This is a genomic window from Bacteroidales bacterium (assembly GCA_035647615.1).
Classification (GTDB): Bacteria; Bacteroidota; Bacteroidia; order Bacteroidales; family 4484-276; genus SABY01.
The window spans coordinates 57672-106010 of the sequence record DASRND010000034.1 but is presented as its reverse complement, the minus strand read 5'-3'; the positions used below and the strand labels follow the sequence as shown (position 1 = coordinate 106010).

The 48339-nt window shown below is 45.2% G+C and carries 43 protein-coding genes and 1 tRNA gene (1 of these 44 cut by a window edge); 30 read left to right on the top strand and 14 right to left on the bottom strand.

Annotation, left to right across the window (positions count from 1 at the left end; translation table 11 throughout):
• The 11 genes from VFC92_11600 to VFC92_11550 form a co-directional block, all read left to right on the top strand.
• The coding region (locus tag VFC92_11600) for an SUMF1/EgtB/PvdO family nonheme iron enzyme (GenBank protein ID HZK08832.1) at positions 1 to 1114 on the top strand (1114 nt) is incomplete at its 5' end.
• 127 nt (positions 1115 to 1241) lie between these two features.
• Positions 1242 to 2690 (top strand): serine/threonine-protein kinase, encoded by a 1449-nt coding sequence (locus VFC92_11595; GenBank protein HZK08831.1) that lies wholly within the window; start codon positions 1242 to 1244, stop codon positions 2688 to 2690.
• Between the two features lie 11 nt (positions 2691 to 2701).
• Complete coding sequence (locus VFC92_11590; GenBank protein ID HZK08830.1) at positions 2702 to 3841, top strand: protein phosphatase 2C domain-containing protein; 1140 nt, start codon at positions 2702 to 2704, stop codon at positions 3839 to 3841.
• A complete protein-coding gene (locus VFC92_11585; protein ID HZK08829.1) occupies positions 3819 to 4532 on the top strand; it encodes a hypothetical protein in 714 nt (237 codons plus the stop codon). The genes VFC92_11590 and VFC92_11585 overlap by 23 nt, the downstream gene beginning before the upstream one ends.
• Positions 4533 to 4536: 4 nt before the next feature.
• Entirely contained in the window at positions 4537 to 6177 is a 1641-nt protein-coding gene (locus VFC92_11580; GenBank protein ID HZK08828.1) for a tetratricopeptide repeat protein, read from the top strand.
• Between the two features lie 485 nt (positions 6178 to 6662).
• The gene (locus tag VFC92_11575; protein HZK08827.1) at positions 6663 to 6917 is read left to right on the top strand and encodes a hypothetical protein; all 255 of its coding nucleotides are present in this window, start codon (positions 6663 to 6665) and stop codon (positions 6915 to 6917) included.
• 488 nt (positions 6918 to 7405) lie between these two features.
• Positions 7406 to 9601, top strand: a complete 2196-nt coding sequence (locus tag VFC92_11570) for a KamA family protein (GenBank protein ID HZK08826.1) — start codon at positions 7406 to 7408, stop codon at positions 9599 to 9601.
• 44 nt (positions 9602 to 9645) lie between these two features.
• Positions 9646 to 10491 (top strand): deoxyribose-phosphate aldolase, encoded by an 846-nt coding sequence (gene deoC / locus VFC92_11565; protein HZK08825.1) that lies wholly within the window; start codon positions 9646 to 9648, stop codon positions 10489 to 10491.
• Between the two features lie 150 nt (positions 10492 to 10641).
• Positions 10642 to 12276: a molybdopterin-dependent oxidoreductase gene (locus VFC92_11560; protein ID HZK08824.1), complete on the top strand. Its 1635-nt coding sequence runs from the start codon at positions 10642 to 10644 to the stop codon at positions 12274 to 12276.
• A gap of 119 nt (positions 12277 to 12395) precedes the next feature.
• A complete protein-coding gene (locus VFC92_11555; protein HZK08823.1) occupies positions 12396 to 13532 on the top strand; it encodes an acyloxyacyl hydrolase in 1137 nt (378 codons plus the stop codon).
• Positions 13533 to 13557: 25 nt separating this feature from the next.
• Positions 13558 to 14313 carry a DUF2807 domain-containing protein gene (locus tag VFC92_11550; GenBank protein ID HZK08822.1) on the top strand — a complete coding sequence of 252 codons (756 nt, stop codon included), beginning with the start codon at positions 13558 to 13560 and terminating at the stop codon, positions 14311 to 14313.
• Positions 14314 to 14318: 5 nt separating this feature from the next.
• Here VFC92_11550 and proS read toward each other — a convergent pair whose 3' ends face one another.
• The gene (gene proS, locus VFC92_11545) at positions 14319 to 15791 is read right to left on the bottom strand and encodes a proline--tRNA ligase (GenBank protein ID HZK08821.1); all 1473 of its coding nucleotides are present in this window, start codon (positions 15789 to 15791) and stop codon (positions 14319 to 14321) included.
• 134 nt (positions 15792 to 15925) lie between these two features.
• Between proS and VFC92_11540 the strand changes: the two genes are divergently transcribed.
• Together VFC92_11540 and VFC92_11535 are read left to right on the top strand one after the other, a co-directional pair.
• Complete coding sequence (locus VFC92_11540; protein HZK08820.1) at positions 15926 to 17482, top strand: hypothetical protein; 1557 nt, start codon at positions 15926 to 15928, stop codon at positions 17480 to 17482.
• Positions 17483 to 17519: 37 nt separating this feature from the next.
• Positions 17520 to 18986, top strand: coding sequence for a hypothetical protein (locus VFC92_11535; GenBank protein HZK08819.1), 1467 nt, complete (start codon positions 17520 to 17522; stop codon positions 18984 to 18986).
• Between the two features lie 110 nt (positions 18987 to 19096).
• On the opposite strand, the gene VFC92_11530 is transcribed toward VFC92_11535, so the two are convergent.
• Genes VFC92_11530 through VFC92_11520 form a run of 3 tightly spaced genes read right to left on the bottom strand, consistent with a single transcriptional unit; the run spans position 19097 to position 21764 of the window.
• Positions 19097 to 19882, bottom strand: coding sequence for a C4-type zinc ribbon domain-containing protein (locus tag VFC92_11530; protein HZK08818.1), 786 nt, complete (start codon positions 19880 to 19882; stop codon positions 19097 to 19099).
• Positions 19883 to 19911: 29 nt separating this feature from the next.
• Positions 19912 to 21006 (bottom strand): Nif3-like dinuclear metal center hexameric protein, encoded by a 1095-nt coding sequence (locus tag VFC92_11525; GenBank protein HZK08817.1) that lies wholly within the window; start codon positions 21004 to 21006, stop codon positions 19912 to 19914.
• A 5-nt stretch (positions 21007 to 21011) separates the two neighbouring features.
• Positions 21012 to 21764, bottom strand: coding sequence for a biotin--[acetyl-CoA-carboxylase] ligase (locus VFC92_11520; protein HZK08816.1), 753 nt, complete (start codon positions 21762 to 21764; stop codon positions 21012 to 21014).
• Between the two features lie 177 nt (positions 21765 to 21941).
• Between VFC92_11520 and rsfS the strand changes: the two genes are divergently transcribed.
• The 6 genes from rsfS to VFC92_11490 all read left to right on the top strand — a co-directional run bounded on the left by rsfS (position 21942) and on the right by VFC92_11490 (position 27005).
• On the top strand, positions 21942 to 22313 hold the full coding sequence (rsfS, locus tag VFC92_11515) for a ribosome silencing factor (protein ID HZK08815.1): 372 nt from the start codon (positions 21942 to 21944) through the stop codon (positions 22311 to 22313).
• A 21-nt stretch (positions 22314 to 22334) separates the two neighbouring features.
• Positions 22335 to 24500, top strand: a complete 2166-nt coding sequence (ftsH, locus tag VFC92_11510; GenBank protein ID HZK08814.1) for an ATP-dependent zinc metalloprotease FtsH — start codon at positions 22335 to 22337, stop codon at positions 24498 to 24500.
• Between the two features lie 23 nt (positions 24501 to 24523).
• A complete protein-coding gene (locus VFC92_11505; GenBank protein ID HZK08813.1) occupies positions 24524 to 25174 on the top strand; it encodes an LUD domain-containing protein in 651 nt (216 codons plus the stop codon).
• Positions 25175 to 25310: 136 nt separating this feature from the next.
• Positions 25311 to 25526, top strand: coding sequence for a DUF2007 domain-containing protein (locus VFC92_11500; protein HZK08812.1), 216 nt, complete (start codon positions 25311 to 25313; stop codon positions 25524 to 25526).
• Complete coding sequence (locus tag VFC92_11495) at positions 25519 to 26343, top strand: phosphatidate cytidylyltransferase (GenBank protein HZK08811.1); 825 nt, start codon at positions 25519 to 25521, stop codon at positions 26341 to 26343. The genes VFC92_11500 and VFC92_11495 overlap by 8 nt, the downstream gene beginning before the upstream one ends.
• A gap of 2 nt (positions 26344 to 26345) precedes the next feature.
• Positions 26346 to 27005 carry a phosphatidylserine decarboxylase family protein gene (locus VFC92_11490; GenBank protein ID HZK08810.1) on the top strand — a complete coding sequence of 220 codons (660 nt, stop codon included), beginning with the start codon at positions 26346 to 26348 and terminating at the stop codon, positions 27003 to 27005.
• A 57-nt stretch (positions 27006 to 27062) separates the two neighbouring features.
• On the opposite strand, the gene VFC92_11485 is transcribed toward VFC92_11490, so the two are convergent.
• Together VFC92_11485 and VFC92_11480 are read right to left on the bottom strand one after the other, a co-directional pair.
• On the bottom strand, positions 27063 to 27803 hold the full coding sequence (locus VFC92_11485; GenBank protein ID HZK08809.1) for a DUF4163 domain-containing protein: 741 nt from the start codon (positions 27801 to 27803) through the stop codon (positions 27063 to 27065).
• A complete protein-coding gene (locus VFC92_11480; protein HZK08808.1) occupies positions 27800 to 28507 on the bottom strand; it encodes a YjjG family noncanonical pyrimidine nucleotidase in 708 nt (235 codons plus the stop codon). The genes VFC92_11485 and VFC92_11480 overlap by 4 nt, the downstream gene beginning before the upstream one ends.
• A gap of 183 nt (positions 28508 to 28690) precedes the next feature.
• Here VFC92_11480 and VFC92_11475 point away from each other — a divergent pair, with 183 nt between their 5' ends.
• Positions 28691 to 29314 carry a superoxide dismutase gene (locus VFC92_11475; GenBank protein ID HZK08807.1) on the top strand — a complete coding sequence of 208 codons (624 nt, stop codon included), beginning with the start codon at positions 28691 to 28693 and terminating at the stop codon, positions 29312 to 29314.
• Positions 29315 to 29485: 171 nt separating this feature from the next.
• On the opposite strand, the gene dnaE is transcribed toward VFC92_11475, so the two are convergent.
• The 3 genes from dnaE to VFC92_11460 form a co-directional block, all read right to left on the bottom strand.
• Entirely contained in the window at positions 29486 to 33868 is a 4383-nt protein-coding gene (gene dnaE, locus VFC92_11470; protein ID HZK08806.1) for a DNA polymerase III subunit alpha, read from the bottom strand.
• A 285-nt stretch (positions 33869 to 34153) separates the two neighbouring features.
• The gene (locus VFC92_11465) at positions 34154 to 34900 is read right to left on the bottom strand and encodes a YebC/PmpR family DNA-binding transcriptional regulator (protein ID HZK08805.1); all 747 of its coding nucleotides are present in this window, start codon (positions 34898 to 34900) and stop codon (positions 34154 to 34156) included.
• Between the two features lie 146 nt (positions 34901 to 35046).
• Positions 35047 to 36537 (bottom strand): DUF2807 domain-containing protein, encoded by a 1491-nt coding sequence (locus tag VFC92_11460; protein HZK08804.1) that lies wholly within the window; start codon positions 36535 to 36537, stop codon positions 35047 to 35049.
• A 290-nt stretch (positions 36538 to 36827) separates the two neighbouring features.
• Between VFC92_11460 and VFC92_11455 the strand changes: the two genes are divergently transcribed.
• The 6 genes from VFC92_11455 to VFC92_11430 all read left to right on the top strand — a co-directional run bounded on the left by VFC92_11455 (position 36828) and on the right by VFC92_11430 (position 41472).
• Positions 36828 to 37685: an SPFH domain-containing protein gene (locus VFC92_11455; protein HZK08803.1), complete on the top strand. Its 858-nt coding sequence runs from the start codon at positions 36828 to 36830 to the stop codon at positions 37683 to 37685.
• 68 nt (positions 37686 to 37753) lie between these two features.
• The gene (locus tag VFC92_11450) at positions 37754 to 37939 is read left to right on the top strand and encodes an Arc family DNA-binding protein (GenBank protein ID HZK08802.1); all 186 of its coding nucleotides are present in this window, start codon (positions 37754 to 37756) and stop codon (positions 37937 to 37939) included.
• Positions 37940 to 38180: 241 nt separating this feature from the next.
• On the top strand, positions 38181 to 38456 hold the full coding sequence (locus VFC92_11445; protein HZK08801.1) for a GxxExxY protein: 276 nt from the start codon (positions 38181 to 38183) through the stop codon (positions 38454 to 38456).
• Entirely contained in the window at positions 38456 to 39028 is a 573-nt protein-coding gene (locus tag VFC92_11440; protein ID HZK08800.1) for an HNH endonuclease signature motif containing protein, read from the top strand. The genes VFC92_11445 and VFC92_11440 overlap by 1 nt, the downstream gene beginning before the upstream one ends.
• 240 nt (positions 39029 to 39268) lie before the next feature.
• Positions 39269 to 39342, top strand: a tRNA-Met gene (locus VFC92_11435).
• 15 nt (positions 39343 to 39357) lie between these two features.
• On the top strand, positions 39358 to 41472 hold the full coding sequence (locus VFC92_11430; protein HZK08799.1) for a translation factor GTPase family protein: 2115 nt from the start codon (positions 39358 to 39360) through the stop codon (positions 41470 to 41472).
• Positions 41473 to 41637: 165 nt separating this feature from the next.
• Here the strand turns inward: VFC92_11430 and VFC92_11425 are convergent, their stop codons facing one another.
• Positions 41638 to 42129, bottom strand: coding sequence for a DUF302 domain-containing protein (locus VFC92_11425; GenBank protein ID HZK08798.1), 492 nt, complete (start codon positions 42127 to 42129; stop codon positions 41638 to 41640).
• 226 nt (positions 42130 to 42355) lie between these two features.
• Positions 42356 to 43651, bottom strand: coding sequence for an MFS transporter (locus tag VFC92_11420; GenBank protein ID HZK08797.1), 1296 nt, complete (start codon positions 43649 to 43651; stop codon positions 42356 to 42358).
• A 112-nt stretch (positions 43652 to 43763) separates the two neighbouring features.
• Between VFC92_11420 and VFC92_11415 the strand changes: the two genes are divergently transcribed.
• Positions 43764 to 44492: a lysophospholipid acyltransferase family protein gene (locus VFC92_11415; protein HZK08796.1), complete on the top strand. Its 729-nt coding sequence runs from the start codon at positions 43764 to 43766 to the stop codon at positions 44490 to 44492.
• A gap of 109 nt (positions 44493 to 44601) precedes the next feature.
• On the opposite strand, the gene VFC92_11410 is transcribed toward VFC92_11415, so the two are convergent.
• From VFC92_11410 to VFC92_11400, 3 genes are all read right to left on the bottom strand, one after another.
• On the bottom strand, positions 44602 to 45069 hold the full coding sequence (locus tag VFC92_11410; protein HZK08795.1) for a DUF2147 domain-containing protein: 468 nt from the start codon (positions 45067 to 45069) through the stop codon (positions 44602 to 44604).
• A 44-nt stretch (positions 45070 to 45113) separates the two neighbouring features.
• On the bottom strand, positions 45114 to 45791 hold the full coding sequence (gene ung, locus VFC92_11405) for a uracil-DNA glycosylase (GenBank protein HZK08794.1): 678 nt from the start codon (positions 45789 to 45791) through the stop codon (positions 45114 to 45116).
• Positions 45792 to 46007: 216 nt separating this feature from the next.
• Positions 46008 to 46136 (bottom strand): hypothetical protein, encoded by a 129-nt coding sequence (locus tag VFC92_11400; protein HZK08793.1) that lies wholly within the window; start codon positions 46134 to 46136, stop codon positions 46008 to 46010.
• Between the two features lies 1 nt (position 46137).
• On the opposite strand from VFC92_11400, the gene VFC92_11395 reads away from it, so the two are divergent.
• The 3 genes from VFC92_11395 to pyrI all read left to right on the top strand — a co-directional run.
• Complete coding sequence (locus VFC92_11395; protein ID HZK08792.1) at positions 46138 to 46896, top strand: hypothetical protein; 759 nt, start codon at positions 46138 to 46140, stop codon at positions 46894 to 46896.
• A 320-nt stretch (positions 46897 to 47216) separates the two neighbouring features.
• Positions 47217 to 48125, top strand: a complete 909-nt coding sequence (pyrB, locus tag VFC92_11390) for an aspartate carbamoyltransferase (GenBank protein ID HZK08791.1) — start codon at positions 47217 to 47219, stop codon at positions 48123 to 48125.
• A gap of 39 nt (positions 48126 to 48164) precedes the next feature.
• Positions 48165 to 48339 carry the 5' end (the start) of an aspartate carbamoyltransferase regulatory subunit gene (pyrI, locus tag VFC92_11385; GenBank protein ID HZK08790.1) on the top strand. It continues 296 nt past the right edge of the window, so 175 of the gene's 471 nt are visible here — the first part of the coding sequence; its start codon is at positions 48165 to 48167; the stop codon falls past the right edge of the window.

Genomic DNA, 48339 nt, shown 5'->3' with positions numbered 1-48339 from the left:
CAACAAAATCAATGAGACTACCGACATTTATGCCGTGGGAATTACCTTTTACGAATTGCTAACCGGCAACCCTCCCTTTGATGCCACCAACGAGTTTGATATCCTTAAAAAACAGGTGGATGAACCTTTGCCGGAAAACCCTTCCATACCTCTAAATATTTTTGAGTTGATAAAAAGAGCTACTAACAAAAAACAGGAGAATCGCTATGCATCCGTTGGTGAATTGAAAAAAGCACTGGCTACTGTTTTAATTAAATCGGCTATTCCTGATAAGCAAGTAAACAAAAAATTTAATGATAACATAATTAAAGTATTCTTGATAGTTTTATTTATGATCATTGGAATTTATGGTGTTAAAACGCTGATTTTAGAAACCAATGAAAAACCAAACCAAAGCATTACCCTTGAAAAAGAGAGTTATGTGGATTACGTCATCGAAATGATTTTTGTAAAAGGCGGCACCTTTACCATGGGCTGCACCAGCGAACAAAGCGATTGCGGTTATGACGAAAAGCCAACCCATAAGGTTACCGTGAGCGACTTTCAGATCGGGAAATATCAGGTTACCCAAAAGCAGTGGCGGGAGGTAATGGGCAGTGATCCTGCCGACTTACGTTTTAAAGGCTGCGATAATTGCCCGGTTGAAAATGTAAGCTGGAACGATGTGCAGGAATTCATTAAGCAACTAAATCAAAAAACAGGCAAGAAGTACCGCCTGCCTACTGAAGCCGAATGGGAATATGCCGCCCGAGGTGGGGCTTCGACAAGCTCAGCCACCGGTGCAACCAAATATGCCGGCAGCAACAACATTGATGAGGTGGCATGGTACACTGATAATAGTAACAGCAAAACTCACCCTGTAGGTATGAAGAAGCCTAACGAACTGGGCATATACGATATGAGTGGCAACGTGAATGAGTGGTGTAGCGACTGGTATGGTAGTTACAATAGCGGTAGCCAGATCAATCCTCAGGGGCCTATTACAGGAGATTGCCGAGTTGTCATTGGTGGTTCGTGGGGCAGCAATTATCGGTACTGCCGCGTTGCTTTTCGCAACTGGGACTTTCCTGTCAAGAAAAGTAGCTACGATGGTTTTCGCCTTGCCCGGAACTAACTATAAACCTTTTTGCTATGAAAAATGCTAATTACACTTTTATGATTTCCATCGACGATTATCATGAGGCTAAACAAATAATTCGTCCTAATTTTTTTAATCATTAATATCAACAAAAACTGAACAAATGAAAAACATTCTTCTCACTGGTAAAAATGGCTCCTACTCATTCGATCCCCGCGATCCGCAATCGAGGATAGCAGATGGCGGGATGGGTGTGGTGTACTCCGGCCAAAATGCCGAAACCGGACAAAAGGTAGCCATTAAAGTGGTTTATCGTGAACTGGCACGCGATGAGGCAAATGTGGAAAGAGCGCGTCGCGAAGCAGCCATCAACATTGAATATCCTAACCTGATAAGGATGCACGATTTTATCGAGAAAGATGGCATCTACCATATCGTGAGCGAATTTCTTGAAGGGCAAAATCTGGACGAATTCATCAAACAAAATCCTAAAGTGGAAACTGAATACGCCGTAAGAATCATCAGCGATGTTCTCAATGGGTTGGAGGTTTTACATTCAAATAAGCCTACGATTATTCACCGCGACATCAAGCCCTCCAATATCTTTCTTTGTTCCGATGGTACAGTGAAACTCATGGACTTTGGCATTGCACGGATTACAGGCGGTGCACGCAAATCGTTGACGGGCTTGGGCACCGTGGTGGGTTCGCCCCACTACTCCCCGCCGGAGCAAGTGCGTGGCGAAATTGACAAAATCGACCAAACCACCGACATTTATGCTCTGGGGATCACCTTCTACGAATTGCTTACCGGCAATCCTCCCTTTGATGCCACCAACGAGTTTGATATCCTTAAAAAACAGGTGGACGAACCTTTGCCGGAAAATGAAAATATCGATGCCCCCTTATTTGGAATAATCAAAAAAGCAACCGAGAAGAAACAAATTGACAGATATCAAAATGTTTTGGAGATCAAAAAAGAAATCTCAAAATACATTCGGAAAATTGATGAGGAGAAAAAAAGGCCAATCGTAAAAAATCAGCATTGGAAATCGGTGGCAATAATCTTCATTATTCTTAATTCCTTACTATTTTTTCTATACATATTTTTTCAGGAAAACCCTGAAAAGATACATGATTTTGCCTATGGTGCATTTAGATGGTATTGGGAAATAGAAGATTCGAGAGATTGGGCTAATGAAAAGTTTATCGAGAAAAACCTTCAATATGAAAAACTACAGGCTGATTTTGAAAATTTAAAGAATAATGATGTATACAAAGCATCATTTAACTCTATTTCTAATTTTCCATCATCACTACTTGGTAGTTGGTATACCAATGCTACTGAGATATGGAATGTTTATATTACGTGGGATAAGTCTTACGTAACAGTTATGAACGGAAATAAAAACTACCAAGTTGAATTAGCTTTCCAAAATATAGAATTTCAATCGCTTTACAAGTTTATTACCAGAAAAGATAATCATTATTATTCGATTGACATAAAAATTGAATCTCCTACTTTTATGCTCTTCTCAAAATCCAAAGCATTTGACACATCCAAAGAAGCAAGTGAATACATTCCAATTAACTTTACAGGGCACCATAAATAATAGAACCGGTTATGAAATATAAAACACACCTACAAACGCACATCGGAGGACGAAAAGAAAATCAGGATTACCACACCAGTCAAACCACAAAATTTGGGGATCTTGTTATTGTTTGCGATGGCATGGGCGGGCACAAGGGAGGTGCTGTTGCCTCAAAACTTGCCGCTACCATCATTGCCGAGGAGATGAATCCGTCCAAATCAGAAGATCCGGTAAACGCACTTTTTAATTCTATTTACAAGGCAAACTTTGAAATATTCAGGCGAGGCGTTCAAAACCCCGAGCTGAAAGGAATGGGCACAACACTTACCTGCCTGCTGGTAACGACAGAAAAAGCATATTCATGCCATATCGGCGACAGCAGGATTTACCAGCTTAGGAATGGTAAAATTATTTTCAAAACAAATGATCATTCAAAGGTTTTTGAACTCGTAAAGCGGGGTATTATCAACGAAGAACAAGCAAGAACACATCCTGACAGCAACATTATCGAAAGAGCAATGGGTATTTCGCCTGTTGTAGATGTAGAATTACACGAGCTGAGTTATCTCCAGGGTGATCGCTTTTTACTCTGCACCGACGGAATTCATGGTTTACTATCTGATGATGAAATTGTAAATATAATAAGCCCGAACAACGTTGAGGATGCAACTGAAAAATTAATTGATGTAGCCAATCAAAAAGGAATCGACTCAGGTGGAGGCCATGATAACATGACCGCAGCAATAATTGAGATGGATGAAAATTCCGGCAGTCCTGTTGCAGTTTTAAATAAAAAGAAGAGCCTAATGAAGACCATGTTGTTTCCGGGAGCTTTGCTGATTATTGTAATAATGTTGTTTTTCCTGAACGAAACCTTTAGAATTGAACCTGTAAGAGTTCAGAATAATAGTTTACGAGATTCGATTCATCATTTAAAAGATGGAATAAGAAATTTAGAGACCACAATGGATTCAGCAACAAAGCAAAAAGATGAACCTAATGTGGATACAACAAGGAAAAAACCTGCCCCTGTAACCGAAAGTCAAAAAGAGCCAGCAGATGGAAAATTAAAAGAAGTGCCATCAAAGAATGACAGCTTAAGCCCGAAAAAGTCTTTCAATAATATTAAACCCAAAAATAAAAACAATGGAACAGGTGGGAAAAAATAGAAAGCCTTTAAGAATTCTCATAGCATTAATTTTATTGGCCTGCATGGCTGACTTTACATTTGCTATCGAACGTCCGGATTTTTTAAAAGCAGTTGCCGAAAACAAAATTACGCCAATAATAGAAGGGAATAGTTTGTTGGGCAGCGCATACGGAGAGATTGTTGAAATAAGTATTCAAAATGAAACCGCAGAAACTATTGAAACAGTTTTGGAGAAAGGGACTATTTTGGAATCAAAAAATCCAGCTACGCAGGACTTGGTTGTTTCAAAAGATCTCCCGCTTCGCGTTGGTCCACATGAGTTTTTAGACCCTCCGGTAAGTGTCTTTTGTATTGAAATCAACAAAAATGCCCCTTCAATACTCGACTTTTATAAAAAGCCCACTCGCAAAGCAACCGGAGATTTATTAAAATTGGTAAATTACATAGACAACAAGCAACTTCATGATAACCGGGCTGCTCAAATAGCTGTTTGGTCAATTTCAGATAAACTTACAAAAAATAAAGCTATAAGTCTTGAGTATGGATCGGAAGCAGATGCGGGTTTGGCTCAAAGAATTTTAAATGACTGCAACATCCAAAATTCGTTTACAAGCAATGGTGATGATAACATACCTCTGTATTTTATTGGTGTAATTCTGTATCTCATTCTCGTCATTTTCATATTAAGGTATTTAAACAAAATAATTTGAAACAATGAAGTATCTCTTTTTGCTTGTCTTTTTGTCGTTTGTAATATCATTTGATGGTTTGTGTCAAAGCAGTTTGATAAAAGCAGCTCAGCAATATGAGAAAGAGGGTAATTATAAAGAAGCGATAAGGTATTACGGGGAAGTTTACAAACGGAAGCAAAATGGCACTGAGGAATCACTTTACAAGTTGGGAGAAATTTACTCATTATTAAACGACCCGAATGCTGATTTCTACCTTGAGGAGTATTTAAAATCTTATGGTAATGGAGAATTTGTGGATTATGCATATTACTGGTTGGGTAATAATTTGCTGTGGTGTGATAATCCTGATTACAACAATGCTATTCGAAATTTTAAAAGTGTTATTTCAATTTCAAAAAAAACCGATTTAAAACTAAAATCACTTTTTTGTTTAGGCGAGTGTTATTTAAATTCGCGGCAATGGGATAAAGCAAAATCATCCTTTCAAGGAATAATTGATTCCCCGGCAATAGAAGCTAATTGGTACTACCTAATTAAAAACAATGCCGTTAATAAAATTTCTACAATTGATGAACAAGCAGCAGATAATTACTATTCTGAAGGGTTGATCGCAATGGAATCGGGTGACTACCAAAAGGCGTATGATCTTTTTTATAAAGTTATTGGTGATAAAACAAACAAACAATACAAGAGCTCGATCCTGAAAGCTGCTTCCTGTAAATTCCAAATAAAAGAATACAACGAGGTGATAAGGCTACTCAAAAACAGTAACTATAATGATCTTACCGATCGGTTGACATACAATCACCTGTATGCATTTTCATTACTCAGGAAAGCCAACCCGGACTACAAGAATGCCATTAATCCATTACATCAGATAGAAGTAAATAAGAAACAAGGTATCGATTATCTTAATTTAGTGTACTATAATCTTGGATTATGCTATGAAAAGACCGGCGATACAAGGGAGGCTATTTACTGGTACAATCGTTTTACTATTAATTTTCCAGATGATTCAAATATCAATAAAGCTAAAAAGGCCATTGAAAGATTACAGAATAAAATCGAAAGCGATAAAATTTTTAGCTTTGGGAATTTCTACACTTATTCTAAGAGGGTGACAGATGATACATTAACATTGGTAATCAATGAATTATTAGCCGATTGCTATCTACAACAAAATGGCAATCCGGGAGTGATTTTTGTTCCAGTGAATATTGATAACGTTAAAGTTGGCCAAGCTGTAGTAGTTATCCTTAAACAGACACCTTTCATGGATAGTAGAATTGCATACTTACAGGTAGATACGGAAATACCCAGAAGTAGCCTGAATGTTTTTAAACCTGTTATTCAGATTTGTGTATCCCAGGACTACCATTGTTGCATCCGAGGTGAAAACCAGGTTTTAAAAAAAGAAATAACAGGGATTTGGGGGGAGGGTTTTACAGGATTTATAAAATATGATAAATCCATGCACTTTGAGTTTCTCATTGAATCTTTAGGCCGCTCCTTTAAAAGTAACTTTGGTGAGTACAAAAAAGAAAGCGCACTTCAAATAGGAATTATTTTGGGAAACAGTCAGAACCTTGCAACAGATTTGATAAACAATGCCAAAGCGAAAAGCTCAAACATTCTTTATATTTCAGGTTTAGGGGTCGAATAGTAATTGTGGTTTTTTTTGAAGTGCAAATCGTCATAGTTTTCCTTAAAACAGAAAGTGTTTCTCATTACCGCATCCTTGCTTATAGCTCATCACCAGCCTAAAAAGTATGGTTGTGTGAGATGTCAGGGATTCAAAATGGATACCACCAAAAATCACTAAACCAAATTTTGCCTTAAAAAAAGTACTACCGACGATCTGTACGAAGTTTCCGCACAGACCACCGTTAGCTCCGCAGAAACCCTTTATGAAAACAGAATACAGGCATACCCTGAATTCATTACTGAAGCATCGAAAGAAAATCTGGATGAGGCTGTAAAACCGGATGGGCTTAACTGGTAATTTACGAGCTGGTATTCTTTAAGCAAACATCTCCTGGTTTATAAAATTTTCGAAGAGCTAAAGATTGTGGGAGTGCTATGATAGTGGACACATTATGAATTAGCTCTGTATGAAAAAATCATCTAACTTTGCACAAAACATACATCATGGAAACAACATTCAGATTTAAAGCATCCGATTTAAATGAGCAATTCATCATTGCCTTGAAAACGCTTTTTAAAGATCAAGAGATAGAAATATCTGTCAGGGAATTTACGGACGTAACGGAACAATTGTTAAATCAACCTGAGAATGAAGCCTTCCTTACAACAGCAATTGAAGAACTAAATAGCAAAAAGAACCTGGTGAAAGTCAATGGCGATGATTATGATTCGTTAATTGGTGAACTTACAAAAAAATGAAAAGGTCTCATTTATATCCAATCCTCTGCTGGTTTTATTAATTGAACTTAAATGGATAAATATCCGTAGAGCCAATCTTAGCCAGCCGCCGCTCCACTCATAAAAATTTGTAGCTCATTCCTTTTATCGATACAGCCTAAAAAGGTGGATTGTATGGCTGCATTTTTAAAAATAAAGATTTGTATTTGAAATTTTCTCTTCTAAAAGACAGAAATTAAAAGGTTCTCCAAAATCCCAAAAATCAGGTATTTAAACGCTCGTAAAGCACGCAGTGCCATATCCTGTGTGGGTTGTCGTTTGGATGTTTTTCGTGGAAAGCGTATCTTTGCAGCGACATTTTTGCCGGGGGTAGAGCAGAATGAAGTGTGAGGCCGCCAGACGCGCGCATAGAAATCGTTACTACCCATGGCTCATTTCTTTTCGGGCGCTCCGGGCGCCTGCCAGGTCAGATGCCTCCGCATGTATTATTTCAAAAAAAACAGATTTCGATGATCAATACCAATAATCCACGCGAAACGATAGGGATGAAGGCCCAGCGAGTGCTGCAGCGCCTGCTGAGTGAGCATCCTGCTATTGGCGCCATCTTTAGCCAGGCACCATCGCCCGATGGGGCTGCACAGGCGCTGCGCCGACACGCTTACGAGTTTCTCAGCAACCGCAAGATAGCACTTGCTTTTTTTAATCGGGAGGAAACTTCCCGGCAGGCCTACCGAAAGCTAACCTGGCGCGACTTTGGCGCCATACGGATCCTCGATTATATCGACAATACCGGACGCCGGTTCGACGACCTGAACCTCCACGGCGACGTTATTATCAACCGTCCTTTCGACGCACTGTGGCAGGCTATAAAAAATGGCCGTGGCGGCGGCAGCGAAGATTATTTCAGAGATATGCTGCACCTGTTTCGTCAGTTTAGCGGAACCACCCAACGGCAGCTTCCCGAAAAAGACCAACTCGACATCTGGATGGAAAGGCATCCGTCGGGGCTGGACAAAGAGATGATGGAGATACGGCGCCAAAACCGCGAACGTATTCTCCGTGTCATCATCAGCAGGATAGCGCAGGGAATTGTAAAAAGTGAGCGCTACAAATTCGACGAAGGCATGAGCGCCGAACAAAAGATGGAACGCGCGCTGCAATGGTGGGATACCAGCCATTTCCATCTCAAATTTGCTGTCAGAACGCCCGAGTTGCTCAACGAGATGCTCGACGACTCGCTCGATGCTGCTACCATGAAGAAATTGCGACAAGCACAGCAAAACGGGATTCCCATTTTTGTAAACCCTTATTATCTATCACTGCTTAATGTGGATACCTCCGATTTTGCCGCTGGTACCGACCAGGTGCTCCGCGATTATGTGTTTGTGAGCCAGGATTTGATAGATGAATTCGGACAGATTGTGGCTTGGGAAAAAGAAGATATTGTGCAGCCTGGCGAACCCAACGCCGCCGGCTGGCTGCTTCCTTCGCGTCATAATATCCACCGCCGTTATCCCGAAGTGGCCATCCTCATCCCCGACACTGTGGGCCGCGCCTGTGGCGGATTGTGTGTTTCGTGTCAGCGCATGTACGATTTTCAGAGTGGCCGTCTCAACTTCGACCTCGACAAGCTCAAACCCAAAGAAAAATGGCCGGAGAAGTTGCGCGGCCTGCTCGACTATTTCGAAAACGACGCACAACTGCGCGACATCCTCATCACCGGTGGCGATGCGCTGATGAGCGCCGACAAAAGCATCAGGCTGCTGCTCGACAGCGTTTACGATATGGCTTGTCGCAAAATAGAGGCAAACAAAAAGCGTCCGCAGGGCGAAAAATACGCCGAGATGATACGCATCCGGCTGGGCACGCGCCTGCCGATTTACATACCGCAGCGTGTTACGCCCGAACTCACCGCCATCCTCGCCGAATTTAAAGCCAAAGCCTCGCGCATTGGCTTTACGCAATTTGTGATACAAACGCATTTTGTCAGCGCCATGGAGATCACCCCCGAGGTGAAACAAGCCATCGCCCGGCTGCTCTCGGCAGGTTGGATCGTTACCAACCAGCAGGTTTTTACCACAGCGGCGTCCGTTCGCGGACACACCTCCAAGTTGCGCAAGACGCTCAATGACATTGGTGTGCTTACCTATTACACCTTTACGGTAAAAGGATACCAGGAGAATAAATCCAACTTTGCCACCAATGCCCGCGCTGTGCAGGAACAGATAGAAGAGAAGAGTTTTGGTGAAATACCTTTTGAATATTATGATGTAATCGCCGACTTTCCATTGCAGGCCGAGCAGATGGTAAGCAAGATTGATGAGCTGCGGCGTCAGGAGAATCTTCCATTTTTGGGCACCGACCGCAACGTGCTCAACATGCCAGGCGTAGGCAAAAGCCTGCGGTTTCGTACCATCGGCATCACCGCCAACGGACGCCGCATCTTGGAGTTCGACCACGACAAAAACCGTCGCCACAGTCCCATCATCCATCAGATGGGGCGCGTGGTAATCATCGAGAGTAAGTCGATGTGGCAATATTTGCAGCAGCTCGAAACGCTTGGCGAAGACCTAGCCGAATACGAAAATCTCTGGGGCTACAGCCTCGGCATTACCGAGCCGCGCATCCCTGTGTACGAATATCCAAAATATGACTTTGGAACTACAGAGGAGTTTACCAATTTCGACATCAGCAAGAATCAGTAAAAAATACGATCTTCGTAGGACATTAAAAAGAAAATTTAAAAAATATGATAGCTTTTAATAATTACGAACATCCCTACGAAGCCATTACCGAAAGGGCTTTGGCAATTACCAGCAAAACAGTTTCTGGCGCCGGACGTGCTGCAGCACTCAAAACTATCCTGAGCTGCATCGATCTTACCTCGCTGGAAGGCACCGACACTAGTGTTAAGATTTTTTCGATGTGCGAACATGCGCACAGCTTTTCCAAGCAGAATTCCGGACTTCCTGATGTTGCCGCAGTGTGTTTTTACATGCCCTTTGTGGCGCAGGCACGCAAGCAACTCGAAGGTACCGGCGTAAAAGTGGCAACCGTGGCGGGAGGCTTTCCGCACGGGCAGGCGCCTACAGAAATAAAACGTGCCGAGGTGGAGTATGCCGTGAAGGCCGGTGCCCACGAAGTGGACGTGGTGATAGACCGAGGATACATGCTGGCCAACAAATGCAATGAGATGCAGACACAGCTCGAAGCCATGCGCAAGGCAGCCGGCAAGGCTACCCTCAAAGTAATTCTGGAAACAGGTGAACTGGAGACCGTTTATAAAATCCGACGCGCTAGCGAGATAGCCCTCAATGCCGGTGCCGACTTCTTGAAAACTTCCACTGGGAAAACCAAGCCGACAGCTACACTGCAAGCCGTGCTCATTATGCTCGACACCATCAAAGAGTTTTATGAAAAAACCGGTAGAATGGTCGGCATAAAACCATCGGGTGGCATTGCCGATCCTGATGATGCCATCAAATATTACCTTTTGGTAAAAGAAATCCTGGGCGATGCCTGGCTCGATAAAAAATATTTCCGCATTGGCGCCAGCCGCCTGGCCGACAAAGTAGCAGCAGAGATAAAAGGGTAGAGAAAATTATTGTTTTCCTGTCTGACCCCAAACGGTTAATCACTATTAATAAAGTGCAAAGCGCTTTGTTACCAATCGGCGCCATGAATCAAAGCTCCAATTGGGCACCATCGTTTTATCATAGAATTAAGATTTATAAAAATAAAAACAATGCTCACCAACGAAGATAAAAAGACCAATCCGGAAGTTTCGGTACAACCAGAAGAAATCATCCAAAGCATCGACAATTATGGCTCGGAAGGTTTTGAGATAAACCTTCATCACCAGTCCGGAAATTTTACCGGAGCCAGCGCACGGAAGGGCACGCTCAATACACATGGCTTGATCTCCCCGAAAGCAGCTCAGGGTTTTGATTATCTCAACGACCGTTCGCGCATTGTTCGTCCATTGCTGCGACGCAGCGGGCAGTTAGAGGAGGTGTCGTGGGAAGAGGCTTTTCGCATTATCACCGAACGTATCCGCGCTGTCGATCCCGACGAAAATGCTTTTTATTCCGGTGCCCGGCTTACCTGCGAAGAAATTTACATGGTGCAGAAACTGACCCGGGCTGGCGCCGGCACCAACAACGTCAACTGTTTCCATTACATGGGACGCGGCATTGGTTATGGCCACAACGCCAGCCACTGCGCACCGTTGTGCGCTATCGATACCGCCGGGGATATTTTTATTATCGGCAGCAAACTGCAGGAGGATCATCCAATTCTTGGTCAGCTTATCGCTAAAAGGCGAAGCGAGGGCAATGCGTCCGTTCAGTTTGTCACCACTGCGCCTGATTTGTTAAACGACAAAATAGCCGATCAGGTTTTTACCATCACAAGCTACTACTGGTTTTTGCGTGCAGCAAATTATTTTCTCCTTTCGGGAAATTTGCTCAATGAGAAGAGGCTGCGGCAGAAAATTGAAAACTATGACGAATACAAAGCTGCTGTGATGCAGGAGGATTTCGATGAGCTTTTCGCAAAGTCAGGCATTTGCTGCATTGATCAGTTGGCCGCTTTCGCTAAATCTTTTTGCAGTCAGCCGGAGGTTTTGTTGATTTGTTCCGAAAAAGAACTTTCGTCGAACAGTTGCCTGGAAATTGCAAATATGACCTTGCTGGCTAACGCCGGAGCTGCTGCTGATTCGTTGCAACCCCGTCGTTACCTAGCGCTCAAAGAAAAAAATAATGCGCAGGGTGTTATCGAAATGGGAGGCTGCCATAAAGTGGCGCCCGGTTTCCTGCCTTACGATGCTCCCGGCGTGGTGGAACATCTGGAGGAATTGTGGAATGTAAAAAATCTGCCACGCGAAATCCTGAGCCCATACAAGTTACTGGATCAGGGGTTGCTGAAAAATATCTTTGTTTTTGGAGAAGACACGGTGGGGTGTGCCGTCGATAAACCAAGAGTTGATCATTGGTTGAATCAGGTTGAGTTTTTGATGGTGCAGGATTATTTTATTACCGATACCGCCGCCCGCGCCGATCTGGTGTTGCCGGCCTCATTGCCTTTCGAAACTGGCGGAACCTACATCAATACGCATAAGGTACGGCAAACCATCGAAGTGCAGAGAAAGTCGGTGCCGATTAAAAATTCATTGCAACAACTTGCCACGCTGCTGCGTAATTTGGGTGTGAATACCACCGACAGCCATCACCAAATTATGCAAGAAGCCAATCAGCTTATGCCTGACCCGCAACAGCAGACGTCACCAAATTTGCAATTTACCCGGCGCGACAACATGAACCGGATGTTTGATTTTGGCTGCGACATTTTGCACAAAAGAATTGAGGAAATAACTCATTAAATCCAGACGCGAACGCCTAGGCTGCGAATAATCCCGAAGTTGAAGTAAAAAATACCACTGCGGAAGATAGCTGCATGGTTCCGGCAAACAAACTACTTTTGTCCGCTTAACAATCGGAAATGCGCATCATTAAAGCCCATATTTCAATAATTTATTTGCAGACATTTTTCGGGCTGATGCTGATGCTTGCGCTGCCGACAATTTTACATGCTCAGGAAAAACAGTCGCGCTTTATCGACCGGCTTAGTATCGAAAGTAAAATTAATTACGGTTTTATCATACTGCATCATCCGGAGATGTGGGCGCTTACCGATGGTTACTTCCCGATTGTTGAAGCCAGCCTGCTGCTGCAAACCGATGGACGCCGCAATAGTCAATATCAGCGTCATTATCCGCAAATTGGTCTCACCTATTTTTATTCTGATTTTGGTGGCTCCGAACCCTTGGGAGTGATGCATGCATTGGTTCCAAACATGCGGCTGCCGCTGCTGCGCCGCGATAAAATCCAGATAACTTTCGGCGTAGGGCTGGGTGTTGCTTATCTTACCAAAAAATTCGACCGGATAGAAAATTATCAAAACCTTACCATTGGATCGCATTACAATGCAGCCGTAAATTTCCAGCTTAAAACCACCCTTCGACTTAATTCACAGCTTCGCGTCAGCGCAGGTATTTCGATGACACATGTTTCCAACGGCACCATCAAAACGCCCAATTATGGCCTGAACATGCCCGCACTTTTTGCAGGGCTGGAATATAAAATCACTCGTCGCCCTATTATCTTTGTGAAGCCTGAACAAATTAAAAAAATGAGAGGAAAAGTGAATGTGCGTATTGGTGCCGCCATGGCGCTGAAAGAAAACAATGATGTGTGGGACAAAGAGTTTCGGGTGTATATTGGGCAGGTGAGTGTGGGTGGCTATTACAACAACACCAACCGGCTGCTGCTCGACGTGGATGCTGTTTACGACGAATCGACGAAATACGCCATGGAAGCCGATGGTGTGCCGGTGGATAAATATGAAGATGTGGTTAAAGGAGGCATTAGCCTGGGACATGAGTGGACGTTCGACAGACTTTCGTTGTTGATGAATCTGGGCGTGTATCTTTACAATGCCGAATACACCGACGAACAGTTTTACAACAAGCTGGGCGTTGGTTATCGCTTTACCCGATACACTTATGCTTCGGTAACATTGCAGGCCCATTGGGCCAAAGCGGAGTTTCTGAGTTTTGGCCTGGGCATTATTATTTAAAACAATGAATTTTTTAAGCTCTAAAATGAAAAGAGTAATTCACATAGGTATTTTCACTTGCGTAATGTTGGTGTTGCTGCTATTGGTGGGATGTCAGGATACTTTCAATGAATGTCTTAAAGGAAAAGGAGCTACGGTAACCGAACGCATCGGCTTGTATCCTTTTGGTAATGTGGTGGTGTACGACAATCTGGAGCTTACCCTTGCGCAAGGCAACGAGTACATGGTGCAGATCACCGCAGGCGAAAACATTATTCCGATGCTGGGTATTAATATTGAAAATAATACGCTTTTACTGAGCAACGAGAGTTCGTGTCTCCTGCTCACAGATCCCTGGAAGCCCATTAAAGTGGTTGTTACGGCGCCGCAGTTTGATACGCTCACTATACGATCGCATGCCGGCGTTTACACCCAGTTACCGATTAAGCAGGACAAGTTTTCGATTCGTTTGAACAAGAGCGTTGCTAAGGTAGAAGTGGAGGTGGATTGCGAAAAGTTAGCCATCGAATACTTCGACGGTACTGCCGACGTAACCATCCGTGGACGAGCTTACCGAGCGAACTGCTACCACGCCGGTGTTGGCCGACTTGACCTCACGCAGCTTCATTCTGTTTACATGAATATGGGCGCAGAAAGTCGCAACGACTGCCGTGTGCGGGGCGGCGACGAGTATTTTTTTGTCTCCCTTCGCGACATTGGCAATGTATATTATACCAACGACCCGCAGCACATCGAGCTTTTCCTCGAGAGCAGCGGGCAGTTGATAAAATCTAATGAATAAAAGTTTTAATACGCTTTCGCGAAAATAACGCGTTGCTCGCTGGGCTGTCCGCTAAAGATGCACGTGCCCGCCTCTTTTTTGTTGTCGAGCGGGATGGTGCGGATGGTCGCCTTGGTTTCTTCTTTTATTTTTAATTCCGTTTCGGTGGTGCCATCCCAGTGTGCCAGCACAAAGCCGCCTTTTTCTACCTGTTCTTTAAAATCATCCCAGGTATCTACTTTAAAAGTATTCTCTTCGCGGAAAACAAGCGCCTTGCGATAGAGGTTGTCCTGGATATTGTCGAGCAGATGCAGGATTTTATTTTCAATATCGGTGATCTGGTACGTCTCTTTTTCGAGTGTATCGCGGCGGGCTACCTCTACGGTTCCGTTCTCCAGGTCGCGCGGGCCAATGGCCAGACGCACCGGTACACCTTTAAATTCGTACTCCGAAAATTTCCACCCTGGCTTATAGATGGTGCGGTCGTCGTACTTTACAGAAATGCCTTTGTCTTGGAGTGCTTTTTTTATCGCATTGGCCTTTTCGGAAATTGCCGCCAGTTGGTCGCTATTTTTATAAATAGGAACAATGGCCACCTGGATGGGCGCCAGTTTTGGTGGCAGCACCAGGCCATGATCGTCGGAATGGGCCATAATTAAAGCGCCCATCAGCCGCGTGGAAACACCCCATGAGGTGGCCCACACATATTCCAATTTATTTTCTTTATTGAGAAACTTGACATCAAAAGCGCGGGCAAAATTTTGTCCTAGGAAATGGGATGTGCCTGCCTGCAAGGCTTTTCCATCCTGCATCAACGCTTCGATACAGTAGGTGTCCACAGCTCCGGCAAATTTTTCGTTGGCCGACTTCAATCCTTTGTGCACCGGCAGCGCCATCCATTTTTCGGCAAATTCGGTATACACATTCATCATCTTTAAAGTTTCTTCGACAGCTTCTTCCTCGGTCTCGTGCGCGGTGTGCCCTTCCTGCCAAAGAAATTCGGTGGTACGTAAAAACAGACGGGTGCGCATTTCCCACCGAACCACGTTGGCCCATTGGTTGATGAGCAACGGCAGGTCGCGGTACGACTGTATCCAGTTGCGGTAAGTGTCCCAGATGATGGTTTCGCTGGTTGGACGGATGATGAGTTCCTCATCAAGGCGTGCATCTTCATCAACAACTACGCTTTTTCCGTCTTCTGAATTTTTGAGGCGGTAATGCGTTACTACTGCACACTCTTTTGCAAAGCCTTCGACGTGAGCGGCTTCTTTGCTAAAAAATGATTTTGGAATAAATAGTGGGAAATAGGCGTTTTGATGGCCGGTAGCTTTAAACATCTTGTCGAGCTGAGCCTGTATTTTCTCCCAGATAGCGTAGCCATGGGGCTTGATGACCATGCAGCCGCGAACGGCTGAGTTTTCGGCCAGATCTGCTTTAATCACAAGATCGTTGTACCATTGTGCGTAGTTTTCTTCCCGCGTCGGAAAATCTTTTGCCATAGTGTTTTTTGGTATAGTTTTTGGAATTTTTAGTTCAAATTTAAGCGATGCAAAAGTATAAAAATATAATTTCAAAACATACATCACAACTAACCAGCCATAAGGAGGGACTTAGAATGAAAAATTTAATTTATTTGGCAATCGTACTGTTTGCAGTTACTTCGTGTACTGCCACCTACGAAACAGCCGCAGTTTACGACGACGTTTACTACACCCCCGCCAGGGATAAAAAAGTGGTAAGTCAGTCCACTACAAAAACCACACGCACCATTCATAATGGCACTGCTGCCAGCGATTCCTATTCCTATTCGTCGCAGCCGGAGTCAGCAGTGGTGGACAACAGCGAGCAAAAATCGTATCAATACGACGATGATGCCGCTCCCGCTGCTTCCAACAATGAATACTATTATGTGGAGGAAACAGAAGAATATTATGATTACGATTATGCCACCCGCATCAATCGTTTCCAAAACAACTACGGTAATTTTGGCTACTATGCTCCGGTTTACGGTGGCTATCCTTACTATGGTTCCGGGCTTTCGTTTAGTTACGGCATGGGGTTTCCTTCGTCGTACTTTTCGATGGGCTTCGGCTGGGGATGGGGCGGCGGATATTATGATCCATGGTATTCTCCCTGGTATTCGCCGTGGTACGGTGGTGGCTCTTACTGGATGGGCTACAACCAGGGATATTGGAATGGATACTACGCTGGTGGCGGATATTACCCCGGTGGTGGTGGATATTACCCTGGCGGCGGCGGAGAGGGTGTCTACCCCGAACGTTATTATGGTCCGCGCGACTCGCGTGGTAGCTCTCTAATCGGAAGCAGTGAAGCTCGTGGCTCGCGTATCAGCAACACTGGTGATGGTGAGAATAAAAGCAGTGTTTCGCCTAGTCGCGAAAGCAGAATTAATGGTGCCGCTGGAACTAAAGCAGCCGGCACCACAACCCCCGCTGTCAGTGAACGCGGTTCGCGGATTATAACTCCCGCAGGCACCTCAGCCGAAACTACTGAAAGGGTTACCCGTACTGAAAAGATGACAAAACCCGAAAGTGGAACTCCGGGCACAGCACGTTCGAGCCGCCAGCCGGTGATGGACAATGAGGTGCAGCAAAAATATGTTAAGCCGCAAACTCAGCCGGTAGTTACCCAACAACGTGACGTTCGTCAGCAGCAAAACGTGCAGCCTGCTACCCGCGAAAATGCTCAGCCACAGCGTACCACCGAGCGTAACGATACTTACACGCGTACAAAACGCTATGCCAAGCCGGCCACAGAGTCACTCTCCAACAGTCGTGCTGCCGAACCGAAGCGTTACACTTCGCCAAGTACTACACGCCCACGCTCGAGCAACGAATACACTGTGCCGAATTCGCGACAGGTAAGGCAATACACTACGCCTACACGTACGACTAACAGTTTTGAGAATCAGGGGCGGAGTTCGCGCAGCGTTGCTCCGACACCCTCGCGCTCTAATACCCAGCAGTCGCCGTCGAACACACGCAGCTACACCAGCCCGTCGCGTTCGTCGGGAAGCTACAGCCAGCCCAGCAGAAGCTATTCGCCACCGGCGCGATCGTCGGGTAGCAGTGTTTCGTCGCCATCACGCTCGTCGGGCAGCAGCTCTGGCAGCAGTAGTGGTAGCAGTAGTGGTAGCTCCTCATCAGGATCAGGACGCAGGGGCAGATAACGACCTTTTTTAATCAATTAATAAGTAAGATTTCATTATGAAAAATTCACCGTTTATCATACTGTTGGTATGTTTGCTGATGGCCACCGGCGCCATGGCACAAAACGAAGAAGATGTGTTGCGCTATTCCACACCACAAATTACCGGTACTGCCCGATACGTGGGAATGGCCGGAGCCTACGGAGCCATCGGAGCCGACTTTTCGTCGATAAGTACCAACCCTGCCGGATTGGGATTGTACAAAAAGTCGGAGTTTACCATAACGCCTTCTATTGTTTTTAATAATGCTGAAAGTGCTTATGGGGGTTCCAAAATGGATGATGGTCGCAATCGGTTTGCTTTGGGAAATGTTGGCATTGTGCTCACAGGGACTCCCGCCAACCGTCTCGACCGTAGTCCGGTAGTGAATTATCAGGCTGCCTTTGGGCTCAACAGGGTCAAAGACTTCAACCAACGTGTTATCATAAAGGGAGTAAATAACCAAAACTCGTTGCTCGATACTTACGTGGAATATGCCGGCAACCAAAATCCGGAATCGCTCAACAGATTTGATACTCGACCGGCATTCGATACCTATCTCATCGATACACTTATTGGCGTAAGCCCGCTTTCTTACGTCAATGCCTACGACTATTTTGGTGGGTTTACCTCTGCATTGCAACAAAAATCCATTGAAACCAAAGGATCGATGAATGAAGTGGTGTTGAGTGGTGGCATAAACCTCAACGATCGGGTTTATCTGGGGCTTACCTTTGGCTTTCCCTATTTCCGCTATGAGCAGATTTCGATTTACAGGGAGTTTAACCAAACCGAAAACCGCGATCTCGACAATTTTAGAGTGCGCGAAAATTTGGAGACCAAAGGCAGTGGCTTTAATATTAAATTTGGAGCCATTGTAAAAGCAACTCCGCAATTGCGTGTGGGAGCAGCCTTTCACACACCTACCTGGTTCAACAACATAACCGACAAATGGAGCACCAGCACACGCTCTGAATTTGCTAACGGTGATAATTACACTGCCGGATCGCCGTTGGGCGAATTTCAATACGATATAAAAACGCCGTGGCGTGTTTCGGCCAGTGCTGCATATTTATTAGGACGCATTGGATTGGTAAGTGCTGATTATGAATATGTGGATTACACCAGTGCACGGTTACGGCCATCAGTTGATTTTTCGGATAAAAACGAACTCATTCGCAACAACTTTACCCAAACACACAACTTTAGAGTGGGTGCTGAATTTTTTGTAGGAGTGATGCAGGTTCGCGGCGGGTATGCCTACCAGATGAGTCCCTTTAGCAGCGATGTGAACGATGGAATGGTGCAAATGGTTTCGGGTGGACTGGGTTATCGTAATGCCGACTTCTTTATTGATGCAGCCCTGGCTTATTCCTTTAGCGACATGACAAACTATCTCTACAGCAGCTATAATTATTCGGCAGCAGCCGACGTAAAATACAGCAATTACAACTTTATGCTCACTTTAGGATTCAGGTTCAATTAACCCTCAGAAATCTGTAATCTGACAGAGGATTACTACCCCTTAAATACTGATTTTGGATTAAAAAAAAAGCGGTACAAATTTGTACCGCTTTTTTTGTGTCTGATATCGACTTATTTTTTGAGGCTGTCGGCCAAATCGTTGTCTACCAGGATGCGTCCGCAATATTCACAAACAATAATTTTTTTGTGCATGCGGATGTCGAGGTGGTGCTGGGGTGGGATTTTGTTAAAACAGCCACCGCAGGCATCCCTTTCTATCGGAACCACTGCCAGGCCATTGCGGGCGTTTGTGCGGATACGGTTGTAAGCAACCACTAGCCTGTCGTCGAAGTTTTTTTTCAGTTCTACCGACTTCTTAAGCAGCGTTTGTTCTTCTTTCTCAGTTTCCTGTACAATATCTTTCAGCTCCGAATTTTTGACACGTAAATCTGTTTCGCGCTCTTTCAACAAAGATTTGGATTCTTTAATCTGCTCATTTTTCAGATCCAGGGTAGTGTTAAATTCTTTGATTCGCTTTTCGGCCAGTTGAATCTCCAGATTTTGAAACTCAGTTTCTTTGCTCAGCGAATCGTACTCGCGGTTGTTGCGCACGTTCATCTGCTGCTCTTCATATTTTTTAATCAGCGTGGTGCTTTCTTTCATCGCGTGTTTCTTCTCAGTTACTTGCTTTTCGTAGCTTTTCACCTCTTCCTGAAACTTTTCGATGCGTGTTTGTAAACCCTCGATTTCGTCTTCCAGATCCTGTACTTCAAGGGGCAGCTCCCCGCGGATAATCCTGATTTTATCAATCTGTGAATCAATCTGCTGGAGGCGGTACAATGTTATCAGTTTCTCTTCGATAGAAATTTCAGGTACTTCAACCTTTTCAGGAGTAGGTTTTTTACTTTCTTTTGCCATGTCGTTATATTCAGTTTTATTTATCTATTCTATAGGTAATTCACCGGATTGCTATTTACTCCGGAAATTTGGACAGCAAAATTAGAATATTTTTCCTTTATGATGTTCATTAATAATTCTTTGGTAAACTGCTCGCTCTCGTAGTGGCCAATGTCAGCAATGAGCATCCGGCCATCAGCTTCAAAGAAGTCGTGATATTTCACATCGCCGGTAATAAATACCTGAGCGCCTGATCTAATGGCCTGGTGTATAAAAAAGCTGCCACTGCCGCCACACACGGCGATGCGCGTTACTTTTTCGTCCACTATGGGCGTGTATCTGATGCCTTCAGCGCCGAAAGCTTTTTTAAGCCTTTTCAGGAATGACATTGTTTCTTCAGGGGCTTCCAACTCTCCAATCATTCCGGCGCCTGTTCCGCCAAAAGAATTTTCGAGTGTATAAATATCGTAGGCTACCTCCTCGTAGGGGTGCGCCTGGAGAAGCGCAGCGACGACAGCATTTTGGCGCGTGACCGGAAAAATAGTTTCAATGCGTTCTTCGGGTTCGTAATGAAGCTCGCCGATAGCACCTACAAATGGATCGGTGTCCTGGCCTGCTCTGAATGAGCCACGACCTGCGGCAGAAAAGCTGCAGCTGTCGTAGTTGCCAATGTGTCCGGCACCGGCAGAAAACAATGCTGCGCGTACCTCGCCTGCAGTGACTGTAGGACAAAAAGTAACCAGCTTGCGCAATTGTTGCGGCATAGGCGCCAATACCCGCGTGTTGCGCAAACCGATGCGATTGGCGATGATCCGGTTCACGCCATCTTTCACGTTATCCAGATTGGTATGTGCGGCATACACGGCGATATTATTCTTGATGCATTTAGTAACTAATCGTCCGACAAATGTGTCGTTGCCGATGCGTTTGATTCCTTTAAAGATCAACGGATGGTGCGCTATGATTAGGTTGCAATGGTTATCGATGGCTTCCTGAACTACGGCGTCCGTTACGTCGAGTGTGATAAGCGCAGCCTGCACCTCGTCGCTTGCATTACCGATTATCAGGCCTGCGTTGTCGTAGGATTCCTGCAACTGCAGCGGAGCAAATTCTTCGATGGCGGCTACGATTTGGGCTATTTTCATCTCAATTAATATTTAAATACAATTTCTTTCATGTCGAAAGTTTTGGTCTCTTCATCCACCGTCATCATCAAATGGCCGTAAGCATCTACGCCTATGATTCGACCGGTGAACTCTTTCTGTCCGGCCTGGTAAGCAGCTGGTTTGTCGTAGTTCAACAATTCACGCAGATATTGTTCATCAATTTTGTAGAAATGATTTGTACGCAGCAGACCGTAAAAATGTTCAAGCGCTTCGAGCAGGCTTTGCAAAACCTGCCGAAGGTCGTGATCTTTGCCGCTGACCATCTTCAGTGAAATGGGATTTGGAATTTCTTTCGAAAAATTTGTTTGATTCACATTTAGCCCCACGCCGGCTACCGTGGCTTCGAGGGTGCTTCCTCTGATGATGTTGCGGGTGAGGATTCCAGCAATTTTCTTTTCACCAACATAAACATCATTTGGCCATTTGATCAAAACCTGGTGTTGGGGAAGCTGCCCGGCGACGCAGTGATGAACGGCCAGTGAAAGTACTTTGTTGAGCATAAACTGCTGATGAGCTGGCAGAAAATCCGGATACAAAATCGTGCTGAGTAACAAATTGCTGCCAGACTCGCTTTCCCAGCCGTTTGTGCCCAGACCTTTCCCATTGTTCTGGTGGTCTGCCAAAACTACCGATCCTTCCGGAGGGCGTTCTTCGGTGTGCCATTTTTCGGCAACAGCATTTGTGGAGTCGAGCGTTGTGTAATGCCTGATGTTATTGAATTGTAAAGAATTTTCCATATGAACATTCCCGCCCTGGGAGAGGTTAAGAATATAACTTGCGAAAGTATCCTTTTAAAAAATCAAACAGGCACCGTTTTTGATTTGATGTCTCCTTTATAGTATGGGCTGCGATGGAAAAACAACAACTGGTAGATGAAAAATAGTACTTTTGCAATGAAAATTTAAATAGTTTAAATGACTGAAAACAAATCGGTAAGCAACACCAGGAATATTTTGGAATCCGTTTTTAAAGGTATCCAGGAAAAAAAAGGTCTCCATATTCTCGACCTGGATCTAAGCGAGATAGATAATGCCGTTACCAATCATTTTGTTATTTGCCATGGCGAGTCAAGCCGGCAGGTGACAGCGATTGCTGAATCTGTTGAGGAATTTGTGCGCAAAGAAACCAGCGAAAAGCCGTGGCATCGCGAGGGCATGCAAAATGCCGAATGGGTTTTATTGGATTATTCCAACGTGGTGGTACACATCTTTAACGAAACTACCCGTAAGTTCTACAACCTCGAAGGCTTATGGGCCGATGCACGCATTAAAGAAATTGAAGCATAATCCGATTTTTTAAAAAAAAGAATGGCAGCAGAAGAAAATATCAATAAAGAAACAACCAAAGCTCCAAAAGACAATAAAATTGATCCTTTGCGAAGTTTGCGTGGGCCGGCTAAAAAGGACGGTAAGCCTAAATTCAATTTTTACTGGATTTACACCCTAATTGCCTTAATATTCATTTCGTTTTTCTTTTTTAATACCGACACACCACAAAAAGAAATTAATTGGGGTGAGCTTCGGGAAATGCTGAAGGAGCAGGACGTCGAGAAAATTGTGTTGGTCAACAGAGAGTTTGCCGAAATCTACATCAAACAGGACCGCATCAACAAGTCGCGTTACAAAGATCTGACAGCAGAAAAACAAAATGGAATGTTTGGCAGCAAGCCACATTTCAAATTTACAATAGGCTCTTTAGAGAATTTTGAACACCAGGTAGCCGAGATACAGGAAGGCTCTGGCGATACTATTTATATCCAAAATGAAAACCGAACCAACTGGTTCGACAACATAAGCTTCCTCATTCCGATGATCATCCTGGTGGTGATCTGGATTTTTATCATGCGCATGATGGGACGTGGTGCTGGCGGCGGTCAGATATTTAATATCGGCAAAAGCAAGGCACAGCTTTTCGATAAAGATACACACGTGCACATTACTTTCAAAGATGTAGCCGGTTTGGAAGAGGCCAAAGTGGAAGTGATGGAGGTGGTGGATTTTCTGAAAAACCCCAAAAAATACACCGAGCTTGGCGGACAGATACCCAAAGGAGCCTTGCTGGTAGGTCCTCCGGGAACTGGCAAGACTTTGCTGGCCAAATCGGTAGCAGGTGAAGCTGATGTGCCGTTTTTCTCACTATCGGGTTCCGATTTTGTGGAGATGTTTGTTGGTGTAGGAGCTTCGCGTGTCCGCGACTTGTTCCGTCAGGCAAAAGACAAAGCGCCGTGTATTATTTTCATCGATGAGATCGACGCCATCGGGCGGGCACGCGGCCGTAATGCTATGACCGGAGGCAATGACGAACGCGAAAATACGCTCAACCAGCTGCTCACCGAGATGGATGGTTTCGGTACCAATGCCGGTGTCATCATTCTGGCAGCCACCAACCGTGCCGACATCCTGGATCGTGCGCTCTTGCGTGCCGGTCGCTTCGATCGTCAGATTCATGTAGAACTGCCTGATCTGGAAGAACGCAAAGCTATTTTCCTGGTGCATCTCAAGCCCATTAAGTTCGACGATTCGGTGGATGTGGATTTCCTGGCCAAGCAAACACCCGGATTCTCCGGTGCCGACATTGCCAACGTAAGCAATGAAGCAGCTCTTATTGCTGCACGAAAAGGCAAAAAAATAGTAGAAAAACAAGATTTTACCGATGCCATCGATCGCATCATCGGCGGGTTGGAAAAACGAAACAAGATAATCTCTCAGGACGAAAAGCTTACCATTGCTTATCACGAAGCCGGCCATGCTGCCGTTAGTTGGCTGCTGGAACATGCAGCTCCTCTGGTAAAAGTTACCATCGTGCCGCGTGGCAAAGCTCTGGGTGCTGCCTGGTACCTGCCCGAAGAACGACAAATTACTACCTTCGAACAGATGTTTGATGAGATGGTTGCTGCTTTGGGTGGACGTGCTTCGGAGCAGATACGATTTGGGACAATTTCTACCGGTGCGCTCAACGATCTGGAGAAAATTACCAAGCAGGCTTTTGCCATGATCACTTACTTTGGACTCAACAAGCGCCTGGGCAATATCAGTTATTATGATTCTACAGGACAGCAGGAATATTCGTTTACAAAGCCCTATAGTGAGCGTACCGCACAGATTATTGATGAAGAGGTGCACAAGCTTGTCGAAGAGGCTTATCAAAAAGCTGTTTCGCTGCTTACGCAAAACAAAGAAAAAGTAGATCAGTTGGCACATGTGCTGCTCGACAAAGAAGTGATTTTTAAAGAAGACCTGGAGAAAATATTCGGTAAACGAACCTTTAAGCGCGACATTGAACGAGAAAAAGAATCTGTGATAGATCGCGAAATCATGCGCGAAAAGCTGCTACAGGTGAAAGAAGAAGTACGCCTCGAAGAAGAAGCTGGTAAAAATGGTGGCGATAATAAGGAGGAAGACAGTGATGCTGCTGCTGATAATCCCGCTGACACCGAAGTGAAACCAGGTAAAGAGAAAAAAGGTAAATCTTAGCAACCATACATTCTGTAAGGCCGATGGACGAAACCACCTCGAAAGAAAAAGTTTTCAAAAGCATCCGAAATGCTTTGATCGACAGAACCGATGCTCCTTTTACGGACGTTGATTTTGAATCGTCGGTGTTTCAGGATTTCAAAGAATCTATCGAGGTAACTTTTGCGCAGGAGTTTACGAGGATTGGCGGTAAATTCGCCTACTGTGAGGACGAAGCCGATATGATCGAGAAGCTAAAGTTCGTTTTCTATGAAAACAGTAACCGCGAAATATTTTGCTTTGACCAGGTGCTCAACCGACTGCTCACTGAACACGAAATTGCTTTTCAGTCCGATCCGGTAGCGTTGATGAATGTTGGTATCGGCATCACTTTGTGTGAGTGTTTGATTGCCCGAACAGGCTCCATAATGGTGTCGTCGCGACAAATGTCGGGACGGCGGCTCAACGTTTTTCCGGAAGTGCATGTGGTAATAGCTACAACCAATCAGTTGGTAAAAAACCTGCAAGACGCTTTTGTACTGATGAAAAAAAAATACGGCTCCACGCTGCCATCGGCCATCACTGTTATTTCGGGGCCAAGTCGCACTGCCGACATCGAAAAAACGCTGGTAATGGGCGCTCATGGCCCGCGCCAATTGTATATGTTACTCGTTGAAGCAGAAGATAATAATTAGCTCAAAGCAATTAACCGGAAGAAAAACAGAAAATTTAAATGACAAAAAACAAATCACAAATAAGATCTTTTTGTGTTTGTTTTTTAGCTTATTGACAAATATTTCAAGATTTTCATCACTAAAACTCTAAATCAAAATGGAAAAAGTGGACAATTGGGTACTCGTGTTTAGTGCAAGTAACATGACTTCGGCACAAATTACAGCCGGTATGCTCAAAGAAAATGGCATCGAAAGCAGCATCCTCAACAAGAAGGATTCTGGGTTTCTTCTTGGTAGTGTAGATTTGTATGTTGAAACACAACACGAAGCAAAAGCACGACAGCTCCTTAGCGAGCACAACTCCGGTGAATAATTTTTGGCAAAGGATACTTACAGGAGCGCTTTATGTTGGCGCTGTGGCAGGATCGATCGTTTATAGCCATTTGCTTTTTACGCTGTTGTTTCTGGCCACCAGTCTGTGGGCGCTCAATGAGTTTTACAGGATGGTAAGTCTCATCGGGCATTACCACATCCGCTATGTTGTTGGTATTGCAGCCGGTTTGGTAGTGTATGTCACCATGGCGCTGGTTTCGTTGCAATGGTTTTCTCCGCGTTTGATATTTGCTAATTTGCTGTTGCTGCCACTGATGCTCATAGCCGAATTGTATTACAAATCGCCGACACCTTTTCGCAACGTGGCGCTGAATGTTTTTGGCATACTCTACATAATTGTGCCTTTTGCCTTGCTCAACATTTTCTTTCTCCCTGTCTTATCTCCCGTTGGCGATTATCCGGCCATTCTTTTGGGAATCTTTATCCTTCTTTGGGTTTACGACTCGTTTGCTTATCTTTTTGGGGTATGGCTGGGGAAACATCGCCTGTTTGAGCGGCATTCGCCAAAAAAATCATGGGAGGGGCTTATTGGTGGTTTTATAGCGGGTTTTGCAGCGGCTTTTCTCATTGCCTCTTTTTGGCCGGAATACAGTTTAGTGCATTGGCTTGTAATTGCTGCAATCGTTATGATATTTGGTACATTTGGCGATCTTGCCGAATCGATGCTTAAAAGAAGTATCAAAGTAAAAGATTCGGGACGTGCACTGCCTGGTCACGGCGGCCTGCTCGATCGTTTCGATGCTTTGCTGCTGGCGGCTCCAGCAGTTTTTGTTTATATGATGTTGTTCATCGTTTGATTATGAAAATCCATAAAGAAGGATACACTACTTTAGTAATTATGATGTTGGTGCTGGCTACAGCGCTTTTGATCATCAATTATTTTAATCCGGTGCAAACCCCCGTGCATTATGTGATCTACGCTGCAGCTGTGGTGGTTTTTATTTTCATCCTGCGCTTTTTCCGTAATCCTCAGCGTATCGTCGACATCGACCACACGCAAATCATTTCACCCGCCGACGGCAAGGTGGTGGTGCTCGAAGAGGCTTTTGAAAACGAATATTTTAAAGATAAACGCTTGCAGGTTTCCATTTTTATGTCGCCCAGCAACGTGCACAAAAATTGGTATCCGCTTAGCGGAAAAATAAAATACTACCGTTACCATGCCGGAAAGTTCCTGGTTGCCTGGCATCCCAAGTCTTCTGAACTAAATGAACGCACCACCATTGTAATACAATCGGAAAACTACGGTGAAATCTTGGTGCGTCAGGTTGCTGGAGCTGTGGCGCAACGTATTGTTTGCAATGCCGAAGAGCGCAAAAGTATCGATCAGGGCGAGGAGTTGGGTTTTATAAAATTTGGTTCACGGGTGGATGTTTTCCTGCCGGTAGGTACCAAAGTCCTGGTTGAAAAAAACCAAAAAGTAAAAGGCTGCTGCGATGTCATCGCGAAGCTTGGGTAATTATTCGTTATTTGTTGTTTCCTTCTGCTGCCGACTGAGAACTGCCGACTGAGAACTTCATTTCACTTTCGCTAAATCAATTTTGGTTAGCAGCAAGTTCCGCTTACGCAACTCTTTCAACGGGATTTTTACTTCTGCCGATCCGCATACATAAGCGCCCAGGTCGTAGGCTTCATAAAAAAATACAAGATATTCCGGCCGAAATCCCCAAAGTTGTTCATCTACATTAATCGTGGGCACTTCCGTAAAACAATCTTCCGGATTTTCAAAATAGTGCGCGAGGAGTTCGTTGATATTGTTAACATTTTCATCGGATGAGAGATCAAGTACTTCATCCAGACCAATAAAATGCTTGTGACCAATGTCGTAGTTGTAGGTATGAAAAGCCGTAAACCCATGTGCTCCCAGCGCATAGCTGTAGGTCTCAAGCTTTAGGCTGATGGTGTCGGAGGTGCTGAGCAATATTTCGTAGTCATTTTGCAATTCAAATCTCCCGTGGGCCTGGATAGAATCGATATACGCGGGAACATTCCGTGTTTCCATGCCCCAATAATAAGAAGCCGCTGTGTCCATAAAATTTTTGATGTGGTTGTTGAGCGGCTCAAACAATGAATCATCGGCTGGCTGATCCGCTTTAAAAATCGGATATTCCAGTTTAATGGAATAATAGGCAGAATCGCCGGTGATAGTGCTTTGCTCGATAATGCTGTATTCGATAGGCTTTTCGTCGGACTGGTGCCGGTTGCATGCCCAGAAGGCAGCTACAAATGCAACCAGAAGGATGATTTTTGTTTTCATAATATGTTTGTTAAATCGTTTAGGTCATTAATTTCGTGAAGGATATTGCTTTTATGCTCAGTTCTCTTTGGATTAAAAAACACAGCGTCCATCCCGGCCTGCATCGCGCCAAGTATATCTACTTCCAAATCGTCACCTATCATCACACTCTGGCTGGCTTCGGCTCCGACCTGTTGCAGGGCGTATTTGAATATCTCCGGATCGGGTTTTTTACTGCCTGCCTGCTCTGAAGTGATCACATGATTGAAATAGCTGTCCAGGTGGCTATTCTTTAGTTTACGGAATTGTACCTCTTCAAAGCCGTTGGTGATAATGCTCAGCGTGTATTGCTTTTGCAGATAGGCCAGTGTGGTGTGGGCGTTTGGGAATAATCGGGTTTTGGTAGGGCTGATGGTAACATATTCGTGACCGATGGCCTGGGCCAGCGCTGGGTCGTCGATGCCATAATCGCGGAGCGTAAGCTCAAAACGAAGGGTACGCAGAAGCTCTTTCTCGATTTCGCCATTGCGATATTGTTCCCACAACCGGTCGTTGTGTACAAAATATTTGCTGATAAAATCGTTGAGACTATCGATGCCGCGATCGCTCAGCCTGAAGGTGCGGTAAATATCTTCGTAAGCCTCGCGGGCATTCGATTCAAAATCCCACAAGGTCATATCCAAATCAAAAAATATGTGGTGATATTTTCGGCTTCCGTTATTCATTACGCGAAAATAGTACTATTCAACCAACGCAAATACAAACGCATTTGGATTTCGTTTCCTGAACTCCGGGATTTGCCTTTTGCGATGTTAAAAATATTCAAAACGACGCAGCCCATAAACAATGCGCGGTGAGAATGGTTGTTTTGTTAGATTCTAAATTACAAACACAAAAAAAATATAATCATGTTAACGACGAAAGTAAAAGATCTCAAATTTCCTGATTTACCCTACAGCTACGATGCTTTAGAACCCTACATCGACGCACAAACCATGGAGCTGCACTACACCAAGCACCATCGTGGTTATTACGATAAATTTATGGCTGCAGCCAAAGACAGCGAGTATGCCGACATGGAATTTGGCCGGTTGCTCAAGCAAATGAGTAAAGCACCCGCAGGCATCCGCAACAATGGTGGCGGTTTTCTTAACCACGACCTGTTCTGGAAAGTGATGACCAAAAATGGTGGTGGCGAACCTGATGGCGATATTGGCAAAGTCATAAAGTCGGCTTTCGGTTCCTATAGCCAGTTCAAAGAAAAATTCAGCGATGCAGCAGCCACCCGTTTTGGTAGCGGCTGGGCTTGGCTCATCAAGGATGATTCTGGAAATCTTAAGATAACCTCAACAGGCAATCAGGACAGCCCGCTGATGGATGTAGCTGATCACCACGGCAAACCAATCCTTGCTCTGGATGTGTGGGAGCACGCATATTATCTGAAATACCAAAACAAACGACCCGACTATATCAATGCGTGGTTTAATGTGATAAATTGGGATGAGGTGGCCAAAAACTTTAAAAATGGTTAAAGGATAAACCTTTTGTGATTGTTTTGCGTTCTTTAAGCAAAACATTACTTCCGGGCTTTACCGGATTCAAAAAAGTAATTTTTTTTCATAGCTCACTAATTTGGTTAATTGCAAAAGCCGTTCCCGCCCGGGATCGGCTTTTCTCTTTTAATCACCCTCTGTAGCTTGTCGCTAATGGCCATTTAGCTCGTAACTTATCAGCGGCTCCCTTTCGATGGCTTTGAGAAATGCAGAAGGTTTTACGCGCATGGTAGCCGATTTCATTTCTAAATTTAAACCATCCTGCTCATCCACCACCAAAAAACGAACGTGGCAATTTCCTGGATTCTTTTTGTACAAATTAAAAATCTGATCCACCAGCGCCGGCTCCATGTCGTCGATGGATATGCGCAGCGTGATACCTTGCGTCTCCCGATCGATAATCTCTGGCAACAGCCGGATGTCGGTGATGCGCACCTGAAACTCTTCATCGTTTCGGAAACGTTGCTCTACACGCGCATAGATCAGCAGGAAAAAGCCTTCTGTAAGGAAATATTTGTACTTGAGATATTCCTCCGAAAACAGGCGCAGTTCAAAAGTTTCGTCGAAATCCTCTATCATAAAAGTTCCCCACGGCTTGTCGTCTTTGGTAAAACGATGCGTCACCGTTGAAACCATGCCGCCAAACACCAGTGGACGGTTGGAATATTTTTTCAGGTTGTCTTTGAAATCGGAGATGCGTTGTTTGCCATAATTTTTAAGCTCTGTTCTGAATTCATCGAGCGGATGGCCGGAGATGTAAAATCCCGTGACATCCTTCTCGTTGCGCAGTTTTTCGATGTTTGTCCAAGGCTTACACTCGGGCAATGGAGGGTCTTCGGCGATGATTTGCTCGTCGTCATCGTCAAATAGCGAAACCTGCTGTGAGTTTTTGCGTTCCTGATATTTGGCGGCGAAGCGCAGGAGTTTCTCTATAAATGTGCTGTCGTCGCTGTTTTCCTGAAAAAAAAGCTGGGCACGGTGAACGTTTTCGAACGAATCGAATGCCCCGGCGCGGGCAAGCGCCTCAAAGCTCCGCTTGTTGACAGTCTTTAGATCGATACGACGCGCGAAGTCGAACACACTGGTGAAGAGCCCGTTTTCATTACGTTCTTCAATGATGCTTTCGGCTACAGAACTTCCCAGCCCTTTGATAGCAGCCATCCCAAAACGAATGTTGCCTTTTTTGTTGACGATAAAAAGCTGCTCCGACTCGTTGACGTCCGGGCCCAAAACTTCGATGCCCATGCGGTGTACCTCGTCGATAAATCCTGTGATTTTGGTCAGATCGTTTAGGTTGCGGCTCAAAACCGCAGCCATAAACTCGCTTGGATAATGTGCTTTGAGATACGCCATGCGATACGAAACATATGCGTAGCTCGTCGAATGCGATTTGTTGAAAGCATAGTTGGCAAACTCCAGCCAGTCGGTCCATATCTTGTCGATGATCTTCATGTCGTGGCCACGCTTTTTGGCGCCTTCCAAAAATTTAGGCTTCATCTTGTTGAGGATCCCCACCATTTTCTTCCCCATTGCTTTACGCAAATTGTCAGCTTCTCCTTTGGTAAAACCTCCCAAAAGTTGTGAGAGCAGCATCACTTGCTCCTGATAAACAGTAACACCATAGGTTGCTTTCAGGATTTCTTCCTGCTCGGGCAGATCGTATACGATTTTCTCTTTGCCAAGCTTGCGCCTGATAAAGTTGGGAATGTAATCCATCGGGCCAGGTCGGTACAAGGCATTCATGGCTATCAAGTCGTCGAACTTGGTGGGTTTAAGCTGCCGCAGATTTTTCCTCATTCCTTCCGATTCAAACTGAAAAATGCCAGTGGTGTCGCCGTGGCTATAAAGCTCGAAAGTCTTCTCGTCGTCGTGTGGGATGTCATCGATATTGATCTCTAAACCTTTACTTTTGCGTACGTTTTCCACAGCATCTTTGATAATCGAAAGCGTTTTAAGCCCCAGAAAATCCATCTTGAGCATGCCGGCTTCTTCTATTTGGCTTCCGTCGAATTGCGTAACCAGCAGATTGGTGTCTTTGGCTGTAGTGAGCGGAATGTGCTCAGCCAGGTCGTCGCGGCTGATGATGATGCCGCAGGCATGGGTGCCAATGTTTCTTACGGTGCCTTCAATTTTTTCGGCGCTGGCCAGGGTGGATCGAACGAGTGGGTCGTTGGAGGCGTTTTTTTCGCGCAAAAGCTCCGGCACTTCTTTATAAGCTTCGCCAAAACCGGTGCCTGGTCTGTTGGGTATCATTTTTGACAATCGGTTGGCTTCGCTCAGTGGAAGTTGTTTTACGCGCGCAATGTCGCGGATGGCCATTTTAGGCGCCATTTTACCAAAGGTGATAATGTGTGCCACACGTTGATGGCCGTATTTTTCTTCAACCCATTTCAATACTCGTTCGCGGCCGTCCTCATCAAAGTCGATATCGATGTCGGGCAGCGAAATCCGCTCCGGATTTAGAAAGCGCTCGAAGAGCAATCCATATTCTATTGGGTCGATTTCGGTAATTTTGAGACAATACGCCACTACCGAGCCTGCTGCCGAGCCACGCCCGGGGCCTACCCATACGCCCATGCGGCGCGCCTCCTGCAGAAAGTCCTGTACAATGAGAAAATAGCCTGGATAACCCATTTTGCATATTACGCTTAACTCAAAGTCGATGCGCTCGCGGATGGAATCGCTCATGTCGGGGTAGCGTTTTTGGGCTCCCTGCATAGTGAGGTGTTGCAGATAATCGGCTTCGAGCTGGATGTGTAGCGCCCTTTCATATCCTCCGATGCGCTTGAAATTACCTTTCACTTCTATATCGTCAAAAAAAACTTTCAGCTCTTCCTCTGAAAATTTCGTCCGATAATCTTCGAGCGTGCCAAAATCGGGTGGTATCGGAAACTCTGGCATCATAGCATCGCGCTGCAAATTGAAAGCTTCTATGGATTCGGCAATCTCGTAAGTGTTGGAGATGGCTTCGGGTAGGTCGGCGAAGAGCTCCTGCATTTCCTGCTGCGTCTTGAAATAATACTCATCGCTTGTAAATCCAAATCGCGTTCCCCGGCCTCTGCCAATGGGTGTGCTCTGATATTCGTTGTCTTTGACGCAAAGCAGGCTGTCGTGCAAATCCGAATCTTCTTTTTCGAGATAAAATATTTCGTTGGCAGCAATGATTTTCACATTGTATTTACGGGCAAATTTCAAAAGTACCATGTTGGCGCGTTCCTCCTCCGGAAGGCCGTGGCGGTTGATCTGCACGTAAAAGTCGTCGCCAAATTGCTGGTGCCACCATACAAAAGCCTCTTCTGCCTGTTGCTCGCCGATATTCAAAATCAAGTCATTGATCTCCGACTGCAGTCCGCCGGTGGTGGTTATCAGATGATCTTTATAACGCAGCAGCAACTCTTTGTCGATGCGCGGAAATCCGCTGTAGCTGCCTTCCACCCATCCCAGCGTGTTAAGGTGCGAAAGGTTGCGGTAGCCCTGGATGTTTTTGGCCAAAAATGGCTGTTGGTGGCGGCGGTCGGGATTGTCTTTGGTGAATTTTACTTTCAGGCGGTCTTCTGTAAGATAGAGCTCGCATCCGATAATCGGCTTGATGTTGTGATTCTGCGCTACTTTTATAAACTGAAAAACACCATACAAGTTTCCCAGATCGGTGAGTGCCAATGCCGTCATCCCCAGCCCGGCGGCTTTTTGCACCAGCCCTTCGATGGAGGGTGTGGCCTGCAATACAGAAAAATAAGAATGTACGTGCAAATGGACGAAGGATTTTGCTGTATCAGCCGCTATAGTTTGTTCAGTAATGGTAGCAACTGTTTCGTCAGGGATGGCCATGGATTTGGCAGCCAGCTCTTCGCTAAGTTGCTTGTTAGATTTCACCTTCAGCTCGATGGGCGCTATCGGTGTGGTATTATTTTGACGAAATCGTAATAAGATTTGTTTGTCAATTTTCAGGTGCTGCTCGTCGATAATGCCCAGGCGGATAAGCTCCAGAAAGCAGCGCGTTGTGGCCACCACATCTCCGGCAGCGTTGTGGGCTTCTTCAAAAGCTGTGTTGAAGAGTTTGATGTGCAGCTCCGAAAGGCTTGGGTATTTGTAGCTGCCGCCGCGTCCTCCCGGCAGGGCACAATATGCGGTGGATATTTGCATGGTATCCACCGATGCAGGTCCGGCTAGCAGGTTGTCCAGTCCGCAGCGCAAAAATTCAGCACCGGCAATGTTCAGATCAAAGCTTACGTTGTGGCCGGCAACGTGTGTACAGCGTTGCAGGGTAGCCGAAAAAACATCAAGTACCTCTTGCAACGGCGCCCCATAGGTAGCAGCCATTTGTGTGGAGATGCCGTGGATTTTCTCGGCGTTGTAGGGGATGTCGAAGCCGTCGGGACGAACAATAAAACTCTGATTCTCTATCAGATTGCCGTCGTAGTCGTGCAGTTGCCAGGCAATCTGCACCATGCGTGGCCAGTTGTCCAGATCAGTAATCGGTGCGTTGTAATTCCTGGGCTTACCGGTGGTTTCGGTATCAAAAATCAAATACATAACTTCAGCTATTATGGGAATGAAAAAACAAGGACAGCAAAAATAGCCTTTCGATGGCTTTTTTGGGGCAGCTTGTTGATAAGTGTGCGGAGTAAAGAAAATACGTGAAAACAAAAAAACCGGCACGAAGCCGGTTTTGATGTTTTAAGAAAATCTAATGTAACAATGAAACAAAATCCAAATAAATCTCAATTCAAAAAATTCAATAATCTAAACAGACACAATTATTTGGGCATTGGATTTCGGAACTTATTGTTATTTGGGTTTTGACTTTTGTCTTTGGAGTTATTCCATTTCCTCCATCATCTCATCGGTAATCTCGAGGTTGTGAAACACGTTTTGTACATCGTCGTCGTCCTCAAAGAGGTCTACTACTCTCATAATTTTCCGTCCGCTTTCGAGGTCAAGGTTAATAGTTTCGTGGGGGATGCGCTCCAACTGGGCGCTTTCCGTTTCTATTCCCAGCTCCTCGAGTTTTCGTTGCATGTTGCCAAAATCTTCCATGGAGGTAATGAGAGTGATCATGTCATCTTCCTCGGTGATGTCTTCGGCGCCGGCATCGATTACTTCCAGCTCAAAGCTGTCCATGTCGAAATCCTCTTTTTTAGGAATTTCAAAAACGCCTTTTCTGTCAAACATGAAACTCAGCGAGCCAGTGGTTCCCAGGTTTCCGCCATGTTTGTTAAAGATCGAACGGATGTTGCTTACAGTGCGTTGTTGGTTGTCGGTAGTACATTCTACATAAACCGCTATGGCGTTGGGCAGGTATCCTTCAAAAGTTTGCTCGGAAAAAGCAGCGGCGTCTTTCTCTTTGCCTTTGTTGATGGCGCGTTCGATGTTGTCCTTGGGCATGCTGGCGCCTTTGGCATTGGCAATTGCCATACGCAAACGCGGGTTGCCCTCCGGATCGAATCCGCCTTCTTTTACGGCAACGGTAATTTCTTTGATGATCTTAGAAAAGATCTTGGAGCGCTTGGAGTCGAGTGCACCTTTTTTGCGTTTAATGGTCGACCATTTACTGTGTCCTGACATACTAATTCGGTATTTATTTTGGATTAAAAAATAACGATGTAAAAGTAATACATTTTTTGTGTTTTTTGCTTACAGCAAAATATAACAAAAGCCACCAGTGTTATTGGTGGCTTTTGAGATACAGTTTATTTTGCTAAAAGCTTTCTTTAAAAATTGGCCAGTGTAATGCCAATGGAAAATGGGTATAGCTCGGGACCACGCCCCTCTTTGAAAAGGGTGTTGAGCGAGTAGGTTGCGTAGAGGTTGATGATTCCCCAGCCGGCGCGCACGGTTGCGTCGTAGCGGAAAGGCCGCAGATGGAAGCTGTCGTGTTGTTTGGGTTTTTGGCGACCGTTGTCGAAATAAAGAATCTTGGTGTGCGTAGCAAAGCGCCATCCCATCACCATGCCGGCGCCTACGTGAAAACTGTTGCGCCTTGAAAAACGGTTGGTCTGGTACTCGAACAGAACGGGCAGGGTAAGATAGTTGGCCACCAGCTTGCTTTTGCGCAATTGGTGCGTGTCGTGGGCGTGCCCAACGATGACGTCTGCATCGCCATCCAGAACTATATTATTGTCGTCGAAACGGTAGTTGTTCCAGCGCAATCCTAAACCGGTGAGCACACCAAATTTTTCGTCAATAAGATTAAAATTTTGCTCAAAGAAGTTCACATTCACCTCGATAGATTTTTCGTATTTCAGATTCAAAAAATCATATTGTCCTTTGATGTCCGTTTTAAAGCCATCGGTCACGTAGCCATTTACACCCAACTCAACTCCGGCCCAGTGTCCGTTAAACTTCTGCGTGTGGTTGCGCTTCCATTTTACGTTGCCGGATTTATCCACAGTGAGATTGTGTCCGCCAATAGAAATTTTGGTGGAATCGCTGTCGGTTACTTCCACGATTACGCTGCCTGCTTTTACGATGGTTTTGTTGCCCTCTTTCCACGATCTCACATTCATTTCGTCGTTGTAGTTTTCTACCTCGGCAGCTTTTCCGGAGAGGTCGATGTCGCCGGCGCCGCTGGTGGTGGTATGCACTTTGCCCAAAGCATTCACATTAATGTTGGCTGCGCCGCTGGCATCGGCCGTAGCATCGGTCACCTGAAGTTTAGAGGCTTTTACGTCGGAGGCGCCACTGGCTGTTGCCAACAATTCTTTGGCAGTACCTGAGAGGGTAATCACCGAAGCGCCGGAAGCATTTACCGATAGAACATCCACATTTACATTGAGTCGTAAATCCGTGGCACCGCTGGTTGTAATATCGAGTGCTTGTCCCTGGATGGTATTTTCTCCGGTGAGGTTTGAGGCACCGCTCATCCTGATAAACTCGATGGTGGGGGATGAAATATAGACGTTGAGCTTGGTAGGGTTTTTAATTTGTTTAGAGCTTATCGTCAGCACCTGGTTACGAACCTCGGTGGTGATTTGATCCATCAGGTTTTCATCGGCTTCTACCGTCAGCGTGGTGGCCGGCTGTTGGGTTAGAAATACGTCGAAAGCTCCGTTCACATCTATTTTGATAAAAGGAGTAACAGCGCGTTCCTGCTTCACCACATTTTTGTTGCCTTTCGTTGTCTGAGCCTGTGCAATGACGGGAGCCAGCAGGGCAAGTGCCATCACGATGTAAATTATTCCCGATTTGTGTATCGCCTTCATCTGTGTAGTTTTTAAATGATTATTTATGAAGTTAGTTTATTGATAAAGTATTTTTTGTGCATTTTAGTCCTACGACGTGCTGACCACGGGAAAAGTTACAATACATTTTTATTGTAGCGGGATTTTGGGATCAAAAACTTAATATCGAATATTGATTTTTGAACTAAAGCCCCAAAAGCAACGACATCATTAAAAAAATAAAAATATTTTTTGTCGGGCGTATTAATTTATAATAGTATCTTTGTGATATTGAAATAATATCAAACATGTACTTTTAAAAACTCCTGACTATGAAAAAAGAAGAAAAATCTTATTCGGCAATTTCCGGTTACCCGATGGTTGTGCTGGTGTTGCTATTGCTGGTCGTTCCCATTGTTGTTTTGATCACGCTCGAATTGCCCTGGCTGATCGTTATCGATATCCTTGCGCTGTTGCTGATTGCTGGTTTTACAATCGTCAACCCCAACGAGTCGAAGGTGTTGGTCCTCTTTGGCGCTTACCAGGGAACCATCAAGAAAAACGGTTTCTTTTGGGTGAATCCATTTTTTACAAAAGACAAAATTTCGCTGCGTGCTCGCAACCTCGACAGCGAGCCTATCAAGGTAAACGACAAGCTCGGCAACCCAATTATGATCGGCATTGTGCTGGTGTGGAAAGTTGAAGATACTTTTAAGGCAGCCTTCGAGGTAGATCATTACGAGCATTTTGTCGAAATCCAAACTGAGGCTGCAATGCGTAAGCTGGCTGGTCATTATCCTTACGATAATTTTGACGACGCGGGAGCCGACATCACTTTGCGTTCGGGTGGCGAAGAGGTAAATCATGCCCTCGAAGTGGAGATTACTGAGCGGCTTGCCATCGCCGGCATCTATGTGCACGAAGCGCGCATCAGTTATTTGGCTTACGCCAGCGAAATAGCAAGTGCCATGTTGCGCCGTCAGCAGGCTACCGCTATTGTGGCCGCACGATTTAAAATTGTAGAAGGCGCTGTGAGCATGGTGGAGATGGCGCTGGAGGAGTTATCCAAAAAAGAAATTGTAGAACTCGACGAAGACAAGAAAGCCGCCATGGTGAGCAACCTGATGGTCGTGCTTTGTTCCGACCGCGACGCCGCCCCGGTGATCAATATCGGCACGCTGCATCATTAGAAATTGGAGGTTAGAATTATAGCGCTATTCGGGTTGTAATAGTTTCTTAAAAAGACAAATCAAAAAAAATGGCCAAAAAGAAAACATTTGTGTTGCGAATTTCACCGGAGATGTACGAAAGGCTGGAGAAGTGGGCTGCCGATGAATTTCGCAGCGCAAACGGCCAGATAGAATATATTCTCGATCAGGCATTGAAGAAAGCCGGGAGAGGACGCTCCACCCAGGATCCTGAGCCGCCAGAGGAGGAAAGCTAATAGCAGTCCACAGTTCTCCGTCCACAGTCGGCAGTGTAAGTGATGGCAACCCTGGTTTTATTTTAAAATACAAAAACCACAAGCATCCTCCATAAATCGTTAATCGTTAATTGTTAATCCTCATTGGTAAATCTTAAATCAAAAATTCCTTTTCTTTTGTAAATTGAAAATCCAAACCAGATTTTTAATGATGGCAGTTGCTTGATGCTGAAACTCTGATTTGATAAATTTAAGTGACCTGATGGCAACACACAATCAAATTTTATTGAGCCACGGCAGCGTTGACAAAGCAGTGATTAATCTGAAAGATGTTCATCTTGCACAAGCTAAAAACTATTTGGCAGCACATGACAAACCATTAGGCTTACTCATAAAGTTTGGCGTTACTAGCCTGCAACTCACGAAGTTTTCAACCCTAAGTACAACCCCATTACTGCAAATCATGATTCAGAAAATGAATAAAAGTGAGTTTTTCCCACCACAACCTTCAAAGAAACCTTTATTAGGACAATATTAATGGAGAAGCAGAAACTATTGACAGTTAAAGAGCATATTTATTGGTCCTATGCAAACCTCGCAATGGCTCATAGTGCTGTAGACAAAAAGCAGAAAAAATACGGGAAATTTAATTTTATGATCAGAGCCAGGTTATTCAAGGGACTGAAAGAAGGAACCTTGAATATGCGGTCAATTTTTGATGATGAAAAAATCAAACTTCAGACTGGGCAGTTTTGCAATTATTGTGGATCACCTGAAAACTTAGCCCTCGACCATATTTTCCCAAAAAGACTTGGAGGGAAAGATGATGCTGAAAACTTAATTTATGCTTGCAGAGCGTGTAATAGTTCAAAAGGAAAAAAGGATTTAATGGAATGGATGGGTTCTCGCGGTCAATTTTTGCCATTAATGGTAATCAGACGATATTTAAAATTGGTGTTTAATTATTGTTTGGATAATGACCTGACTGATAAAAAAGTTGAGGAATTGATGAATCTGGAATTACCATTTAAAATAGACTTTTTGCCAAGTACATTTCCAAATCCTGATGAATTGATTTTGATTAATGAAAATAAATATGGGAATGGCTGACCTTGTTCTTCGCATCATCATCGGAATCAATACCTGTGTCAGCAAACCCGAGAAGTAACCTTTCGCTCAATCCTACAAGCATTTATTGCTTTACGATTATAGAGTTCGCTTGCCATTTGGTGAATAAGATGGTAAAATGTAGAAAAAGCAATTTTTTTTATGGCTATTAAAAATTAATTTCTACTTTTGCCGCCCCGACCAAAAAAACGGGAAACAAAAAGTTCTTTTTTTAGAAGGAATGGCGAGGTAGCTCAGCTGGTTAGAGCGCAGCACTCATAATGCTGAGGTCGAGGGTTCGAGTCCCTCCCTCGCTACGAAATTAAAACCCGATGTTAATATCTTTAACATTGGGTTTTTTTGAGCGCTGCTGTCAGCGCTGCCAGGCGATAATGTGGCTGTGTCATTATGCTGTGCCCGGCACCCCGCGCTCCGCTTTTTCTATCTTTGCAACCCTAATGACGACATCCGGAATCATCAATCTGGGCATCCTCTCGCACGTGGATGCTGGCAAAACTACCACCTCAGAGCATATCTTTTTCCTGGGCGGAACCGTAGGCGCTGTCGGCGATGTAAACAAAGGCACCACTCTCACCGATAGCATGGAGATAGAGCGGCGTCGCGGTGTTTCGGTGCGTGCCGCTTACGACAGGCTGCTGTGGAAAGGCCAGCGCATCAACCTCATCGACACGCCCGGCCACGCCGATTTCTCAGCAGAGGTGGAGCGTGCCTTGCAAATTCTCGACGGTGCCATTCTCGTCGTTTCGGCGGTGGAGGGAATGCAGGCACACACTTACACCTTGTGGCATGCCCTCAAAAGTCGCGACATCCCAGTGATCTTTTTTATTAATAAAACAGATCGTGCCGGAGCTGATTTCGAAAAGGTGCTTCAGCAGTTGCAATCGGAGCTTGGAATTGCGTTAGCGCCACTCACCTTTCCCGTCGGGCAGGGTGAAGATACGGCTGCGATGGCAACTGTTTTTGATGAAAATGACCCTGGTGCAGAAAATTATCGGCGCTTTATGATCGAAAACCTCGCCGACCACGACAACGAAATTCTTGATGTTTATCTCGAAGGAAAACCTCTGGAACCAGCGTACGTTCTCAGCAAACTGCAAAAACAGGTGGTGGCGCGCAAACTTTTTCCGGTACTGGCCGGCGCTGCTAAGTGGGGGCGTGGTATTGTGGAACTCCTCGACGCAGCAGTGCGCTTTATACCGCCAACCATCGATACCGCAACTACTTTGTCGGCCATCGTTTTTAAAGTAGAAAACGACAACACGTTGGGGCATCTGGCGCACGTACGGCTTTTTGATGGCAACCTGAAAGTGCGTGATAAAGTTTGGAATCATACACGGCAGCTCGAAGAAAAAGTAGCTCAGATTAAAAAACGCTTCAATGGCCGTTTGACTGACGAAACATTTTTGAGTTGCGGTGATATAGGAATCGTAAGCGGACTCTCCCAAGCCCGCATCGGCGATATTTTGGGCGATGCCCACGCAGTGCCTCCGACAGCGCAGGTGATGCAGCCGGTGCTCACGGTTCAGGTTTTGCCCGCCGATCCCGCGCAGTTTGTAGCCCTTGCCACAGCACTCACACAAATCGACAAAGAAGATCCGCGGCTGGCGCTGCAATGGCACAAAAAGGAAAGCGAATTACACGTGCAGCTCATGGGTAAGATTCAATTGGAAATTTTGGCGGACACCCTGCTTAGCCAATATGGGCTACAGGTACAGTTTGGTGCCCCGTCCATTATTTATAAAGAAACACCTGCCAACAGCGCCTTTGGTTTTGCCAGCTACACCATGCCCAAACCCTGCTGGGCGGTAGTTAAGTTTTTGGTGGAACCTGCTGCTACAGGGTCAGGAATAACTTACGCATCCACGGTTAGCACAGATAAAATCCGGCAGAAATATCAAAATGAGATTGCCGGCATTATTGCAAAATCGTTGGAGCAGGGCATCCGGGGCTGGGAAGTTACGGATGTAAAAATTACTTTGGCGGATGGCGAAGACCATGAGATGCACTCTCGTCCCGGTGATTTTATCATTGCTACCCCGATGGCGCTCATGGATGCGCTCACCAAATCGGATACGATACTTTTGGAGCCTGTTTTTGATTTTACGATTATTGCAGCCGAGACACTCCTGGGCAAAGTAGCAGCCGATCTGCACCAGATGCGCGCCACCTTCGATACACCCAGCTTTTCCGGCGAGAACTTTACCTTGCACGGCACTGTTCCTGCAGCTACTTCCACCGATTATGCAACGCGGCTGGCGTCGCTTTCGGGAGGTCTGGGTCAGTTGCGACTATCGCTGCGCGGCTACCAACCTTGTCCGCCGGGCGAAGGTGTGAGCCGCCCCTACAAAGGCGTTAATCCGCTCGACCGCAGCCAATGGATTCTCCACGCCCGCGGCGCTTTCAAAGCCGATGAAAGAAGGATGTAGGAAGTGAAGAAGCTAGAAAGAAGAGGTGAGCGATGGGAAATTAGCAGGAAGCAAATATTAGGTAGTAAATAGTAAATAGAACATAACTTGCATTCTTCAGTCGCCAATTCAAGGGATGTCAGCTCTGAAAGGTTTAGCATCCCTGATACTCCTTTGCGCCCTGCGCTAAATAAGATTGATCGCTTTGGTAAGCCGTATGAGAACCTCTTCCATTAAATCGTTAAGATTTTCGTTTTCGACTGGCTGCATTACTACCACGGGGTTTATTGCCGACACTTCCACAGTATCATTTTCGAGCTGTCGCACGATAACGTTGCAGGGTAGCATCAGGCCAATCTTGTCTTCGCTTTGCAATGCCTCGTAGGCGTAGGAAGGGTTGCAAGAGCCCAGAATGGTATAACGGGGAAAATCAACGCCAAGTTTTTCCTTTAATACTTTATCAGTTTCAATGGTCGTTAACACGCCAAAGCCTTCAATTTTGAGTGTTTCAGTGACGCGCGCTATGGCTTCGTCAAATTTTATATTTACTTTTTTGCTGATGTAGTATTCCATATCATTTAGATTATTGGTTAGCAATGGATTGATCTGTAGTGGTAACAAACCTGACAAACCTTTGTTTACCTTGAAATTTGTTTCGGCCGGGCTGTTGAGCTTCATGTCCGATTTCAAAAATCAGCCAACGCTAACAACGTTTAACAGCGTGACACTGGCCATCAAATAAAGTTTTTGTAAAAAATCTGAAAAGCTTTGCCACAAGAATTTGTGGAATCACAATAAAAAAGTAGAAAAATACTTTACGTGATTTTTGAAGATTCGATAATTTTAAAAAACATTTAAAACACCAAACGTTGTCAGATTTTCACGGTCTGACAGGTCTTGTCATCTACTGATTAACCTTATCCCTTACAAAAAATGTACTCACCGCTCCAAGTATCATCAGTACTCCGGCCATGTATAAGGCCTTGATGGGATCGCCATCGAAGAGATATTTCAAAATCAAACCACTGAAAATCCCATTGATAATTTGAGGAATGGTGATCGACATATTGAATAATCCCATAAAAACCCCCATTTGTTTTGCAGGAAGGGAAGAGGCCAGCATAGCATAGGGCATGGCCAGAATACTTCCCCAAGCAATACCTACGCCAATCATCGGAATCCAGAGTAAATGATGATCGGAAATAAGAGCGAAGGACAGAAAGGACAAGCCGCCTATGGTTAATGCAATAGCGTGGGTTGGTTTGCGCCCAATAACTTTGGCGACTTTGGGAAGCGAAAGGGCAATAACTGCTGACACGCCATTATAAATCCCAAATAAAATCCCAACCCAGTTTCCGGCATCCTGGTAGCCGGCCGAATTGGGGTCGGTGGTGCCGAAATAATGCTGGGCAATAGCAGGTGTAGTATAAACCCACATGGAAAACAGTGCAAACCATGAGAAAAACTGAACCAGCAAAAGTTGCCACATTGTGGGAGGGATTTTAAACTTTTGCTTGATTTCCGATTTGTCTTCTTCCTCATCATAAAACTCCGGCGGATATTCTTTTGTGGTAGAAACTGTATAGATGATGGAAGAAATTAATACTACAGCACCAAAATAAAACGACCATGTAACATTTTGAGGTACCAATCCTTCGGCTTCGGCTTCGGTGGAAAAACCTAGGAAATTTCCTAAAATGTAGGGCAGCCAGGAGCCTATCACAGCACCAATGCCTATTAATAATGTTTGCATAGAAAAACCGAGGGTATGTTGCTCGTCAGGCAACTTGTCGGCAACCAATGCCCTAAAAGGCTCCATGGAAATATTGATAGAAGCATCCATAATCATCAGCAAGCCACCACCAACAAACATGGGAGCAATGTAACCTGCCAGGGCTGGTGCATTGGGCATGAGTACAAGTGCTATACTGGTGAGGAAAGCCCCAACCAAAAAGTAGGGCCTTCTGCGTCCGAATCGGTTCCAGGTACGATCGCTGAAATATCCGATTATGGGCTGCACAACCATTCCGGTGATGGGCGCTACCAACCAAAACCAGGAGAGATGCTCTACCTCCGCACCAAAGGTTTGCAAGATGCGTGAAGCGTTGGCATTCTGCAATGCAAATCCAAACTGGATTCCTAAAAATCCAAAACTCATATTCCAAATCTGCCAAAACGAGAGGCGTGGTTTTTTTGCCATTTTTTTAAACTCCTTTTTTCTGTTGTTACTTTACGGCGGGCAAATTTAGTTTAAAAAGCCTTTTATGCTAATTTTGTCGCCTGCAGATATAAAACCTAAAAAGCAATGCAGCATGCGATTTAAGTTTACTTTCCGTAATGTGTTGTTTGTAATCAACATCATCATCCTGGCGTTGCTTACACCGATTGTCCTTGTGCCGGCGCTGCTGGCCTATCTTGTAAGAGCCAACAAATTTGCCGACCGTTACACCAACGCCATGAGTTCGTTTTATGCGCGACAAATGCTTTTTGTTGGCGGTGCCAAAGTAAAAATCCATGGGTTGGAAAATTTGCCCACAAGCAATCGGGTGTGCTTTGTGAGCAACCATCAGGGACTTGCCGATATTCCGCTTATCGTAGGATTTATCCCAAAAACGATTGGTTTTATTGCTAAAAAGGAGCTGGGACGTGTTCCGTTTCTCAACGTTTGGATGCGTGCCATGCATTGCCTTTTGATCGATCGGAAAAATGTGCGGCAGTCGCTCACCATCATCGAGCGTGGCAGCCAGCAGATACAGCAGGGACATCCGATGGTGATATTTCCGGAAGGCACGCGAAGCAGGAGCCGTCGCATGGGAAAGTTTAAGCCCGGAGCTTTCAAACTCGTGATTGGAGCCAACGCCATTGCTGTGCCGCTCACGATCGACGGCACTTATAAAATAGTGGAAGCTACCGGAAAAATCACCCCTGTCACCGTGCAGCTCACCATACATCCGCCGGTGGATGTGAGCCTGCTAAGCGAAGAAGAAAAGAAAACGCTGCACAGCGATTTTGCAGACATCATCGCATCGGTATTAAAATAAATACGATTTACGAATGACAATTAACGATTAACGATTTAAAACGAATACGTTTATCGAACCGCAGAATGTCGGATTTTGAAGTAGCTCGATGCCGACAACCCAGCACCCCTTATTCCACCCGCGTCCAGTAGGTAGTGCGGCCCAGCAGCGATATGCCGATGTAGCCACGCACCTTTAGCTTGTTTTTGGTTTTGTCGGTAAACTCCATGTAGCAACTGTAGGTTTTGCCGCTTTTGGGATCGTAAACGGTGCCGTTTTTCCATTCGTCATCGCCATCGAATACAAATTCGGAAAGTAATAGCAGTCCCATGAGAGGACGCTTTTGCGAGACAGCATCCGGATTTTTGTCGTCGAGTCTGGCTTTGCCGGTTTCTGGGTCGATGGGGGTTTTGAGCCATACGATTTCGCCATAATATTTACCACTGCGGTTTTCGATTTCCACATGAGCATCTTTGTCTTCGTTGAGCCAGATGCCTGTTACTTCATCGGCGGCCACCTGCGCCGCAACATTGCCCGGAGCAAAGGCAAACATTATTATCATTATGATGCTGAGCGAGCGTGTTATGCTTTTTGTCATTGCAGTTATTTATTTATCTTTTTTCTTTTATCCTTTGTCTTTTTTTATAATCGCCAGTCGATCTCGTTTATACCATGCTGCTTCAGGTAGTCGTTGGCTTTGGAAAAATGGTGATTGCCAAAAAATCCGCGGCTTGCCGAAAGTGGCGAAGGATGTGGCGAGGTGAGGATGCAGTGTTTCTCCGCATCGATAAGGCGCTGTTTGTTAATGGCGTAATTTCCCCACAGCAGAAAAACCAGATGATCGCGTTGGGTGGCGAGTTTTTGAATAGCTGCATCGGTAAAAGTCTCCCACCCTTTGTTTTGGTGCGAGCCTGCCACTCCCGCCCGCACGGTAAGTGTGGCGTTGAGCAGCAGCACGCCTTGTTCGGCCCAGCGGCTCAGGTCGCCATGATTGGGCACCGGCATCCCCAGATCGCTTTGTAGCTCTTTAAAAATATTCACAAGCGACGGTGGCGGCGCCACTCCCTGCATCACCGAAAAACAAAGCCCGTGCGCCTGACCGGGGCCATGATACGGATCCTGGCCTAATATTACCACTTTTACCTTGTCGAAAGGCGTGAGATCGAAAGCGTTGAAGATGTGTTTTCCGGCGGGATAGACCCGGTGCTGTTGCCGCTCCTGCAGCAGAAAGTCTTTGAGTTGTGCAAAGTAGGGCGACTGGAAATGCTCCCCGAGAGCAGCTCCCCAGCCAGCCTCAATCGTTGGATTTACGGTAGCCATGATAGCAAAATATTTGTTTTAGAATACAAGATCATTTGTAATTTAGCGGCAATATTATGTTTAAATTTCTGTTTATTACAAAAAACTGAAATTGTCGCTCCTTGCGGGCAATAATTAATACATGATGCGTGCAAATATGAAAAAAATATCGAGAATGATCGTTTTGATGGCAGCCCTGATCATGTTGGGTTTTGCAATGAATGCCTGTAAATCGTCTCACAATTGTTCGGCGTATGGCGAGGTGCAAAAATACCAGAAAGAGGTGCGTCCATAATCCTGCCACATTGCCTGCGGCGCTGTCGGGCAAACTAATGAAATCCCCATGTTCAGGAAAATTACTTTCATAATGTTGATAATGCTGTTGGCTGCCGGAGCCATGCCGCTCAGGGCGCAGCAGGATAAGGAGGTTCGTTTCGATCAGATCGATACCATCCTCAACAAAGTAATCCTGAAACGCGAAATCATGGGTGGCGCTATGGCGCATACCAGCGGCTGGGGACTTATTTTCCGAAAGGCTTACAATCAGAATGCTTTTGTTAAAAATGTTTGGGAGGTCGAGTTTTTTGGAATTCGTGCCAACAAACAGGTTCGCATCAATTATTACGGCGCCTACTACAGCGATGCCAATAGTTATGTGTACGGGAAGCTCAACAAAGTTTACGATCTGCGTAGCGGCTTCGGACAACAGCATTTGCTCAACAGCAAGCCCTACTGGGGTGGGGTAGAGGTACGACTGGCCTATTACGGCGGCATCAGTATCGGCATCAGCAAACCCATTTATCTATTCATTTTTAACGAGGACATCTACGAGTCACCGGAATCCAGGCGCTACGATCCTAATAAGCATTTTGTGGATAACATTTACGGGCGCGCCCCTTTTATCGACGGTCTGCAGAAAACAACTTTTCATCCGGGCGGCTATGTCAAAGGTGGGTTGTCTTTCGACTTTGGCGCTTACAACACCAGCATCAAAGCCTTGGAGTTAGGTGCAATGATTGATGCCTACATCACGCCCATCGCACTCATGGCTTTTGAGAACAAGCATTATTATTTCTTCAACTTTTATCTCAACCTTACCTTCGGCAAACGTTACAACAGGCTGTGATTTTTAGCTGTTCTTAAAAAGGAAGGCATCCGCGAATTAGCGCGAATGAGCCTAATTAACATGAATTAAAAAAGAATTAGCGGCTATTCGCTTAATTGGCGGAGATTAGCGGATGTATTTAATCTACTGTTAATAAAATATTTCTCCTCTCTTTGAAACACAAAGACGGATTATTCTAATTTTGCCTTCTAAAAAAACATGGTAACACATCGCTGTTCCAATACAATACTTGAAATTAAAAAAGAAGCATGCTCATGTGAGGTGCTTCTTTTTTTTGTTAAATCAGGTTCAGGGATCAACACAAAAATCAACATACAAACATGAAAAACAGGAGTTTAATATCTATCAATGACTTCAGCAAGGAGGAGCAGATTAAGATTCTGGACATCGCCGAAGGATTTGAGCAGCAGCCAACCCAGAAGATCCTCGAAGACTATGTGGTGGCCATGCTTTTCTTTGAGCCATCCACACGCACACGGCTCAGCTTCGAGAGTGCAGCGTCGCGGCTGGGCGCCAAAGTAATTGGCTTCGACTCGGTAGCTTCGTCGAGTGTGAGCAAAGGCGAATCGCTCAACGACACCATACTCACGGTGAGCAACTACAGCGACATTATCGTGATGCGCCATCCGGTTGACGGCAGTGCGCGCTATGCCAGCGAAGTGTCGCCGGTGCCTGTAATTAATGCCGGCGACGGTTCCAACCAGCATCCCACCCAAACTCTGCTCGACATGTATTCGATACGAAAGACGCAAGGGACGCTCGATAATCTCAACATTGCTTTCGTGGGTGATCTCAAATACGGGCGCACTGTGCATTCGCTTACCATGGCGCTTAAGCAATACAACACTACTTTTCACCTGGTGTCGCCCACGGAGCTTAAGCTGCCGAGCTATGTTAAGCGGCATATCAAAGAAAACAACCTTTCTTATTATCAGTACATCGACTTGCTGGAGGTAATACCAAAGGTGGACATCATCTACATGACGCGCATCCAGAAAGAGCGCTTTTCTGATCCGCTCGAATACGAGCGCGTAAAAAATGCATACAATCTGAGCAACGGCATGCTGGCCGGGTCTCGTGCGAATATGGCTATTATGCATCCGCTGCCACGCGTCAACGAAATTGCCGCCGACGTCGATAGCAACCCCAAAGCCTATTATTTTCACCAGGCACTCAACGGCGTTTTTGTGCGTCAGGCACTGCTGGCCGCTATTCTGGGCGTTAAGTAGTGGTTTATTGTTTCTATTATTGATAAAAAAATCATTGTCATGGAAAATAACGAGCAAAGAAAAGAACTCAAAGTGTCGGCCATCGAAAACGGAACGGTTATCGACCACATCCCGGCCAACAGTCTTTTTAAAGTTATCAAGATTCTCAGTCTTGAAAACCTCGAAGAGCAGGTGCTTTTTGGTACCAACCTGGAAAGCAAAAAATATGGTCGCA

Bases quoted from the DNA above. Each gene is read 5' to 3' on its own strand.
- VFC92_11595 (HZK08831.1), top strand. From the start codon at position 1,242: ATGAAAAACATTCTTCTCACTGGTAAAAATGGCTCCTACTCATTCGAT.
- VFC92_11590 (HZK08830.1), top strand. From the start codon at position 2,702: ATGAAATATAAAACACACCTACAAACGCACATCGGAGGACGAAAAGAA.
- VFC92_11585 (HZK08829.1), top strand. From the start codon at position 3,819: ATGGAACAGGTGGGAAAAAATAGAAAGCCTTTAAGAATTCTCATAGCA.
- VFC92_11580 (HZK08828.1), top strand. From the start codon at position 4,537: ATGAAGTATCTCTTTTTGCTTGTCTTTTTGTCGTTTGTAATATCATTT.
- VFC92_11575 (HZK08827.1), top strand. From the start codon at position 6,663: ATGGAAACAACATTCAGATTTAAAGCATCCGATTTAAATGAGCAATTC.
- VFC92_11570 (HZK08826.1), top strand. From the start codon at position 7,406: ATGATCAATACCAATAATCCACGCGAAACGATAGGGATGAAGGCCCAG.
- deoC (HZK08825.1), top strand. From the start codon at position 9,646: ATGATAGCTTTTAATAATTACGAACATCCCTACGAAGCCATTACCGAA.
- VFC92_11560 (HZK08824.1), top strand. From the start codon at position 10,642: ATGCTCACCAACGAAGATAAAAAGACCAATCCGGAAGTTTCGGTACAA.
- VFC92_11555 (HZK08823.1), top strand. From the start codon at position 12,396: ATGCGCATCATTAAAGCCCATATTTCAATAATTTATTTGCAGACATTT.
- VFC92_11550 (HZK08822.1), top strand. From the start codon at position 13,558: ATGAAAAGAGTAATTCACATAGGTATTTTCACTTGCGTAATGTTGGTG.
- proS (HZK08821.1), bottom strand. From the start codon at position 15,791: ATGGCAAAAGATTTTCCGACGCGGGAAGAAAACTACGCACAATGGTAC.
- VFC92_11535 (HZK08819.1), top strand. From the start codon at position 17,520: ATGAAAAATTCACCGTTTATCATACTGTTGGTATGTTTGCTGATGGCC.
- VFC92_11530 (HZK08818.1), bottom strand. From the start codon at position 19,882: ATGGCAAAAGAAAGTAAAAAACCTACTCCTGAAAAGGTTGAAGTACCT.
- VFC92_11525 (HZK08817.1), bottom strand. From the start codon at position 21,006: ATGAAAATAGCCCAAATCGTAGCCGCCATCGAAGAATTTGCTCCGCTG.
- VFC92_11520 (HZK08816.1), bottom strand. From the start codon at position 21,764: ATGGAAAATTCTTTACAATTCAATAACATCAGGCATTACACAACGCTC.
- rsfS (HZK08815.1), top strand. From the start codon at position 21,942: ATGACTGAAAACAAATCGGTAAGCAACACCAGGAATATTTTGGAATCC.
- ftsH (HZK08814.1), top strand. From the start codon at position 22,335: ATGGCAGCAGAAGAAAATATCAATAAAGAAACAACCAAAGCTCCAAAA.
- VFC92_11505 (HZK08813.1), top strand. From the start codon at position 24,524: ATGGACGAAACCACCTCGAAAGAAAAAGTTTTCAAAAGCATCCGAAAT.
- VFC92_11500 (HZK08812.1), top strand. From the start codon at position 25,311: ATGGAAAAAGTGGACAATTGGGTACTCGTGTTTAGTGCAAGTAACATG.
- VFC92_11490 (HZK08810.1), top strand. From the start codon at position 26,346: ATGAAAATCCATAAAGAAGGATACACTACTTTAGTAATTATGATGTTG.
- VFC92_11485 (HZK08809.1), bottom strand. From the start codon at position 27,803: ATGAAAACAAAAATCATCCTTCTGGTTGCATTTGTAGCTGCCTTCTGG.
- VFC92_11480 (HZK08808.1), bottom strand. From the start codon at position 28,507: ATGAATAACGGAAGCCGAAAATATCACCACATATTTTTTGATTTGGAT.
- VFC92_11475 (HZK08807.1), top strand. From the start codon at position 28,691: ATGTTAACGACGAAAGTAAAAGATCTCAAATTTCCTGATTTACCCTAC.
- dnaE (HZK08806.1), bottom strand. From the start codon at position 33,868: ATGTATTTGATTTTTGATACCGAAACCACCGGTAAGCCCAGGAATTAC.
- VFC92_11465 (HZK08805.1), bottom strand. From the start codon at position 34,900: ATGTCAGGACACAGTAAATGGTCGACCATTAAACGCAAAAAAGGTGCA.
- VFC92_11460 (HZK08804.1), bottom strand. From the start codon at position 36,537: ATGAAGGCGATACACAAATCGGGAATAATTTACATCGTGATGGCACTT.
- VFC92_11455 (HZK08803.1), top strand. From the start codon at position 36,828: ATGAAAAAAGAAGAAAAATCTTATTCGGCAATTTCCGGTTACCCGATG.
- VFC92_11450 (HZK08802.1), top strand. From the start codon at position 37,754: ATGGCCAAAAAGAAAACATTTGTGTTGCGAATTTCACCGGAGATGTAC.
- VFC92_11445 (HZK08801.1), top strand. From the start codon at position 38,181: ATGGCAACACACAATCAAATTTTATTGAGCCACGGCAGCGTTGACAAA.
- VFC92_11440 (HZK08800.1), top strand. From the start codon at position 38,456: ATGGAGAAGCAGAAACTATTGACAGTTAAAGAGCATATTTATTGGTCC.
- VFC92_11430 (HZK08799.1), top strand. From the start codon at position 39,358: ATGTTAATATCTTTAACATTGGGTTTTTTTGAGCGCTGCTGTCAGCGC.
- VFC92_11425 (HZK08798.1), bottom strand. From the start codon at position 42,129: ATGAAGCTCAACAGCCCGGCCGAAACAAATTTCAAGGTAAACAAAGGT.
- VFC92_11420 (HZK08797.1), bottom strand. From the start codon at position 43,651: ATGGCAAAAAAACCACGCCTCTCGTTTTGGCAGATTTGGAATATGAGT.
- VFC92_11415 (HZK08796.1), top strand. From the start codon at position 43,764: ATGCGATTTAAGTTTACTTTCCGTAATGTGTTGTTTGTAATCAACATC.
- VFC92_11410 (HZK08795.1), bottom strand. From the start codon at position 45,069: ATGACAAAAAGCATAACACGCTCGCTCAGCATCATAATGATAATAATG.
- ung (HZK08794.1), bottom strand. From the start codon at position 45,791: ATGGCTACCGTAAATCCAACGATTGAGGCTGGCTGGGGAGCTGCTCTC.
- VFC92_11400 (HZK08793.1), bottom strand. From the start codon at position 46,136: ATGAAAGTAATTTTCCTGAACATGGGGATTTCATTAGTTTGCCCGACA.
- VFC92_11395 (HZK08792.1), top strand. From the start codon at position 46,138: ATGTTGATAATGCTGTTGGCTGCCGGAGCCATGCCGCTCAGGGCGCAG.
- pyrB (HZK08791.1), top strand. From the start codon at position 47,217: ATGAAAAACAGGAGTTTAATATCTATCAATGACTTCAGCAAGGAGGAG.